Here is a 54,134-nt window from a genome sequence, read left to right on the forward strand (position 1 = left end):
GGTCTCCCAGACGATGATCCCGACGTACGCGATGTCCTGCAGCGTGGTGGACTCCACCGCGCGCCACATCAGGTCGTCGTCCTTGAAGGTGGTGTCCATCGCCAGGACATGGCGTACGAACGCTTGGTTGGTCCCGAAATCGGTGATGTTCCCGAACGCCACGAGGGCGATGTAGAGCGCCACCGTCCCGGTGAGCAGCGTCGCGGCGACGGGCAGCGCCCCGGCCGCGAGCATCCGCTCCGCGGGACGCGTCCTGCTGGCTGGTGTCGGCATGAAGTCCCCTCCCTGTCCGTCCAGTTGTATCGCGTCCCGTCCGTCAGGCGTCCAGCGCCCCGCGCCACGTACGGACCGCGTCCGCCGACACCGGTGCCGACCAGCCGTCGGGGCGTGAGGCGCCGCCGATGTGGAAGGCGTCGACGCCCGCGGCCCTGAGCCGCGGCAGATGGTCGAGGCGCAGGCCGCCGCCGATCAGGATCTGCTGCTCGTAGCCCGGTTCGCCGGACCGCGCCGCCTCGTCGAGCAGCGTGCTCATGCCCTCGTCCACGCCCGTCGCCGCGCCCGCGGTGAGGTAGGTGTCGAGGCCGGGCAGGTCCGCGAGCTGCTTGCGCAGGGAGTCGCGGTCGGGGGCCCGGTCGATGGCCCGGTGGAACGTCCAGCGGCAGCCGTCGAGCGCGCCCACCACGGCCTCCACGGCGGCCAGGTCGGGGCCGCCCGTCTCGTCGAGGAAGCCCAGGACGAACTCGTCGGCGCCCGCGCTCCTGAGCTCGCGCGCACGGCGTACGAGAGCGTCGACGTCGCCCGCGTCGAAGCCGTCCGCGAGGCGCAGCATCACGCGCAGGGAGATGTCCACGGCGGCGCGGATCTCGGCAAAGGTCTCGCGGGACGGGGTCAGGCCGTCCGCGGCCATGTCGGTGACCAGCTCGAGGCGGTCCGCGCCTCCGGCCTGGGCGGCGATGGCGTCCTCGGCGTCGAGGGCGATCACCTCCAGGACTGCACGCTTGCTCATCGATGTCTTCCTTCGGGTCCGGGGCCGCGGGGGCGGGCGACGCGGGGGCCTTGAAGCCGCCACACATAGGTCTAGTCCAATTACCCAGCCTACGCGCAGATCACCCCGGCGCGACCCAAGCGCACCGGGGTGATCGTAGAGACATGTACACGTCGACCTTGCCGCAGGTTCAGCCGAGCGGCACCCCGGCGTTCAGCTCAGCGGCCTGAACCCCCTCAGGCGCAGGCTGTTGCCGACCACGAAGACCGAGGAGAACGCCATCGCGGCGCCCGCGATCATCGGGTTCAGCAGGCCCGCCGCGGCCAGCGGCAGCGCGCCCACGTTGTAGGCGAAGGCCCAGAACAGGTTGGACTTGATCGTGCCGAGCGTGCGGCGGGAGAGGCGGATGGCGTCCGCCGCAGCGCGCAGGTCCCCCCGTACGAGGGTGAGGTCGCCCGCCTCGATCGCGGCGTCGGTGCCCGTGCCCATCGCCAGGCCCAGGTCGGCCTGGGCGAGCGCCGCCGCGTCGTTCACGCCGTCGCCGACCATCGCCACGCTCCGGCCCTCCGCCTGGAGGCGCTTGACCACGTCCACCTTGTCCTGCGGCATCACCTCGGCGATCACGTCGTCGGGCGCGATGCCCACCTCGGCGGCCACCGATACCGCGACCGCCTTGTTGTCGCCGGTCAGCAGGATGGGCGTGAGCCCGAGGGCGCGGAAGCGGCGGATCGCCTCCGGGCTGGTCTCCTTCACCGCGTCCGCGACCTCCAGGACCGCCCGTGCCTCGCCGTCCCAGGCGACGGTGATCGCCGTACGCCCGGCCGCCTCGGCCTCCGCCTTCGCCCGCTCCAGCTCCACGGGCAGCCGGATCGCCCACTCCGCGAGCAGCGCCTCACGTCCGACCAGGACCGCGTGGCCCTCCACGATGCCCTGGACGCCGAGACCCGCCGCGTTCGCGAAGTCCTCGGGGGTGGGCAGCGTGCCGACCTGCTCGGCGGCGCCGGTGGCGACCGCCTGGGCGATGGGGTGCTCGGAGGAGTGCTCCAACGCCCCTGCCAGGCGCAGGACTTCGGCCTCGGTCGTGCCGTCCGCGACGTGTGTGGCGAGCAGGGTCATCTTGCCGGTGGTGACGGTGCCGGTCTTGTCCAGGACGATCGTGTCGACCTTGCGGGTCGTCTCCAGGACCTCCGGGCCCTTGATCAGGATGCCGAGCTGGGCGCCGCGTCCGGTGCCGACCATGAGGGCGGTCGGTGTCGCGAGCCCCAGGGCGCAGGGGCAGGCGATGATCAGTACGGCGACGGCCGCGGTGAAGGCAGCCGTCAGGCCCGAGCCGTTGCCGAGCCAGAAGCCGAGGGTGGCGACGGCGAGGGCGATGACGACCGGCACGAAGGCCGCGGAGATCTTGTCGGCGAGGCGCTGGGCCGCCGCCTTGCCGTTCTGCGCGTCCTCCACCAGCTTGGCCATGCGGGCGAGTTGGGTGTCGGCGCCGACCCGGGTGGCCTCGACGACCAGGCGCCCGCCGACGTTGAGGGTGGCGCCGGTGACGGAGTCGCCCTTGGCGACCTCGACCGGCACGGACTCGCCGGTGAGCATGGAGGCGTCGACGGCGGACGCGCCCTCGATGACCTTGCCGTCGGTGGCGATCTTCTCGCCGGGACGCACGAGGAAGCGGTCGCCGGTCTTCAGGTCACCCACCGGGATGGTCTCTTCGCGCCCGCCGTCACGGATGACGGTGACGTCCTTGGCCCCCAGCTGGAGCAGCGCCTTCAGGGCCGCGCCCGCCTTGCGCTTGGAACGGGCCTCGAAGTAGCGCCCGGCCAGGATGAAGGCGGTGACGCCCGCCGCGGCCTCCAGGTAGATGTTCCCGGCGCCGTCCGTGCGGGCGATGGTCAGCTCGAAGGGGTGCGTCATGCCGGGCGTGCCGGCCGTACCGAAGAAGAGCGCCCACAGCGACCAGATGAACGCGGCCGACGTGCCGACCGAGATCAGTGTGTCCATCGTCGCCGCGCCGTGCCGCGCGTTCGTGTACGCGGCCTTGTGGAAGGGCCAGGCCGCGTACGTCACGACCGGTGCCGCGAGCGTCAGGGACAGCCACTGCCAGTACTCGAACTGCAGGGCGGGGATCATCGCCATCGCGACGACGGGCAGGGAGAGCAGGACGGCGGTGATCAACCGCTCGCGCAGCGGCCGCAGTACGTCATCGTCGGCCCGCTCGCCGCCGTCCGCGTCCGGTTCCGTTCGCGCCGGGGCGGGCTCCTGCGCGGTGTAGCCGGTGGCCTCGACGGTGGCGATCAGGTCCCGCACCGCGACGTCCTGGCCGCGGTAGCTGACCTTGGCCTTCTCGGTGGCGTAGTTGACGGTCGCCTCGACGCCGTCCATGCGGTTGAGCTTCTTCTCGATCCGGGCGGCGCACGAGGCGCAGGTCATGCCACCGATGGCTAGCTCTACTTCTGCCACCTCGGTGGTGCCGGGTGTGGTGGACATGGCTGCGGGCTCCTCGTGACGGGGTACCCGGGGTGGGTACCCCGGCCTTGGCTTCATTTATACCCCTGGGGGGTATCGAAGGCAAGAGTTGCCCCGGGCTTGACTTCATACCCCTAGGGGGTATCTTCGAGACATGAAGGGCCACACACCACCTGTCCCTTGACCCGTCTCCTGGGAGCCGTCATGAACACCGGACTGAAGATCACCGCCTTCGCCGCGGCCATCGCCGCGACCTTCGGCACCGCGTACGGAGTGGGTCAGGGCATCGACCCCGTGACCGCGGGGAAGAAGCCCGCGAGCGAGCACGGCGGGCATGCGGGCGACAGCGGGAAGGAGAAGAAGCCAGGGGAGACGGACGCCGCCGGAGGCCACGCGGAGACCGTGCCCGGCGGCCTGCAGATCTCCGAGCGCGGCTACACCCTGGACCTGGAGACCTCCCGCATCGACGCCGAGAAGCGCGAGGAGCTGCGGTTCTCGGTGGTCAAGGACGGCGCGGGCAAGGACGGCGCGGGCAAGGACGGCCGGGGCGAGAACGTCACGGCGTACGAGAAGGAGCACGGCAAGGAGCTGCACCTCATCGTCGCGTCACAGGACCTGACGACTTACCGCCACCTGCACCCGACCCGCGCGGCGGACGGCACCTGGTCGACGCCGGTCGAGCTCCCGGAGGCGGGCGGCTACCGAGTCTTCGCCGACTTCAAGCCCGCGGGCGCGAAGGAGGGGCTGACGCTGGGCGCGGACCTCGCGGTGGCGGGGACGTATGCGCCGCGGTCGCTGCCGGAGCCCTCCAGGAAGGCGAGCGTCGACGGCTACGAGGTCAGCCTCAAGGGTGAGCTGAAGCCCGGGAAGGCGGCGGACGTGACCCTGAACGTGGAGAAGAACGGCAAGCCCGTCACCGACCTTCAGCCCTACCTCGGTTCGTACGGCCACCTGGTCGCCCTGCGCTCCGGTGACCTCGCCTACCTCCACGTGCACCCCACCGGGGAGCCCGGCGACGGCAGGACGAAGCCGGGTCCGGGCGTGTCCTTCGCGGCGACGGCTCCGAGCGGGGGCGCCTATCGGCTGTTCCTCGACTTCAAGCACGAGGGGAAGGTGCGGACGGCGGCGTTCACGGTGCATGCGGGTGCGGGTGCGGGCGCCGGCGGCGAGGGCGGACACGGGGAAACCCCCGAGTCGGGCAACTCGGAACACGCACACTGACGCCGCCCGTCCGCGGGTCCGCTGTGGCGGGCCCGCAGACGCACGTGAACCGGCTCAGTCGAAGATCGGGAGCTCCGATTCCTTTGCTCCCGCCAGTTCGTAGCGCGTTCCCGCGAGGGGGCGGCCCGTGTAGAGGCGGATCAGGGTCGGGGCGTCGCCGAGGTAGCGGGCCGGGGGGCGCTTGCCGTCGGGGACGCCCAGGGAGAGCGGCTCGTCCCTGCCGTCCACGTCCGCGTGCAGGGCGAGCGCCGACGTAGCCCTGCTGTACTCCCCGAGCAGGGTCAACGCGTCGGGCAGCCCCGCGCCGCCGTACGCCCCCGGCAGCCCCCAGGCCTCCCGCACGTCCCCCGCGTGCACCCACTCCCCCAGCGCCACGCCGTCCAGGCGCCCCTTGAACTCGACCATGACCGCGCCCGCCTCCGTCATGCCGCGCTCCAGCTCGTCCACGACACGGGAGTTGGACCAGTCGGCGCGTTCGGCGATGTCGCGGTCATTGCTCTCGGCGCTGTAGACGCCCTCCTCGAAACGGCGCTCGATGACGCGCATCAGCGCGGCGCCGCAGTGCGCGAGGACGTGCCGCACGGTCCAGCCGGGACAACAGGTCCTGACCGCGTACGCGGAGTCGTCTGCTTCCCTCAACAGCGGTATCAGGGCGTCGCGTTCGGTACGAAGGAGCCGGCCGGGCAGCTCGGGGTCGTAGGTCTCGTCGCGGTGCGTCATGGAGGTCATGCGGGCAAGCCAATCGTGTGCGGCGGCATACGGCAACGCACAGGGGTGATATACGTACGGATACCCTCCCCGGGTATCTGTGGCCCTGACCGCTAGAGTCACCCCATGCCCCACGCCGACCACACCGACCAGGCCGACAAGGACCTCCGCGCCCGCTGGCACGCGACGCTGCTCCGCGCGAGCGAGGAGACCCCCGACCCCGCCCCCTACGCGGACAACCTGCTGACGCGCTGGGCCGAGCCGCAGCGGCGGTACCACACCACCGCCCACCTCGCGGCGGTCCTCGCCCACATCGACGTACTGGAGGAGCACGCCGAGGAGCCCGATCTCGTACGGCTCGCGGCGTGGTTCCACGACGCGGTGTACGCGCCGGACCGCTCCGAGAACGAGGAGCGCAGTGCCCGCCTCGCCGAACGCGCCCTGGCCGAGGCCGGGTTGACCGAAGCACGGACCGCCGAGGTGGCGCGCCTCGTCCGGCTCACCGTCACCCACGACCCCGCCGAGGGCGACCACAACGGCGAGGTGCTGTGCGACGCCGACCTGGCGATCCTGGCCGCGGCGCCGGACGCCTACGCCGCGTACGCCGCCGCCGTCCGCGAGGAGTACGCCTTCGTGCCGGACGAGGACTTCCGCACGGGCCGGGCCGCGGTGCTCCGGCAGCTCCTCGCGCTGCCGAGGCTGTTCCGCACGCCGTACGGAGCGGCCGAGTGGGAGGGTCCGGCGCGCGCGAACCTGGCGACGGAAATGGAGCTGCTGGACGTCTGAGGCTCCCGTACGCTCGCCGCATGCTTTTCATGGGCGGGGACCAGGTCGAGGAGGCCGTGGCGCACGCGGCGAAGGTGCTGCGGGCGGGGGCGGGGCTCGACTGGAGCGTCAAGGCGGGCGGTCTCGAATGGAGCTGCCTGGAGACGGCCGAGCACATCGCGGGCGATCTCGTCGCGTACGCGGGGCAGTTGACGGGGCGGGCGACCGACGCGTGGGTCCCCTTCGAGATCGCCTTCGACGAGGGCTCGGGTCCCGAGGACGCGATCAGCGTCATCGAGTCGACCGGCGGCCTGCTCTCGGCGGTGGTGCGGACCACGCCCCCGGGGGTGCGGGGCTACCACCCGTACGCGTACGGGAGCGCGGACGCGACCGGCTTCGCGGCGATGGGCACGGCGGAGGTGCTCCTGCACACGTACGACATCGGGCAGGCGCTCGGCCTGGACGCGCAACCGCCGGCCCGGCTGTGCGAAGCGGTGCTCGCCTGGCTCTTCCCGCAGGTCATGCCCGCGCGTACGCCCGATGACCACTGGGCGACGCTGCTCTGGGCGACGGGCCGCGGTGCACTGGCGGGGCGCCCCCGCCTCGACAAGTGGCGCTGGCACAACGCCCTTTCGATCCCCGCGGGGCGGATCGCTCTGCGGGAGGTCTCCCCCGCGGCGGCGGCCGATCTCGCCGCGGGCGGCACGGGGGGTCTGACGTGGATCGAGGGCGGGCCCTTCGACGGGACGCGGCGGGCGGCGGAGGGGGTCACCAAGGCGTACGCGTCCGGGGTGCACCGGCCCGAGTGGGGCATGTTCGCGCTGGTGCGGGTGGCGGACGAGGTCGCGGTCGGCGGCATGGGTTTCCACGGTCCGCCGGACGAGGAGGGCGTGGCGGAGGTCGGCTACGACCTGGCGGTCGGCGCGCGGGGCAAGGGGTACGCCACGGAGTCACTCCGGGCGCTCTCCGACTGGGCCTCGGCCCGCCCGGGAGTCTCGGCTCTCCTGGCCGTGATCGACCCCGAGAACGAGCCGTCGCAGGCGGTGGTCACCAGAGCGGGCTACACCCGCGCCGCAAACCGCGAGAACCTCCACGCCTACCTACGCCCCACACCCCACAGCACCCGTGACCCCGCAGCACGGGAACCCTGAACAGCCGCCGCTTCGCGGCGATGTTTCCCACCCACCCATCACCCCACCCCCCGGGAATGTAAGCAGCCACCCCGACGTTCACCACTGTTATGCCGACACCTGACCCAAAGGCCCCTCTCCCCAAGGCCCCCGAGCCAGGGAAAAGCCGTACCCGTATGCCCATGGCCGTCTACATCCTCGGCCTTGCCGTCTTCGCGCTCGGCACGAGTGAGTTCATGCTCTCGGGGCTCCTGCCCCCCATCGCGGACGACATGGACGTCTCCATCCCCCGCGCCGGCCTCCTCATCTCCGCCTTCGCCATCGGCATGGTCGTCGGCGCCCCCCTCCTGGCCGTGGCCACCCTCCGGCTCCCGCGCCGGACGACCCTCATCACGCTGATCACCGTCTTCGGGCTCGGCCAGGTCGCCGGCGCCCTCGCGCCCACGTACGAGATCCTCTTCGCGTCCCGCGTCATCAGCGCGTTCGCCTGCGCCGGATTCTGGGCGGTCGGCGCGGCCGTCGCCATCGCGATGGTGCCGGTCAACCAGCGTGCCCGCGCCATGGCCGTGATGATCGGCGGCCTCTCCATCGCGAACGTCCTCGGCGTCCCCGCCGGCGCCTTCCTCGGCGACAACTTCGGCTGGCGGTCCGCCTTCTGGGCGGTCGGCGTCGCCTCCGCGATCGCTCTCGTCGGCGTACTGACCCTCATCCCGCGCATCCCGCTCCCGGCCGAGAAACCGCGCCTGAAGCGGGAGTTGGCCATCTACCGCGACCGGCAGGTCTGGCTCTCCATCACGATCACCGCCCTCGCGGCGGGCGGTGTCTTCTGCGCGTTCTCGTACCTCTCCCCGCTCCTGACGGACGTCGCGGGGCTCGACGAGGGATGGGTGCCGACCGTGCTCGGCCTCTTCGGGCTCGGCGCCCTCATCGGCACGGCGATCGGCGGCCGTGTCGCCGATGCCCACCTCTTCGGGGTCATGCTGAGCGGTGCCGCGGCCTCGACGGTCTTCCTCGTCGCCCTCGCGCTCTTCTCCGGCACGACGGCCGTCGCGGTGAGCCTCTCCTTCCTCCTCGGCGTCTCCGCCTTCTACACGGCCCCGGCCCTCAACGCCCGCATGTTCAACGTCGCGGGCGCCGCCCCCACCCTCGCGGGCGCGACCACGACGGCGGCGTTCAACCTGGGCAACACCGGCGGTCCCTGGCTCGGCGGCACGGTCATCGACCTCGACCTGGGCTACGCCTCGACGGCGTGGGCGGGCGCGGCGATGACGGCGGCGGCGATCATCGCGGTGACGGTGTCACTGCGGCTGCACCGCAAGACACCGAGCCGCGTGATCACGACGTCCGCGGCCGATGCAGAGCCCCTCGAAGCAAAGACCCCCGACGCCGGAACCCCCGACGCCCACCACCCCACGCCCTCACTCCAGAGGCCGTAGGAATCGCCGCTCGTAGCGCCGGATGCACCGCGTCCGGCGCGCGAGCTCGACGGCCTCCTGGCACTCGGGGTCGCTCGCGGCCTCGGTGCGGTAGCGCTCGTAGTCGGCGAGGCTGGGGAAGGAGAAGAGTGCGTACGCGATGTCGCTGTCGCCCTCACTGGGCAGGAAGTAGCCGTGGTGGGTGCCGCCGAGGCGGTTGACCAGGACGACCCAACGGCGGCCGTACTCCTCGAAGTCGTCGATGCGGTCGGGGTCGATCTCGTACTTCAGATGAACCGTGATCATGCGCCTCACCCTAGGCTCGCCCCACGTCGCGCGGCCCGCATCCAAAAAATTGCGGCGCCCCGCCCTACGCGGGCCTCCCCTTGGGCCTCCGCAACCCGGCATCCGTAAGCCTGCGCACCAGTTCCTTGGAGCCGATCTCGACCGCGCCCGCGCGCACCGCGTCGTCGTAGCGGTGCGAGGGCAGGTCGTAGTGGTCGCGCTCGAAGGCGCGCGCGGGCGCGCCGATGCCGGCCGCGAACGCGTGCAGTTCCTCGTACGAGACGTCGCTGACGAGGTGCGACCACATGCGGCCATGCCCCGGCCAGGTGGGCGGGTCTATGTAGACCGTCACGTCAGGCCGCCCACGGGGGCCACGACCACGCCCGCCTTCCCGCACACCCAGTGCGGGTCGGGGCCCAACTCGGGCTCCACGTCCAGGGCGTGCGGGTCACCCGTGCCGCAGACGGGACAGAGCGGCCAGCGGCCGTAGCGCTCCAGGAGCGCGTCCTGGACGTCCTGGGCGACGAGACCCGCGACGTAGTCGACGCCCTCCGGCCACTGCTCGACCCACCAGCGGCGGTGCGCCACCGACTCCTCGACCAGCGAGACGACCTCGGCCTGGGCGACCTCACGGGTCACGAGGTCGGCGAGGACAAGTGCACGAGCGGCGTGCAGCGCCTGCTCCAGAGGGTCGATCGCGTCCATGCAGCCATTGTCCACCCCACGCGCAACCCGCCGAAGATCCAACCGGAACGGGGTGAGGCAGGTAACCGAGATCGGGACCAAAGGGGTCTTGACCACCCCCCGCTCCGAAAATATCTTTCAAGCGTGACCAATGACGTGAAGGAAATTTTCGCGGGCGCGGCGCCCCCCGCCCCGGCCGCCCTGGCGGCCAAGGTGCGGACCCTCGCGCCGTCCATGACCCGCTCCATGCAGCTGGTCGCCGAAGCCGTCGCGGGCGATCCCGCGGGCTGCGCGGCCCTCACGGTCACCGGCCTCGCCGAGCTCACCGGGACCAGCGAGGCCACGGTGGTCCGCACCGCCCGCCTCCTCGGCTACCCCGGCTACCGCGACCTGCGGCTCGCCCTCGCCGGACTCGCCGCCCAGCAGCAGTCGGGCCGCGCGCCCGCCGTCACCGCCGACATCGCCGTCGACGACCCGATCGCGGACGTCGTGGCGAAGCTGGCGTACGACGAGCAGCAGACCCTCGCCGACACCGCGGGCGGACTCGACACCGTCCAGCTCGGCGCCGCCGTCGCCGCGCTCGCCGTCGCACCCCGCACCGAGATCTACGGCGTCGCGGCCTCCGGTCTCGTCGCCCAGGACCTCGCGCAGAAGCTGCTGCGCATCGGCCACATCGCCCACGCGCACTCCGACCCGCACCTGGCCGTCACGAACGCCGTGACCCTGCGCTCCAAGGACGTGGCCATCGCGATCACGCACTCCGGGTCGACCGGTGACGTCATCGAGCCGCTGCGGGTCGCCTTCGAGCGCGGCGCGACGACCATCGCGATCACCGGACGCCCCGGCAGCCCCGTCTCGCAGTACGCGGATCACATACTGACCACCTCCACCGCCCGCGAGAGCGAGCTCAGGCCCGCCGCGATGTCGTCCCGCACGAGCCAACTGCTCGTCGTGGACTGCCTGTTCGTGGGCGTCGCCCAGCGGACGTACGAGACGGCCGCCCCCGCACTCGCCGCCTCCTACGAAGCGCTCGCGCACCGGCACAGCCCGCGCGGCGGCAGCCGCTGAGCCCCTCCCCCCTGCCGCCCGCACCCGCCACCCCCCGCCGCACACGAAAGAGCCGCACCTCATGACCTCCACGACCGACGCCACTCCCTCCTCCGGTGGCGACGAGACGTACGGCGAACTCCGCGCCCAGCTGGACACGCTCACCACCGAGGCTTTCCGGCCCGAGCTCTCCGAGATCGACCGGCTCCCCACGCTTGAGATCGCGAAGATCATGAACGGCGAGGACGCCTCCGTCCCCGCTGCCGTCGCCCAGCAGCTTCCGGCCATCGCCGCCGCCATCGACGGCACCGCCGAGCGCATGGCCCGCGGCGGCCGCCTCATCTACGCGGGCGCGGGCACGGCGGGGCGCCTCGGGGTGCTCGACGCCTCCGAGTGCCCGCCCACCTTCAACACCGACCCCGCCGAGGTCGTCGGCCTCATCGCGGGCGGCCCGAGCGCCATGGTCACGGCGGTCGAGGGCGCGGAGGACAGCAAGGAGTTCGCGGCCGAGGACCTGGACGGGCTCCGCCTCACCGCGGACGACGTGGTCGTCGGCATCTCCGCGTCCGGCCGCACCCCGTACGCGATCGGCGCGGTGGAGCACGCGCGGGTGAAGGGCGCACTCACCATCGGCCTGTCCTGCAACGCGGACAGCGGTCTCGCGGCAGCCGCCGACCACGGCATCGAGGTCGTCGTGGGCCCCGAACTCCTCACCGGCTCCACCCGCCTGAAGGCGGGCACCGCCCAGAAGCTCGTCCTCAACATGCTGTCGACGATCACGATGATCCGCCTCGGCAAGACCTACGGAAACCTGATGGTGGACGTACGCGCGTCGAACGAGAAGCTGCGCGCCCGTTCGCGCCGGATCGTCTCCCTCGCCACCGGCGCCTCCGACGAGGAGATCGAGGCCGCGCTCGCCGCCACCGACGGGGAGGTGAAGAACGCCATCCTCACCATTCTCGGCGGAGTCGACGGCCCCACGGCCGCGGACCTGCTCGCTTCCTCGGACGGCCACCTCAGGGCCGCCCTGGACAACTCGCGCACCACCCGCACCACCTGACCCCCAGCCGCTGGAAGAACAGCGCCACCCCGCACGCACAGCAAGGCACCCCGCACCATGGCAACTGACAAGAACCGCGCCACAGCCGCCGCGATCCTCCCCCTCGTCGGCGGCGCCCAGAACGTCACGTCCATCGCCCACTGCATGACGCGCCTGCGCCTGAGCCTGGCCGACCGTTCGCTGGTCGACGACGAGGCCCTGAAGGCACTGCCCGCCGTGATGGGCGTGGTCGAGGACGACACGTACCAGATCGTGCTCGGCCCGGGTACGGTCGCCCGCGTCACGCCGGAGTTCGAGGCACTGGTGGAAGAGGAGCGGTCGGCCGCTCCTGAGCCCACGGTGACCGCCGATGAACTAGCCGAGCAGGGGGCGGCCATCAGGGCGGCCCGCAAGGAGAAGAACGCCACCCCGTTCAAGCTCTTCCTGCGCCGCATCGCGAACATCTTCGTGCCGCTGATCCCGGCCCTGATCGGCTGCGGCATCATCGCGGGCATCAACGGCCTCCTGATCAACCTGGAGTGGCTGCCGGGCATCACCCCGGCGCTCGCGGCCATCGCCTCCGGGTTCATGGCGCTCATCGCGGTGTTCGTGGGCTTCAACACGGCGAAGGAGTTCGGCGGTACGCCGATCCTGGGCGGCGCGGTGGCGGCGATCATCGTCTACGCGGGCGTGGCGAACATCGAGGCGTTCGGCCAGAAGCTGTCGCCGGGCCAGGGCGGCGTACTGGGCGCCCTCGGGGCGGCGGTCCTCGCCACGTACATCGAGAAGTGGTGCAGGCGCTGGGTCCCCGAGGCCCTCGACGTCCTCGTGACCCCCACCATCACGGTCCTGCTCTCCGGCCTGGTCACGATCTTCGGCCTGATGTTCCTGGCGGGCGAGGTCTCGACGGGCATCGGCACGGCGGCCAACTGGCTCCTGGACAACACGGGCGCGTTCGCGGGCCTGGTCCTGGGCGGTCTGTTCCTGCCCCTGGTCATGCTGGGTCTGCACCAGGCCCTGATCCCCATCCACACCACGCTCATCGAGCAGCAGGGCTTCACCGTCCTGCTCCCCATCCTGGCGATGGCGGGCGCGGGCCAGGTGGGCTGCGCCATCGCGGTCTACAAGCGCCTCAGGCACAACACCTCCATCCGTACGACGATCAAGTCCGCGCTCCCCGCGGGCTTCCTGGGCGTGGGCGAACCCCTCATCTACGGCGTCTCGCTCCCCCTCGGCCGCCCCTTCATCACGGCGTGCGTGGGCGGTGCGGCGGGCGGCGCGTTCATCGGGTTCTTCTCGATGATCGGCGAGAAGGTCGGCTCCACGGCGATCGGCCCCTCGGGCTGGGCCCTGTTCCCCCTCCTGGACGGCAACAAGGGCCTGGGCCTGACGATCGCGATCTACGGCGGCGGCCTGCTCGTCGGCTACGCGGTGGGCTTCTTCGCGACGTACTTCTTCGGCTTCAGCAAGCAGATGCTGGTGGAACTGAACGTCGACACGACACCCCCGGACCAGGTCGTCGCGGGCTCCCCCGCCACACCCACGGACCCGGCCAAGGCGCCTGCGGTGGCGTGACCCTCCGGCTCCCGACTAACCGGGAAAATCGGCCGTATCGACGGTTGCCGCGAACGGCACCCGCTCGGCGTGCTTGTACGCCCCGTTCTGCGAGCCGGTGAACAACGTGGCTGTCGGGCCATGCTCATCGAAGCGGTCCACGAGCAGGGCTTCCGCCGCGTCCAAGGGGTCGTTGGTGTCCGGGTCGGCGGCATCGACGACCTCGGGGGCGGCGGCCTGACCCGCCGCTCGCGGAGGTTGTCCGTGAACTTCCCCGGAATTGTCCTTGATCGGTAACGGACGCATCCCTTTGCGGCCGGGTCTCGTCCTGCCGTGTGGGTCGCAGGCGGCCGGGGATCGGCGCGGGACGTACGCAAAGGGGCGGACATGGCACGGCACAGTGGTGGGCGGGGCTGGTACGGCAAGCTGATCGGTGCGGCGCTCGGCGTGACGCTGCTCGCCACCGGCGCGGGGGTGTGGAGCGCGCAGGCCGGTACCTCGGAGGACTCCCCGGCGGCCAAGAAGCCCAGCGCCGTCAAGCCGGTCTCCAAGACCATCGCGCACGCCTCCGAGAAGGGCCCGCGCGGCATCAACCTCACCATCGACGACGGCCCCGACCCCAAGTGGACGCCCGAAGTCCTCGCCGTACTGCGGGAGTACGACGTGAAGGCCACCTTCTGCATGGTCGGAACGCAGGCCGAGGCCCACCCCGACATGGTGAAGAAGGTCGTCGCCGCCGGGCACCGCCTCTGCGACCACTCGGTGTCGCACAACACCGGCATGGACAAGGACTCCAAGGCCTACCAGTCCCGGCAGATCCTCGACGCCGAACGCATGATCACCAAGGCGTCCGGCGGCGTACGGCCCCTGTACTACCGTGCACCCGGCGGCGCCTTCACCCCGCACAGCCGCAAGCTCGCAGCCGAGCGGGGCATGCGCCCGCTCGGCTGGAACGTGGACACCAAGGACTTCGAGCGCCCCGGCACGGACGCCATCGTCGCCACGGTCGAGCGGGAGCTGCCCAACGGGCCGACCCTCCTCTTCCACGACGCCGGCGGCGACCGCACCCAGACCGTCGAGGCCCTGCGCACCCTCATCCCCCGACTCAAGCAGCAGGGCTACGCCTTCGGCTTCCCGGTCCGCTGAGCCCTCCGGTCCCCCAGGGGGACCCCTCGTACTGCTCGAAGTTCCTAGCTGACATCAGGAACTCCGCACGTTGCGGGTAGCACGAGCGGATGTCACCGTGCGCCGCGGAATCCGCGGAGCGCGGTGCTCAAGGCAAGCGCCCCTCCCGATTGATCAGCCGCACGCGCTCCCGCAGCACCTCGCCCGGCGGCGCATGCCCGATCTTCTCCGGCGGACAGTCCCACTCCCGTCCACCGCCGAGCGGCCTGAGATGTACGAGCCCGCCCTCGCACCCCATGACCAGCCCCACGCTGCCGTCCCGGTGATCGACGGCGTACGTCCCCGCCTCCGGCACGTCCGGATCGTCGTCGTTCACCGTGGGCCCTCCAGTACGGCGGCGAGCCGCAAGGCGGTGTCGAGGTTGCAGCGCCCCAACTCCACCAGCGGCAGCGCTCCTTCGGCCGCCGCCGTCAGCGGGTCCATCCGCAGGGACGGCAGCGAGACCCCGGCCCCTTCGAGGCTCGCTCTCAACTGCCGCACGGCCTCCTCCGCCGCCCGCACCCGTTCCTCCGCCGTCAGCGCCATGCGCCCCGCCTCTCACACCGAGTGTTGCTCATTCCTCACTAAGCGTGTCCGGTCCTGCGTAGCCTGAGAAGCAACGGCGTCCCAACAAACCGGCTTGTTGGATGAGGAGTTGCTGATGACACGCCCCAAGGACCTCGACCCCTCGTCGAACCCTCGCGCCCTCCTCGGCTGCGAGCTCCGTCACGCACGGGAGCGGAAGGGGATGAGCCAGGAGTCCCTGGGCGCGCCACTCTTCGTCAGCGGCTCCTTCATCGGCCAACTGGAGGCGGGTACGCGGCGTATGCACTTGGAGTACGCCCAGCACTTCGACGAGGTGCTGGATACGGGGGGCTTCTTCGCCCGCAACTGCAGGGCTATGGCGAAGTCGAAGTACCCGGATCATTTTGCGGAGGCGGCGGAGGCGGAGGCGGTGGCTACCCAGATCAGGGAGTACGCGCCTCAGCTGATCCCGGGGCTGTTGCAGACCAAGGCGTACGCGCGGGCAGTGTTCTGCGACGGCCGCCCCACCGCGACGGATGACGAGATCGATGAGTTGGTGGCTGCGCGACTGGAGCGGGCCCATCTGCTCGACGACCCAACAACGCCTTTGTTGTGGAGTGTCCTTGACGAGGCCGTGTTGCGTCGGGAGGTTGGCGGCCCGGCCGTGATGGCGGAGGTTCTGCGGCACGTCGCGGCGTTCGGACGGAGGCGTCGGGCCATCGTGCAGGTGCTTACGTTCAACGCAGGAGGCCACATGGCGCTGGAAGGCCCACTCAAGCTGATGGCCTTCGAGGACGCACCCCCACTCGCGTACCTCCAGGGCTTGGGAACAGGGCGACTGCAGGATGATCCGGCCGCAGTCGCCCACTACGACCTGACCTACGACCTGATCGGGGCAAGCGCACTGTCACCGCATGAATCCCTGGCTCTGATCGAGTCCGTGGCGCAGGATTACGAGCATGGAGAACAACACCCGTGAGTACGAGTACGACCTGAACGCAGCCGTCTGGCACAAGTCCAGTTACAGCGGCGGCGAGGGCGGCAACTGCCTGGAGATGGCCCGCTGGCGCAAGTCCACGTACAGCGGCGCCAGCGGCGGCGACTGCCTCGAAGTAGCCGACGGTCACCCGAACCTCGTCCCCGTCCGTGACTCCAAGAACCCCACCGGCCCGAAGCTCGTGTTCCGGGCCAAGACCTGGTCCGCGTTCGTCACGAACCTCAAGGCCGGCTAACCCCGGAGCTCAAGCCACCAGCCCCGAGCCCTCTTTTCAAGGAACGGGAGGCGGGCCTCAACCCGCCCTCCCTCCCTTGGAGTTGGCACAGTCGATCACTTTCGGAGTTCGACTTGCCACGCAACGTGACGACGCTCTACGGTGCCCGATTAACGAACAAAAACAACCCCCGCCCGGTGCTGGAACACCTGCGGGGGTTTAACCATCAAGATCGAAACGAGCCTCGATCCATGGCTGACGCCAAGCTTAGTACCGCCTTCCGCCCTGCGCACGCAGACCCGCACCCCATGGCCAATCCGGGTTACGGCAAGCGCTCCGCCCCAGGCCAACTCCCCCGGACAAACGACGACTTCTCTCACCTGCCGCCCCGCGAGGCATCGGTCGCAGCCAGCCTCGACCGGCTCCCGGACGGCGCGGACATCTCCGTGAAGACCCTGGCCAAGCACCTCCCGTACGGGCAGTGCGCTCTCCGTACCGCCCTCAACAGGCTGCAGGACGCAGGCCACTTGCGGCGCGGCAGCGAACACGTACGCGGATCAGGCAGCGCCCGCTGGGTCACCCGAACGTGGTTCTCCCGTACCGCGCGGGACGACGCCTGGTGGGCGACGTTCACGCGAGGCGAGGTACCGGAACCACACACGAGCGGCCCGCAACGCCCCACCCGGAGCCGGGCCCTCGTCCTCCTGGCGGCGCTCGGCCGGACAGCCCCCGCGCTGCCCCTCTCGTACGCGGACTGCGTCGCCCTGGAGCCGCAGCTCACCGAGTGGTTCGCGCGCGGCGCGACGGAGCCGGACGTACTCCGGGCCCTGACAGCGGGGCTCCCCACCCCCGTGCACAGCCCGGCGGCCCTGGTCCGCAGCCGCCTCACGACGAAGCTCCCGCCGGAACCCGTGCCACGCCCCGCACTCCGCGTCCTGGAGTGCGGAAGATGCGGCACCCCCGGCCGCCCCGAGGCCCTGCCAGGCGGCACCTGCGGCCCGTGCCGGGGCGAGTCCGGCCCCGCACGGCCCGCGACGCACCTGCCACCCGCAGCGGTCCGTGCCCACGCGGCGGCGGCCCGAGCCGCCGCCAACAGCGCATCGGAAGGGGCACACGCATGACCGCTGAGCCGCCCCTCCCCCGGTCACCTTCGGGACATACTTCCCCGCCCCCAACGGGCGGAAGCTGACCGAGTCGGACACCGCCCCGGCACACCCGTAACCGCCACGCGTCCCCTTGCCCCGGCCGGCGGCCCGGCATCCCCGTGCGGCACACGCGAAAGCAGCCAACACGCACTTGTCCGAAAGGCCCCCGCTCGTCCGGTGAAACCCGGTGACCGCCTTTCCGGCGGCTACCCCTCGTGTCGAAGATGGCACCTGCCGTCATCGAAGCAGCACAACCGGAGGGGACCGTTCATGACCGAGTCCAACGAGCCCACAGAACAACAGATCTCCGAGGCCTTCGGAGCCGCCGCCCACATCACGCTGGCCCCCGGCCCCAAGGAGGCCACCGAGGCCGCACCCACCCCCGACCAGGAGTGGGCGTTACCCGGCGGCAGGGCCTGGGTGTACCTCGCCAACTCCAAGCACGGTCTGACCAGGCCCGTCATCCTCAGCGACGGCTTCAACAGCGGGCCCAGCGACCTGGACCTCTTGTGGGAGGGACTGGAGCGAGGCCGGTACCCGTTCGTCAGCGAGCTGCGGAACCGCGGATACGACCTCATCCTGCTCGGCTACGACGAGCGCAGCGCGTCGATCCTGGAGAACGCCAAGACGGCACGCTCGGCGATCCAGGAGGCCATCGCGCGGCGCACCGGCGACCACCCGCTGACCGTCGGCGGCTTCAGCATGGGCGGCCTGATCACCCGGTACGCGCTCGCCAAGATGGAGCACGAGGACATCGACCACGAGACAGCGGTCTACCTGTCCTGGGACAGCCCGCACAACGGCGCCTGGATCCCCATCGCCCTCCAGTCGTTCGCGCACTACATCCGGCGGCTCAACGCGGCGTTCTCGAACCAGATGAACAGCCCGGCCGCGCGCCAGCTCCTGTGGCAGCACATCTCCGAGTGGGACGACAGCCCCGAGACCGACAAGGAGCGCGTCGAGTTCCTCGCCGAGCTGGAGCGGGTCGGCGGCTGGCCCCGCCGCCCGCGGAAGATCGCCGTCGCCAACGGCGTGCGTACCGGCGTGGGCAACGGCATCGCCCCCGGCGAGCGGGCGTTCCACGGCAAGGGCCTCGCCATCACCGGCACCCACCTCTACACGCAGCCCGCGGGCGAGGAGAAGCTCGTCGCGCAACTGCGGGTGGTGACCCTGCGCAAGCCGCAGATCCGCACCTCGGGCCTGCCCGAGATCGACGGCGCGCCGGGCGGCACCCTGGAGGGCTTCGGCATCCTCGCCGACGAGCTGAACAAGATCCCGGCGATCATCGGCCTCGGCTCGGAGGCCGAGATCCGCGCGCACTGCTTCGTCCCGTCCGTGAGCGCGGTCGCCCTCCGCGACATCGACACCCAGGAGAAACTGCACGACCCGTTCCCGGAGAACTCCGAGGACAGCGACCTGGACGAGTACCTCTGCGCCACCCACAACGAGGCCCACACCCTGGTCACGGAGGAACTCTCCAGCTGGCTCCTGGAGCGCCTGCCGTAGTCGGCACCGCTGGCTCCGGAAAACGCCCGAGGGCGGCACCCCTTCGTGAGAAGGAGTGCCGCCCTCGGTACGTACGGGACGTCGATCAACCAGAGGTCGATCAGAAGTCCATGTCACCGCCCGGCATGCCGCCGCCGGCCGGGGCAGCGCCCGCCTTCTCCGGCTTGTCGGCGATGACGGCCTCGGTGGTGAGGAACAGCGCGGCGATGGACGCGGCGTTCTGCAGGGCAGAGCGCGTGACCTTCGCCGGGTCGAGGATGCCCTCGGCGATCATGTCGACGTACTCACCGGTCGCGGCGTTCAGGCCGTGGCCGACGGTCAGGTTGCGCACCTTCTCGACGACGACACCACCCTCGAGGCCGGCGTTGACCGCGATCTGCTTCAGCGGGGCCTCAAGGGCCAGCTTCACAGCGGCGGCACCGGTGGCCTCGTCACCTTCGAGCTCAAGCTTCTCGAAGACAGCGGCGGCCTGGATGAGGGCCACGCCACCACCGGCGACGATGCCCTCTTCGACGGCGGCCTTCGCGTTGCGAACGGCGTCCTCGATGCGGTGCTTGCGCTCCTTGAGCTCGACCTCGGTCGCGGCACCGGCCTTGATGACCGCAACACCGCCGGCGAGCTTCGCCAGGCGCTCCTGCAGCTTCTCGCGGTCGTAGTCGCTGTCCGAGTTCTCGATCTCGGCGCGGATCTGGTTGACGCGACCCTGGACCTGGTCGCTCTCACCGGAGCCGTCGACGATCGTGGTCTCGTCCTTGGTGATGACGACCTTGCGGGCGCGGCCGAGCAGGTCGAGACCGGCGTTCTCCAGCTTGAGGCCGACCTCCTCGGAGATGACGGTGCCACCGGTGAGGATGGCGATGTCGCCGAGCATGGCCTTGCGGCGGTCACCGAAGCCCGGGGCCTTGACGGCGACGGACTTGAAGGTGCCACGGATCTTGTTGACGACCAGGGTCGACAGGGCCTCGCCCTCGACGTCCTCGGCGATGATCAGCAGCGGCTTGCCGGACTGCATGACCTTCTCGAGGAGCGGAAGGAGGTCCTTCACGTTCGAGATCTTCGAGTTCACGATCAGGATGTACGGGTCGTCGAGCGACGCCTCCATACGCTCCATGTCGGTGGCGAAGTACGCCGAGATGTAGCCCTTGTCGAAGCGCATGCCCTCGGTGAGCTCAAGCTCGAGCCCGAAGGTCTGCGACTCCTCGACGGTGATGACGCCTTCCTTGCCGACCTTGTCCATCGCCTCGGCGATGAGCTCGCCGATCTGGGTGTCGGCGGCGGAGATGGAGGCGGTCGAAGCGATCTGCTCCTTGGTCTCCACGTCCTTGGCCTGCTCGAGCAGGGCGCCCGAGACGGCCTCGACGGCCTTCTCGATGCCACGCTTGAGGGCCATCGGGTTGGCACCGGCGGCTACGTTGCGAAGGCCCTCGCGGACCAGCGCCTGCGCCAGGACGGTCGCGGTCGTCGTGCCGTCACCGGCGACGTCGTCCGTCTTCTTCGCGACCTCCTTGACCAGCTCGGCGCCGATCTTCTCGTACGGGTCCTCGAGCTCGATCTCCTTGGCGATGGAAACACCATCGTTGGTGATCGTGGGGGCACCCCACTTCTTCTCGAGGACGACGTTGCGACCCTTGGGGCCCAGGGTCACCTTGACGGCGTCGGCGAGCTGGTTCATGCCGCGCTCGAGGCCGCGCCGTGCCTCCTCGTCGAACGCGATGATCTTGGCCATGTGAAGTGGTCCTCCCGGACAGGGGTGGCATGCTTCCGGATCGCGCCAGCGCCCGCGACGGACGGCCTGCAAGCCTTGTGGTTCCTTGCCCCACCCGGCCTGCGGGCCTCACCGACCCGATCCAAGTTCTGTCACTCTCACTGGGAGAGTGCTAAGCCCAATGATTAGCACTCGACCCCTGCGAGTGCAAGCGCCTCTCATGGATCGCGGACGCGGGAGGGGGCGCGCGGCCAGAAGTGCGCCGCGGACGCACGAGGGGCCCACACCCCTGTCGGGATGCGGGCCCCTCGTCACTCGCTAAGTTCGCTGGCCGATCGCGCCGAGATCAGACGGCGAGCTTGACCATGTCCGCCTGCGGACCCTTCTGGCCCTGCGAGATCTCGAACTCCACTCGCTGACCTTCTTCAAGGGTGCGGTAGCCGTCCATCTGAATCGCGCTGTAGTGGACGAAAACATCCGCACCACCGTCGACCGCGATGAAGCCGTACCCCTTCTCCGCGTTGAACCACTTGACGGTGCCCTGAGCCATGCCTAACTCCCCTATTACTGGCCCTTGCACGGACCCGCACTTCGCGGACCCGGGTCAGACCTCACCCCCCCAATGGGTTGTGGAGGCGTGCGCCGGAACGCGTCGACCGCGGCTGAATGTATCTGTCCAACTGCCCTCTGCAACAGGTCAATCGGACGAGAATTCTGGGCACGCCTGATCGGTAATATGCGGAGAATTCACCGGAGTTCAGGGCAAGTCGGGCCAGACAAATGCCACGGGAAGGGCAAATGGGCAGTGCACTTTGGCTACTTCTTGTCGCCCTCGGGGCGACTTCGTATATGCGCTCGGCACAAACGGGGAAGCTCGTTTCCCAACTGTACCGCGCTCAACCACATGGAATTGCCCCCTCCGCTTCTCTCGCGGAGGGGGCAACAAGGATTACGCAGGGTATTTCCTTAAAGAATCAACCAGGCTCAGCCACCCGCGACGGCGGGGATGATGGAGATCCCCGCGCCGTCCGGCGTCGCGGTCTCCAGGCCCTGCTCGAAGCGGACGTCGTCGTCGTTCACGTAGACGTTCACGAAGCGCCGCAGCTTGCCCTGGTCGTCCAGGACGCGGGCGGCGATACCGGCGTGGTTCTTCTCCAGGTCGGCGATGACCTCGGAGAGGTTCGCCCCCTCGGCGGCGACCTCGGACTGACCGCCGGTGTAGGTGCGAAGAATGGTGGGGATGCGGACGTTTACGCTCATGGATTCACCTCGGGGTGCGTGGGGCCCCTTCAGGGGCGCGGGGAACTGCGCGACCAGCCACAACGGTCCGCAGGCGGAAAGAAGGCTCAGGCCCTACGGCGGCTAACCGGCAAGACCAGCGGAGCGAAACGCGTCAAGGCTGGGCTTGATCGTCGCCGTCGCCTGAGACGTCTCGGCAACGGCGTCGAGGGTCTTGAGCCCATCGCCCGTGTTCAACACGACCGTGGTCAGCGAGGGATCGATGAGCCCCGCATCGAGCAGCTTCTTCGTGACGCCCACGGTCACGCCGCCCGCGGTCTCCGCGAAGATCCCTTCCGTGCGAGCGAGAAGCTTGATCGCGTCCACGACCTGCTCGTCGTTCACGTCCTCCACCGCACCGCCCGTGCGACGCGCGATGTCCAGGACGTACGGCCCGTCGGCGGGGTTGCCGATGGCGAGCGACTTGGCGATGGTGTTCGGCTTCTGGGGGCGCACGACGTCGTGCCCGGCCTTGAAGGCGGTGGACACCGGCGAGCAGCCCTCGGCCTGCGCCCCGAAGATCTTGTAGGGCTTGTCCTCGACCAGACCCAGCTGGATGAGCTCCTTCAGACCCTTGTCGATCTTCGTGAGCTGCGAGCCCGAGGCGATCGGGATGACCAGCTGGTCGGGAAGGACCCACCCCAGCTGCTCGCAGATCTCGTACGCGAGGGTCTTGGAACCCTCGCCGTAGTACGGCCGCAGGTTCACGTTCACGAAGCCCCAGCCCTCGCCCAGCGGGTCGCCGATGAGCTCGGAGCAGAAGCGGTTCACGTCGTCGTAGTTGCCCTCGATGCCGACGAGCTCGCCGCCGTACACCGCGGCCATGACGACCTTGCCCTGCTCCAGGTCGTGCGGGATGAACACGCAGGAGCGGAAGCCGGCGCGGGCCGCGGCGGCACCGACGGCGCCCGCGAGGTTGCCGGTGGAGGAACAGGAGAGCGTGGTGAAGCCGAAGGCGCGCGCGGCCTCGATGGCCTGCGCGACGACGCGGTCCTTGAAGGAGTGCGTCGGGTTGCCGGAGTCGTCCTTGACGAACAGCTTGCCCTGCTCGACGCCGAGCTCACGGGCGAGGTTGTCGGCCTTGACGAGCTTGGTCCAGCCGGGGTTGATGTTCGGCTTCTCGGCGACGTTCGCCGGGACGGGAAGGAGCGGGGCGTAGCGCCAGATGTTGTCGGGGCCGGCCTCGATCTGCTTCCTGAGCGCCTCGGGGTCACCGGTCGGCAGGTCGTACGCCACTTCGAGCGGGCCGAAACAGGCCTGACAGGCGAAGATCGGGCCGAGGGCGTAGAGCTCGCCGCACTCGCGGCAAGAGAGGCCCGATGCGGGGCCGAGGTCCACGGAACCCGTGGAAGCCTGGGTGGAAGGGGTGGTGTCGTTCGTTGCGACAGTCTGCGCAGCCATGGAGGCGAGGCCCTTTCTCCTCATCTTCCCCGCGACGAATTTCGCCGCGAGACGGAATTGGCACCTTCCCCACCGAGACCTCGCGTGCGCGGTCGGCGGGATGGTTGCCGGGGCTTCAACGGGCCGTATCCCTCTGCCCCTCTGGATGAGCGGTATGGCGCCGGGGGCTTCAGGGGCCCCAGGGCATTTGTCGCGCGATGACCCCGGCATGCGATGGTCATCGGCGTTGTTCAAGACTGTAACCGACGGCCTGGACCCTTGAGATAGTCGTCCGAACCGCGAGATGGATCACATGTAGGCCACACACAGGAGGAGCCACCCGTGCTGGAAGAGGCCGAGCGCTGGCTGACCAGGCGTTCCTGGTCCGTTGCCGACCGTCCGCTCAGCGCGCTCGTCGCCGCCAAGCGGGCGTCGGGGACCTCGGTGAGCGTCGTGCTGCCCGCGCTCGACGAGGAGGGGACGGTCGGCGAGATCGTCGCCGAGATCCGCCGTGAGCTGGTCGAGAAGGCCGCTCTCGTCGACGAGCTCGTGGTGATCGACTCCGGCTCGCGGGACCGTACGGCCGAGGTCGCCCGGAAGGCGGGCGCGCGGGTCGTGCACCGGGACGTGATCCTGCCGCGCATCCCGGCCGTGCCCGGCAAGGGCGAGGTCATGTGGCGCTCGCTCCTGGTGACCGGCGGTGACATCGTCGCGTTCGTCGACGCGGACCTGCGGGAGTTCTCGGCGGACTTCGTCACCGGCATAGTGGGCCCGCTCCTGACCGAGCCCGACGTACACCTCGTGAAGGCGATGTACGACCGTCCCCTGGGTGAGACCGCAGGTCAGGGCGGCCGGGTCACGGAGCTGATGGCGCGCCCGCTGCTGAACATGCACTGGCCCCAACTGGCCGGATTCGTCCAGCCGTTGGGCGGCGAGTACGCGGCGCGCAGGTCCCTCCTGGAGCGGCTGCCGTTCCCCGTCGGTTACGGGGTGGAGCTGGGGCTGCTCGTCGACGCGCTGCACACCGTGGGCCTCGACGCGCTCGCGCAGGTCGATGTCGGGGTGCGCAAGCACCGGCACCAGGACGGGCAGGCGCTCGGCCGGATGGCGGCGGCGATCTACCGGACGGCGCAGCTGCGGCTCGCGCGCGGCCATCTCGTACGGCCCGAGCTCACCCAGTTCGAACGGGGCGAGCAGGGGTTCGAGCCGCGGACCCATTCGGTGGACACGGAGGAGCGGCCACCGATGAGCGGCATCGCGGAGTACACGGCTCGCCGCGTGGCGTAACCGCCCCAAGCCGGGCATTTTGTCTACATTCCCCACTTATGTGGGTCAGACAAGCAGTGGGAAGCGCGCTACGCGTCGGTGCCGTGGCCTTGGCGACGGCCACCCTCGCGGCAGGAGCACTCGGCGCGTCCGCGGCGTCCGCGGCCACGGCGTCCGCCGCCGCACCGACGATCGGCCACGCCGAGGACATCTCCCGGTGGGCGCAGGCGCGGCCCGAGCCCCCGGAACAACAGGGCGCGCCCGTCCCCCGGGGAGAACTGGCCAAGTCGGGCAGCGACTCGGACACGATGCTGTACGCGGGACTGGCGATCTCCCTGTGCGCCCTGGGAGCGCTGGCGGTGGCGGCCGCGAGGAGCAGGCGCGACTAGGGCCCTTCGGACGTGTTTGAGCCCCCGCCCCAGGGGCTAGGTTCGCCTCATGGTCTCCGAGCACGCCTCCGCCCAGGTCCTCGTCGCGTCCAACCGCGGCCCCGTCACGTACACCCTGGAGGAGAACGGGGAACTGACGGCCAAGCGGGGCGGAGGCGGACTCGTCTCCGGGCTCAGCGCGATCGGCGACTCCGGCGGCGACGACGCGGCCCTGTGGGTCTGCGCGGCGCTCGGCGACGGCGACCGCGAGGCCGTACGGCGCGGAGTCGGCGAGCCCGGCGTGCGGATGCTCGACATCGACCCGCGGGTGCACGCGGACGCGTACAACGGCATCGCGAACTCGGTCCTGTGGTTCGTCCACCACATGCTCTACCAGACCCCGCTGGAGCCGGCCTTCGGCCCGGAGTTCCGGGCGCAGTGGGCGGCGTACGAGACGTACAACCAGGCCTTCGCCGAGGCACTCGCCGAGAGCGCCGGAGCGGACGCGGCGGTCCTCGTGCAGGACTACCACCTCGCCCTGGTGCCGGGAATGCTGCGTGAGCTGCGCCCCGACCTGCGCATCGGCCACTTCTCGCACACGCCGTGGGCGCCGGTGGACTACTTCCGGATGCTGCCGGACGACGTCGCGGAGCAGCTCCTTCGCGGCATCCTGGGCGCCGACCGCGCGGCGTTCCTCACCGGGCGGTGGGCGGACGCGTTCCAGGAGTGCTGCGTCGCCGTCCTCGGCGGTACGTCCGGTACGCGGATCGGGGTGCACGGGCTCGGGGCGGACGCGGACTTCCTGCGGGAGCGGTCGCGGCGGGCGGACGTGGAGGAACGCCTCGTCGCGCTGCGGGAGCAGATCGGGGGCTCCGGCGACCGGAAGGTGATCGTCCGGGTGGACCGGACGGAGCTGTCCAAGAACATCGTGCGGGGAATGCTCGCCTACGGGGAGCTGCTGGAGTCCCGCCCCGAGTGGCGGGAGCGGGTGGTGCACGTCGCCTTCGCGTACCCCTCGCGGCAGGACCTCCCGGTGTACCGCGAGTACACGGCGGAGGTGCAGCGGGTCGCCGACGAGATCAACTCGCGCTTCGGGGTGGAGGGCTGGACCCCGGTCGTCCTGCACGTGAAGGACGACTTCGCACGCTCGCTCGCGGCGTACCGCCTGGCGGACGTGGCCCTGGTGAACCCCATCCGGGACGGAATGAACCTGGTGGCCAAGGAGGTCCCGGTCGTCTCGGACGACGGGTGCGTTCTTGTCCTGTCCCGGGAGGCGGGGGCGTACGAGGAGCTGGGCGAGGACGCGGTCGTCGTGAACCCGTATGACGTCACGGGGACGGCTGTCGCGCTGCACGCGGCGCTGACCATGCCGGAGGCGGAGCGGGCGGAACGCACGAAGCGCCTCGCGGCGGCAGCCACGGCACTGCCCCCGGCCCAGTGGTTCCTGGACCAGCTGCGGGCGCTGCGGGCCTGAGCCTGATGCCTTGGGCACGGCCTCAAATGCCGGACGGGCTGATTCTTCAGCCGTCCGGCGTCTGAGGACGCTCCGTCGCAGCCGGAATTCGGGAAGAGGCGGGGCTGGGGACAAAACCCCGTTGATCAGCCGAGCCGCGAGGCAATCGCACCCAGCAGCTCCACCACGCCCCCCGGACCGTCGACCACCACGTCAGCCCGCTCGGCAAGCTCCGCCACCTCCGCGCTGCCGCTGCACACCAGCAGCCCCCGCACCTGATCCGAGCGCAGCTTCTCCACGGCCGCGAACGCGGGCAGGTCGCCCAGGTCATCGCCCGCGTAGAGCACCGTCTCCGCGCCGACCTCGCGCACGTAGTCAGCGAGGGCCACGCCCTTGTCCATGCCCGGGGGCCGCAACTCCAGGACCAGACGGCCCGGTTCGACGATGAGGCCGTGGCGGGACGCCAGCTCGGCCAGCGGCTCACGCAGCGCCTCGAACGCGGCCTGCGGATCGGCCGCACGCCGGGTGTGGACGGCGACCGCCCGGCCCTTCTCCTCTATCCACGTACCGCGCCACGCGCCCATCGTGTCCAGGAAACCGGGCAGTTCGGCGCGCACGGCCGCCACACCGGGGTGCGGCTCCGCCGCGTGCACGGTGGACGAGACGGCGTCCCAGCGCTCGGCGCCGTAGTGCCCGAGCACGACGAGGTGTTCGAGGCCGGGCACGCCCGCGAGGCCGCCGTAGCGCACCGCCACACCCGCCGGGCGCCCGGTGACGACCGCGACGGAACACACCTTCGGCGCGAGCGCGGCGAGGGCGGGGACGGCGCCGGGGTGGGCGCGGGCCTGCTCGGGGTCGGGCACGATCGCGGCGAGCGTGCCGTCGAAGTCGAGCGCGATCACGGCCTTCCCGGGGCGCGCGAGCAGCGCGGCGAGGCCCTCGCGCCCGGCGGCGGTCACGGGCTCGGGCAGCTCGGGAGAGTACGTCGAGTACACAGGGTCACCCATGGGCCCGACCCTACGCTCAACGCTCCCCGCGCCGGGACTCCCTGACCCGCCGAAGCCGGTTGACGGTGACCGGATCGTGCGCGAGGGCGCGGGGATCGTCGAGCAGGGCGTTCAGGAGCTGGTAGTAGCGGACCGGCACCAGGCCGAGCTGCTCGCGCACGGCCCGCTCCTTGGCGCCGGGACCGGTCACCCAGTCACGGCGCTCCAGGGCGAGGATCGCGCGATCACGCTCGGAGAGCCCGGTGTCGTCCGGGAGTCCAGGGAGTCCGGCGCCGTCATCGTCCGTCATACCGGCCACGCTATTCCGAGTTCTCCTCGGTGGCCGCCTTGGTCTGGATCTGGCTGAGGATCGACGCCGGATTGCCGTTCGTGTCGACTGCCTTGCCGATGTACTTCTTCACCTGGACGGACACCTGCGCCCAGGACGTCTTGCCCACGGGATACAGCTGCGAGGTGGGCAGCTCGTCGAGGAACTCGGCGAGCGCCTTGTCGTTCTTGTTGCCCGTCATCTCCTCGGCGGCGGAGTTCGTGACCGGCAGCAGGTCGTACTCGCGCGAGAAGTCCAGGACGTTCTTCGTGCTGTAGGCGAAGTCGAGGAACTTGCCGATCTCCTCGCCGTTGCCGCGCTGCTTGAAGGCCATCATCCAGTCGGCGACACCCATCGTGGCCTGCGCGTGGCCGTTCACCCCGGGCATCGGCACCATGCCGTACTTCACGCCCTTCTTCGCGGCCATCTGCATCAGCGTGGGGTGGCCGTTGAGCATGCCGACGTCGCCGCGCGTGAAGGCGGCGAAGGCCTCGGCGCGGTCGAGCTTGGCGGGGGGCGTGGCGCCCGTCAGGCCCTTGCCGACGAGCTCGTCCTTCAGCCAGGTGAAGGTCTTCACGTTCTGCGCGGAGTCGATGTCGTACGTGCCGACGTTGTCGGTGTAGCCGCCGCCACCGCTGAGCAGCCACTGCATCGTCTCGGCCTGCGCCTCTTCCTTGCCGAGCGGCAGGGCGTAGGGGATCTTCACGCCGCGCGCCTTGAGCGTCTTGGCGGCGGCCGCGAGCTCGGTCCAGCTCTGCGGCGGGGTGAGACCGGCGTCCTTGAAGATCTTCTCGTTGTAGAAGAGCAGGCGCGTGGAGGAGGCGAACGGCATGCCGTACTGGACGCGCTTGACCTCGCCCGCCTCGGAGAGGGGGGCCATGAAGTCGGCCTGGGTGGAGATCGAGACCAGGTCCTCGGTGCGGTACAGCTTGTCCGCCGCTGCGTAGTCGGCGTACGCGCCGATCTGGGCCATGTCGGGGGCGTCGCCCGCCTTGACCATTTCCTTGACCTTGCGGTCGACGTCGGTCCAGGAGTAGACGCTGACGTCGACCTTGATGCCGGGGTTGTCGGCCTCGAACTTCTCGGCGATCTTGTCCCAGTACTTCTGGGAACTGTTGGCCTTGGAGTCGCCGTAGTCGGCGGCCACCAGCTTGAGGGTGACGTCGCCGGAGTCGCCCGGACCGCCGCAGCCGGCGAGCACCGCCGCCATGCCAAGTACGGCTATCGCCGCGGTCAGTCCTGTCGCGCGCCGCTGCACAGCTGTTCCCACCCTCGATGATCTACGTGAACTGCGATTTTCCCTCGCGTATGGACACGAGGTCTACACCACCTCAGTATCGCTTGTGCAACGGCGTACCACTGACAGCCCACCGGCAAGGAGTCTCGACGCATGTCGCGTACCGCAGCAGAGATAGCAACTCAGCCCGCCTGCTGGCACCGGGCGGCCGAGGCCGCTCTCACCTTCGACGGGCTGCCCCAGCCGGGCGAGCGGGTCGCCGTCACCGGGTGCGGGACGTCGTGGTTCATGGCCATCGCGTACGCGGCGCTGCGGGAGGCCGCGGGGCAGGGCGAGACGGACGCGTTCGCGTCGTCGGAGTTCCCGGCGGGGCGGAAGTACGACCGGGTGGTCGCCATCACCCGCTCCGGCACGACGACGGAGGTCCTGGAACTCCTCGGCGAGCTGAAGGGCACGGTCCCGACCACGGCTCTCACCGCCGACCCTAAGACGCCGATCATGGACGCGGCCGACTCGGTGGCGGTCCTGGACTGGGCGGACGAGGAGTCGGTCGTCCAGACCCGCTTCGCCACGACCGCGCTCGCCTTCCTGCGGGCCGGGCTCGGTGACATCCCCGGCGTGAAGTCGGTCGCCGACGCGGCGGTGGACGCGGAGCTCGCGGTGTCGGAGCCGTTGCCTCCGGCGGTTGTGGCGGCTGAGCAGTGGACGTTCCTGGGGCGTGGCTGGACGTACGGTCTGGCCCTTGAGGCCGCGCTGAAGATGCGGGAGGCCGCAGGCGCCTGGACCGAGTCGTACCCGGCGATGGAGTACCGCCACGGGCCGATCTCCATCACCGGCCCCGGCCGGGTGGCGTGGATGTTCGGCGTGCTTCCCGAGGGGCTTGCGGGGGATGTCGCCCGGGTCGGCGGCGAGCTTGTCGCCCGCGAGGAGGCCGACCCCCTCGCGGACCTGATCCGCGCCCAGCGCCTCGCGGTGGCCCTCGCGGAGTCCCGCGGCTACGACCCGGACCACCCCCGCAACCTGACGCGAAGCGTCATCCTGAGCTAGCGGCCGACTTCGGGGTGCACAGGTGGGCGGGCGGAAACATCGCCGCGAAGCGGCGGTTTTGGGGCCCCGCCCACCGCGGGTGCCCGGCGATTGGCCGAAGTGGACTAGACCTCTCGCGGCGGAGGCGCGACACTGTCCCCCGTGAGACACGTCATCGCCCTCGATGTGGGCGGCACCGGAATGAAGGCCGCCCTGGTCGGAGCGGACGGCACGCTCCTGCACGAGGCGCGGCGAGCCACCGGCCGTGAACGCGGGCCCGATGCCGTGGTCGAGTCCATCCTCGACTTCGCCGCCGGCCTCCGCGCCCACGGGATCAAGGAGTTCGGGGAGCCCGCCGCCGCGGCCGGCGTCGCGGTCCCCGGCATCGTCGACACCGAGCGGGGCATCGCGGTCTACGCCTCGAACCTCGGCTGGCGCGACGTACCCATGCGGGAACTGCTCAGCCACAGGCTGGAAGGCGCACCCGTGGCCCTCGGCCACGACGTCCGCACCGGCGGCCTCGCCGAGGGCCGGATCGGCGCGGGCAAGGGCGCCGACCGGTTCCTCTTCGTACCCCTGGGCACCGGCATCGCCGGAGCCATCGGCATCGGCGGCGGCATCGAGCCCGGCGCCCATGGCTCGGCGGGCGAGATCGGCCACATCATCGTGCGCCCCGGCGGCCCACCCTGCGGCTGCGGCCAGCGCGGCTGCCTGGAGCGCCTCGCCTCCGCGTCGGCGGTGAGCGAGGCCTGGGCGGCGGCCAGCGGCGACCCCGAGGCGGACGCCGCGGACTGCGCGAAGGCCGTCGAGTCGGGCGACCCACGAGCACGGCAGGTCTGGCAGAACGCCGTCGACGCGCTCGCCGACGGCCTCATCACGGCCCTCACCCTCCTGGACCCGCACACTCTGATCATCGGTGGCGGTCTGGCCGAGGCCGGGGAAACCTTGTTCACACCCCTGCGGGCGGCCATGACGGACCGCATCGTCACGTTCCAGACCCAGCCCCTCATCGTCCCCGCCGCCCTGGGGGACACCGCCGGGTGCCTGGGCGCGGGCCTGCTCGCCTGGGATCTCCTCGAAGGAACCGACCCCGCACCCGACCCCGACCCCGACCCCACCCAATCCACGGAGGTAACCGCCTGATGGCCACTAGCAAGGTCCTCGCCGGTGCTCAGGTGGTCCTGCCCACCGGGACCCTTTCCAACGGCCGTGTGATCGTCGACGGCACGCGCGTGGCGGGGAGCGCTCCCGCCGACGCCGAGACCATCGACCTGCCCCCCGGCCACTGGGTCGTCCCCGGCTTCGTGGACATCCACACCCACGGCGGCGGCGGCGCCTCCTTCACCTCCGGCACGGTCGACGACGTGCTCAAGGGCGTCCACACGCACCGCCTGCACGGCACGACCACGCTCGTCGCCTCCACCGTCACCGGCGAGATGGACTTCCTCGCCCAGCGGGCGGGCATGCTCAGCGAGCTGGCCGAGCAGGGTGACATCGCGGGCATCCACTTCGAGGGCCCCTTCATCTCGCCGTGCCGCAAGGGCGCGCACAGCGAGGTGCTCCTGCGCGACCCGGACCCCGCCGAGGTCCGCAAGCTGATCGACGCGGCCCGCGGCCGGGCGAAGATGCTGACGCTGGCCACCGAGCTGCCGGGCGGCATCGACTCCGTACGCCTCCTGGCCGAGCACGGTGTGATCGCGGCCATCGGGCACACGGACGCCTCGTACGAGCAGACGGTGCAGGCCATCGACGCGGGCGCCACCGTCGCCACGCACCTCTACAACGCGATGCCGGGCCTCGGGCACCGCGAGCCGGGCCCGATCGCCGCGCTCCTGGAGGACGAGCGGATCACGGTCGAGCTGATCAACGACGGCACGCATCTGCACCCCGCCGCGTTCGAGCTGGCCTTCCACCACGCGGGCGCGGCCCGCACCGCGCTCATCACGGACGCGATGGACGCGGCGGGCTTCGGCGACGGCCGGTACATGCTCGGCCCGCTGGAGGTCGAGGTGAAGGACAGCGTCGCGCGCCTCGTCGAAGGGGGTTCGATCGCGGGCTCCACCCTCACGCTCGACCGCGCGTTCAAGCGCTCGGTGACCGTGGACGGGCTGCCGGTCGACGACGTCGTACGGGCCATCTCCGCCAACCCGGCCAAGCTCCTCGGGATGTACGACGAGATCGGCTCGCTCGAACCCGGCAAGGACGCCGACCTGGTGGTTCTGGACGCGGAGTTCGACCTGAAGGGCGTCATGCGCAAGGGCGAGTGGGTGCTTGCGCCCAATTAGGCCCAACTGGGGTGATTTCACCACCCGTTGAAGAGACAACGAAGAGAAGGCGGTTGGCCCGGACCCCTGGGCCAACCGCCTTCTCTTTGGCATGATCAGCCCCGGAAAGAGACGGGCGGCAAGCGCGTCCCGAAGCGAACTCGGGGGTGAGTGACGAGTGATCCTCACAGTGACGCTGAACGCGGCCCTGGACATCACCTACCGCGTCCCCGCCCTCGTCCCGCACGCATCGCACCGCGTCACCGAGGTCATCGAACGCCCCGGCGGCAAGGGCCTGAACGTCGCCCGCGTACTGGCCGCCCTAGGCCACGACGTGACGGTGACCGGCTTCGCGGGCGGCGACACGGGCCGCGTCCTGCACGAGCGCCTGACGCGCGAGCCCCGCGTCACGGACGCCCTCGTGCCCGTCGCGGGCGCCACCCGCCGCACGCTCGCCGTCGTGGACGCGGCGACCGGCGACACCACCCAGCTGAACGAACCGGGACCGGCGGTGTCACCCGCCGAATGGACCGCGTTCCAGGCGTCGTACGAGGAGTTGCTGCGCCGGGGCGCCGCCGCGGTCGCGCTCTGCGGAAGCCTGCCCCCGGGGGTCCCGGTCGGCGCGTACGCGACGCTCGTACGGGCCGCTCGCGCCGCCAAGGTCCCCGTGCTCCTGGACACCAGCGGCGAGGCGCTGCGCCGTGGCGTCGCCGCCCGCCCCGACATCGTCAAGCCGAACGCCGACGAACTGGCCGAGCTGACCGGTTCCCACGAGCCCGCCCAGGCGACCCGTGACGCCCGCCGCAGGGGCGCGCACGCCGTGGTGGCGTCCCTGGGCGCCGAGGGCCTGCGTGCCGTCACTCCTGAGGGCACCTGGCAGGCGGCACCGCCCGCCCGCGTGCGCGGCAACCCGACGGGCGCCGGTGACTCGGCGGTGGCGGGTCTGCTCTCCGGCCTGGTCGAGGAACTCCCGTGGCCGCGGCGCCTCGCACGGGCCGTGGCACTGTCCGCGGCGACCGTCGAGTCCCCCGTGGCGGGCGAGTTCGCACTCCCGACGTACGAAGACCTGCTCGCGCGGGTCGCGGTGACCGGGGAGGCCACCGCGGCGTGAGATCACGCGTCACCGCGTGGGCGACGCACAACGGGCCGTGCAGGCCCAGGAATTGGGGACATTCATCGTGCCACTCGTATCCACCGGCGACCTGGTTTCCGACGCGCGCGCCAACGGGCGCGGAGTCGCCGCGTTCAACGTGATCACGCTGGAGCACGCGGAGGCGATCGCCGCGGGCGCCGAGCAGGCGGGCTCCCCCGCGATCCTCCAGATCTCCGAGAACGCCGTGAAGTTCCACGGCGGCAGCCTGTCCGCCATAGCGGCGGCGGCAGCGGCGGTGGCCCGCACCTCGTCGGCCCCGCTCTCCCTGCACCTGGACCACGTCATGGCCCCGGAGCTGCTGCGGGCCGCGCACCCCGAGGGCTTCAGCTCGGTGATGTTCGACGCGTCGAAGATGCCGTACGGGGAGAACGTCAAGGCGACGGCGGACGCCGTGCGTTGGGGCCACGAGCGGGGCATCTGGATCGAGGCCGAGCTCGGCAAGGTGGGCGGCAAGGAGGGCGAGGCCCCCTTGGACGCGCACGCGCCGGGCGTGCGGACGGACCCCGCGGAAGCGGCGGCCTACGTGGCCGACACGGGTGTCGACGCCCTCGCGGTGGCGGTGGGCTCCTCCCACGCGATGACGGAGCGCACGGCGGCCCTGGACCACGAGTTGATCGGTGCCCTCGCGGCGGCCGTGCCCGTGCCTCTCGTGCTGCACGGCTCAAGTGGCGTACCGGACCACGAGATCCGGCAGGCCGTCGCGTCCGGCATGGTGAAGATCAACGTCGGCACGGCCCTCAACACGGCGTTCACGGGCGAGGTGCGCGCGTACCTCGCCGCCCACGACAAGGGCGTCGACCCCCGGAAATACCTCGCCCCGGCTCGCGAGGCGATGGCCGGGACGGTGGCGGGGTTCCTGGGGCTCCTGGGGCCCTGAAGCAGCCCCAGGAGCAACCCCGGAAGGGGCGGACGGCTCAGCCGTTGCTGCCCTCCACGAGCCACATCTTGTCGATGTTCGCCCCGGTCGTCCCGCACAGGTCGCTCTGGGCGCAAGTGAGCGTGATCGCGTTGGTGCCCTTGGTGAGCTGGACCACCGCCCAGGTGTTCGTCCAGCCCTTCGCCCAGTCCCCTTCCTCCGCGTTGGCGAAGTTCTTCATGTTCAGGGGACGGGTCTGCTTCTTGCCGTTGACCAGGATGGTGGCGTTGGAGTCCTTGCCGGGGACGCCGTAGTTCACGCGGAGGCTGTACGAGCCGGCCTTGGGGATGCCGTTGACGGTCCACGTCACCTGGGCGCCGACCTTGTCGAACCCGGACACGTAGGTGCCGCCGTCGGACTCCGCGCCCTCGATGTCCGAGGCCGTGGTCGTGCCGCCCTCCAGCTTCAGCGCTTTCGCGTCCGTCTTCGGGAGGTCGGCGGCAGGCTTCTCGGGCTTCTTCGTCGGCTTCTCGCTGGGCTCGACCGTCTCGGCCTGGGTGGAGCCGCCGCCCGCTTCCTTCTTGCCGCCCTCGTCGTCGCCGCCGCCGAACATCATCGCGGCGCCGATCCCGATGGCGACGACCGCGACGACCGCGATCGCGGCGATCAGGAGGCCCTTGGTGTTCGGGCCGCCGCCACGACCGCCGGAGCCGCGGGACGCCGGGGTGTACTGCGGCGTGGTCGGGGCCCCGCCGGGCTGTGTCTCCGGAGCGGCGTAGTGCGCGTTCGGCTGGCCGTACGCCTGCTGCTGCGGCGGCACCTGCTGGCCGTACGTGGGCGCGGCCTGTGTGCCGTAGGTGTTGGGCCGACGGTCGCCGACCGCGCGCACGTGGTTGTACGAGGACCGCGGACCGGGGTACCCGTAGCCGCCCCCGCCGCTGGGCGGGGTGGCGCCGGCCGCCTGTCCGTCTTCGTACAGATAGCCGAACGGATCGTCGTCGCCCTCCGGCGGGTTCGGCGTGTGTTCGCCGTTGTTGCCGGGCGTCATTCCCTGGTCACTCCCTCATGTCGCTGACCGGGGGAGCCTACCCGCTCCGGGTGAGACCACGGGGTGGCGTTTGCCTCATCCGGCACGCCTGTGCTGCTTGGCACGTGACCGCTTCTCCACGTACATCCGCTGGTCAGCGGAGTGCAACACCTCGTCGGCCGACATCCCGCAGTGTGCCCACCCGATGCCGAAACTGGCACCGACCCGGACCGCCCTGCCGTCCACCCGGATCGGCGGGATGATCGCGTTCCGCAGCCGCACCGCGAGGTCCTGGGCGTCGGCGCGGCCGAGCCCGTCGGCCAGGACGACGAATTCGTCACCCCCGAGCCGCGCGACCGTGTCCCCGTCGCGGACACCGCTGGTCAGCCGCCTGGCCACCTCAATGAGAACCGCGTCACCCGTGTGGTGCCCGAAGCGGTCGTTGATCGACTTGAAGCCGTCGAGGTCGCAGAAGAGCACGGCGAGGCCCTTCGTGCCGTCGTCCGTGTCCCCCTGGCCCTCGGGGGGCGCGACGGTGTGCACGTGATGGTCGAAGCCCTCGGCGCCCTGCTGGAGGGTGTGCGCGTTCTGCGAGCCGTAGTCGAAGCTGTGCCGGCCCTCCGCGTCGTACACGCCGTCGTATGCCGCGTCCAGCGAGTCCACCGCGCTCGGCTGGCCCGCGTGCGGCCGCCTGCAGAGCCGGGAGCTGAGGCGGGAACGCAGCTCGGCGGAGTTCGGCAGGCCGGTGAGGGAGTCGTGCGAGGCGCGGTGCGCGAGCTGGAGCTCGCGGCGCTTGCGCTCCTCTATGTCCTCGACGTGGGTGAGGAGGAAGCGCGGCCCGTCGGCGGCGTCGGCGACCACGCTGTTGCGCAGGGAGACCCAGACGTACGTCCCGTCGCGGCGCGCCAGGCGCAGCTCGGCCCTGCCGCCCTCGGCGGAGGTCCGCAGGAGGGTGCCGATGTCCTCGGGGTGCACCAGGTCGGAGAACGAATAGCGGCGCATCGCGGACGCGGGGCGGCCGAGCAGGCGGCACAGCGCGTCGTTCGTGCGCAGGATGCGGCCGTGCTGGTCGCCGCCCATCTCGGCGATGGCCATGCCGGAGGGCGCGTACTCGAAGGCCTGGCGGAAGGATTCCTCGCTGGCCCGCAGCGCCTGCTGCTCGCGCTCCAGGCGGACCAGGGCGCGCTGCATGTTGGCGCGAAGGCGGGCGTTGCTGATCGCGATGGCGGCCTGGAAGGCGTACATCTGGAGGGCCTCGCGGCCCCAGGCGCCGGGCCTGCGGCCGTTGCGGGGCCGGTCCACGGAGATCACGCCGAGCAGTTCGCCGCCGGCCGCGCCCGTCGCGTACATCGGGGCGAAGAGCCGGTCCGCGGGGTGCCACTCGTCCTCGAAGCGGGGCTCGGGGCCGTCGGTGTACCACTGCGGGACGTCGTCCTCGTCCAGGACCCAGCCCTCGGTGTACGAGATGAACCGCAGGGCGCCCCATGCCTCGCCCATGGAGAGCCGCTTCTCCCAGGCCTCGCGGGAGCCGACCCGGCCGGTGATGAGGGCCTCGGCGGCGGTGTTGCCCGCGAAGGCGGCGACCACGAGGTCGCCGTCAGGGCGCACGAGATTGACGCACGCCAGTTCATAGCCAAGGCCGTTGACCACGCCGTCGGCGACGGTCTGCAGCGTGTCCGCCAGGCTCCGGGCCGTATTGAGATCCGCCACCACCTGATGCAGCTGCCGCAGGGTCGCAAGACGGACGTACGGCTCCGACTCGGTCTCCATTGCTCGCTCTCCCCGAGACCTCGACAGCAACTCCAGGATTCGCAGCGCCCTTAGTGTTCTCGTCGTACCTGAGTTCTCTCAGTGTCTGATTGCCACCGTCACTGAATCACAGCGAGCAGCTCACTCGGTACACAGGGTCAACAAAATATGGGTCCTGTGACTCAAGTCACAGGTGGGAAGCCTTCGTTGGTCCAGTCCACTTGCCCGACGCACGGCTCTTCACGCCCCGCCGGCGTCTCGGTCGCCGGTCCTAGGCCCGGTCTCGGACCACGGCCCGATGTGGCGGCAGGGGCGGCCGGGCTAGCGTCGATCCCGTGGTTCCCGTACTGAAGACATCCCTGGCGAGCGCCTCCGCGACTCCCCCTGCCCAGCCCTCCCCCCGCGTCCCGTCCCCCGACGGGCATCCTGTGGGGGTGAGCAACGAAGAGTTCCGCGCCGCCATGTCCCGGCTGGCCGCGGGTGTGGTCCTGGTGACCGCCCAAGAGCCGTCCCTGGACGCGGACGACCCGCAGGCACCGGACGGCGAGGACGTCGGCATGACGGCGACGGCCTTCCTCTCCGTGTCCCTCGACCCGCCGCTCGTGCTGGTCAGCCTGCGTGAGGGCTCGCGGATGGACGACCTGCTCGCCGAGCAGCCGCTGTGGGGCGTCTCGGTGCTCTCCGAGAGCCAGCGCCACATCGCGGGCCGGTTCGCGATGAAGGGCCGGATCAGCGACCGGCTGCTCTTCGAGGACCTTCCGTACGCGCGAGGGGAGATCTCGGGGGCGCCGCTGATCGGCGGCGCGCTCTCGACGCTGGAGTGCCGGACCGAGCAGACAGTGACAGCGGGTGACCACACCCTCGTCATCGGGCGGGTACTTTCGGCTGCCCTGCCGAGCGCCGACGGGGGCCCGCTGATGTATTTCAAGGGCAAGTACCGACAACTGGGCTGAAAGGTTCCCGGGTGAACGATTCCGGGCCGGACGGTTCCGGGCTCAATGGTTCCGGGTTGAACTGTCTTTGCTGCCGGGACCGTTTGCTGCGGTGGCCATGGGCCGGGGCTCAGCCCCAGCCCTCGCCCGAGCGGCCGCGCTTGGTCTGACTGCGCTGCTTCTTCTCGCGGAGCCGCCGTTCGTTGATTCCCCGGGGGATCTTCGTGGCGCGGCGGGGCCGCGGCGGCGGTGCGGTGGCCTCGGCGAGCAGCGAGGCGAGGCGGGTGGCCGCCATCTCTCGGTTGCGCCACTGGGAACGGTGCTCGGAGGCCCGCACGCTGACGACTCCGCCGACGAGCCGGCCGGCGAGCCGCTCCAGGGCGCGCTCCTTCCACACCGGAGGCAGCGCTTCCGTGTTGGCCAGGTCGAACCTCAGCTCCACCTGCGAATCACTGGTGTTGACGTGCTGACCGCCCGGCCCCGACGACCTGGAGAAACGCCACATGAGCTCGGCCTCGGGCAGGGAGACGGAGCCGCGGATGACATAGGGACCGGACATGGGTCCTATGGTCCCGCGTCTGTCCGGTCCACGTCACCCGTATTTACGGCGCGCCCCGCTTGCGTCGGGAGTGACGCGTGAGATGAGTAAAGAAAGTAAAAGGACCTGGAACCTCTGGGACCCTGGTCGACGTTCATAGAGGTGACGGTAGCTTCGTCCCCAGTACGAAGCCCGTTCGTACGCAACGAGGGAAGGGACTCCCAACAATGGCAGTAAGCCTGTCCAAGGGTGGCAACGTCTCGCTCACCAAGGAGGCTCCGGGCCTGACCGCCGTCACCGTGGGCCTCGGCTGGGACGTCCGTACCACCACTGGCACCGACTTCGACCTGGACGCCTCGGCCATCGCGGTGAACCCGCAGGGCAAGGTCTTCTCGGACCAGCACTTCGTCTTCTTCAACAACAAGGTGACGCCGGACCAGACCATCGAGCACACCGGTGACAACGTCACGGGTGAGGGCGAGGGCGACGACGAGCAGATCAAGGTCAACCTCGCGGGCCTCCCGGCCGACATCGACAAGATCGTCTTCCCGGTCTCGATCTACGACGCCGAGAACCGCTCGCAGAACTTCGGCCAGGTGCGGAACGCCTTCATCCGCATCATCAACCAGACCGGTGGCACGGAGATCGCCCGCTATGACCTGAGCGAGGACGCCGCCACCGAGACCGCCATGGTCTTCGGCGAGCTGTACCGCAGCGGCGCGGAGTGGAAGTTCCGCGCCGTGGGCCAGGGCTACGCGTCCGGCCTCGTCGGCATCGCGCAGGACTTCGGCGTCAACGTCTGAGGTTCCTAGGCGAGTTCACGAGGGCCCCCGGCGGAGATCTCCGCCGGGGGCCCTCGCGGTGCGCCACCGCCCGCCGCCGTCCGGCGGCTAACCTGCGCCGCATGATCCTCGAACCGCTGACGCCCGCGGGGGACGGCGCGCTCCCCGGCGAGCTGCTCACCGAGCTCACCGCCCTGTACGCGTCGAACCACGTCTTCCACGCCCTCTCCGGGGACTTCCCCGACCCCCACGACATCCGCCCCGAGCAGGTCGCCGCGGCGCTCGCGGACGAGCTGGCCGTGCCGGGTGCCGAGGTGCTCGTCGCGCGGTCCAAGGGGCGGGTCGTCGGGATCGGCATCACACTGGACCGCCATCCCGACCCCGCCGACACCGACCCCTGGATCGGCCTGCTCATGGTGGACGCCGGGCAGCAACGCAAGGGACACGGGCGGGAGTTCGTGGGCAGGATCGAGGAGCGGTTCCGGGCGAACGGCCGCGAAGGGGTGCGGATCGCCGTCCTGGAGGGGAACGAAGCGGGGCTCGCCTTCTGGGGGACGCTCGGTTACGAGGTCATCGACCACCGCCACGACCTCGACGCGGGCCGCCCCTGCGCGGTACTGCGCAAGCCGCTGCCGTGACTTACGGCCGCTCCGGCTTGCCGTCCCCGTACAGCCACGGCCCCCAGATCGCCCGGACCTTCTCGCGCGCCTTCTCGCTGCCCGCGTGCTTCTCCACGTACCGCGTGAAGTCCTCGGTGTCCGCGTTGCCGTGGCGGTGGGTCTTCGTCCAGCCCTGCACGATGTCGTAGAAGGTGTCGTCCCCCACCGCCCGGCGGATCTTGTGGATGACCATGCCGCCCCGCTCGTAGACCGGGCTGTCCGAGATGGTCGCGGCGGACGGCGGCTTCGCGGGCGGGAAGGCCCAGATGGCGTCGTTGTCCTCCTTGGTGGCGTAATAGTCGCCCGCGTAGATCTGGTCGAAGATCTCCTGCGCGCTGTCGCCGTCGTTGTCCTCCTCCCAGAGCCACTCGGCGTACGTCGCGAAGCCTTCGTTGAGCCACATGTCCCGCCAGGACTTGGGCGTCACCGAGTTGCCGAACCACTGGTGGGCCAGCTCGTGGACGATGAGCCCGGTGTCGGGGGCGCCCGGGTAGGTGGGGCGGGTCTGGGTCTCCAGGGCGTAGCCCGCGTCCCCCTCGCGGGCGACGATCGCGCCGGCCGACGAGAAGGGGTAGGGGCCGAAGTTCAGCTCCTGCCACTCCAGGATCTCGGGAATCCGGGCGAGCGCCTTGGCACTGGCCTTGGCCTCGGAGGGTTCCACCGCCGTGAGTACCGGTATGCCGGACTTCGTCGTCGACTTCTTCACCTCGTAGGGCCCGATCGCCACCGTCGCGAGATAGGTCGCCATCGGCTCGGCACTGTGCCAGGCGAAGGTGGTGCGGCCGTTCTTGGTCGACTCGCGGGTCAACTCGCCGTTGGAGATGGCCTTCAGACCCTTGGGGACCGTGACGCGTATGTCGTACGAGGCTTTGTCCGAGGGGTGGTTGTTCGACGGGAACCACGCCATGGAACCGGTCGGCTCACCCAGCGCGATGGCGCCCTCCTCCGTCCGCAGCCAGCCCTCCTCGGAGTCGTCCGGGTCGGTGACGGTCTCCGGGTTGCCGGAGTAGCGGACGACCGTGCGGAACGTCTCGCCCTCGTCGAGGTCGTCCGGGGGACGGATCGTCAGCTCCTGCCCGTCGCGGTGGAAGGAGGCGTCCTTCCCCTCGACACTCACGCCCTTCACCTCAAGGCCCTTCAGGTCCAGGTTGAAGGCACTGAGGTCCTGCGTCGCACGCGCCGTGACCTCGGCGGTGCCGGTGAGGTGCCGCGCGTCGGGGTCGTAGCCGAGGGTCAGGTCGTAGTGCGCGACGTCGTAGCCGCCGTTCCCCAGCCTGGGGAAGTACGGGTCGCGCACGCCATCGGCCCCGGGCGTGCCGTGCACTCCGGAGCCGCTGCACGCGGTGAGGACGAGAGCGGTGAGGGCAGCGGCCGACGTGCCGCGCAGCGCCGTGGATCGTGGGTGCACGCCTGTGATCTTATGCGGCATATGTTCGGTGCGGCCGCACGGGCGTCACCCGGGGTCTCGCTCCGGCAGCGCGGGCCAGTAGTGCTCGGTGAAAAGCCGGGCCACCAACTCGCCCCGGCTGGAGACGCGCGCCTTGGCGAAGGCGGCCTTGAGATGGTCGCGGACCGTGTGCGGGGAGATGAACAGCGCCCCGGCGATCTCCGCGGTGGTCATCCCGCGTACGACGAGCTGGGTGATCTGCAGCTCCCGTGACGTCAGGCCGTACGCCTCGGCGACCAGGACCGCCAGATCGGCGGGCGCCGCCGGCTCGATGACCAGGGCCACCGGTCCCGGCCTGCCGCCGGGGCCCGTGAGGCAGGAGGCGTGGCAGGCGAGCCAGCGGCCTTCGGTGGTCCGGATGCGTACGCGGGTGGTGCCGTGGTGGGCGCGCCCTTCGGCCACGGCCCGCGCCTGGAAGGCCGTGCCGACCACCCAGATGGGCAGCCGCAGGCCGAGCGGCGAGGGGAACGACGGCCCTTTCGGCAGCAGGGCCAAGTGCTGCCGCGCCTCGTCGTTGACGGACAGCGCCTCGCCGGAGGCGTCGAAGAGGATCAGACCGGGAGCGGGCACGTCCGTGCCCGGTGCGGGTGCGGGCGGCCTGGCGAACCCGCGCAGGCGCTCGGCGAGCGGGCGGGACAGACCCGCGAGCTGTGCGACCTCGTCCGCGCGGAACGCGTCGGTGGTGCGGAACAGGCTCACCAGGCCCCACGGCCTGCCGCCGGTCCGCAGTACGGCACGCAGCTCGTCGTGCACACCCTGGCCGAGCAGGAGGCGCCGGTAGCGGGCGCTGCGGGCGGGCAGCCCGCCGGTGGCGGCGCGCAGTCCGGCCGCCGGCAGGTCCGCGCGGGCCAGCTCGCGGAACGGCACGATGTTCTCCTCCAGGAGCTCGCTCTCCCAGTAGGCGTAACAGCCCTCGCCCGAGCCGACGTTCTCCACCAGCATGGGCGCCGTGATCAGGCCGGTCTCCGGGTCGGCGGCCGTCCACACGGCGGAGTGGAACGGCACGAGCCGCCGCAGCCCCGCCGAGGCACGGGCGAACAGCTCGCTCGCGTCGGCGGCCTGCCCGACGGCCCGCACCACGGCCTGCTCGACCGCTGCGGGCGCTGGCCGGCCTGCGTCGTTCATCGGCATCCCCTCCGCCGGTCAGCCTGCCTTGTCTCTCGTACGGCACCAACCCCTCGTTTGAGGGGGGTGGCGCCAACGGGCCGCCCCTGTATGGGGGATGGGGTTCGCGGGCGGCTCTCGCGAAGGTCGTCGATGACGCACGACGGCCGGCATCAGGGAGAGGCACCACATGGCAGACACGCACATCGCGATCGTCGGAGGGGGCGCGGCGGCGGTCGCCCTGCTGGACGCGCTGGCGACACCGGCACCCGCACAGGAAGAGGCGTCGGGCACCATCACGGTCTTCGAGCCGTCGCCGCGCCTGTGGCGGGGGCGGCCGTACGGGCCGGACCTGGACGCGGTGCTCGTGAACGCGCCGCCCGCCATCATGTCCGTCCGGAACGGCGACTTCGGCCACTACGCGGCCTGGCTCGGGGAGCGCGGCGCCGAGCACGTCGACGCGTTCCTGCGCGTGCCGTTGGTCCCGCGTGCCCTGTACGGCGAGTATCTCGAGCACACCGCCGAGAAAGCCATGGCGGCGCTGAGCGAGCGGGGGTGGCTCGTCCGCGTCGTGGCCGCCCCCGTGACCGGCGCCGCCCGCTCCGGGGAACGCCTCCTGCTGCGCACGCCCGACGCACAGGAGCACACGGCCACCCACATGGTGCTGTGCGTGGGCGGCGGAACTCCCCCCGACCTGTACGGCCTCACCGGACGGGACGGCTACACGGCCGACCCCTACCCCCTGGCCGACACGCTCGACCGGGTGGCGGCCGGGAGCGATGTCGCGGTCATCGGCAGCGGACTGACCGCCGTGGACGTCGTGGTGTCGCTCGCCGCGCGCGGTCACACGGGCCGGATCACGCTGCACTCACGCAGCGGAGTGCTGCCGCACGTCTGGCAGCGCCCGGACGACCGGCGCCCGCGGCACGTGACCATGGAGCGCGTCGCGGAGCTGCACAGGACACGGGGTTCGGTCACCCTCGATGCCCTCGTCGGACTGCTGCGCGCGGAACTCGCGGACGCGGGCGAGGACTTCGACGACCTCACGGCCGACCTCGTCGGCTCCGGGGCCGGGTCCGGGCCCGATGCCCCCCTCCGGCGTCTGCGGCGGCAGCTCGCCGCCGTCGACGACCCCCGGATCGGCCGCCGGGTGCTGCAGCAGGCGGCGCACACGGTCGGCCCGTACGCATGGCGGCTGCTTCCCGAAGCCGATCGCGCGTGGCTGCGGCGCCACCGGCGCACGGCCACCGGCGTGGCCTCGCCCATGATCCCGGGGAACGCCTCCGTCCTGGCCCGGCTCATGGAATCGGGGCAACTGGCCGTCGTACGGGGGCTCCAGGCGATGGCGCCCGCGGGTCATGGGCCGGGCGGGGGCTTCCGGGTCCGGCACGACGGCGTCGAGGACACCGCCGAGACCGTCGTCAACGCCGTGAATCCGCCGCAGCAAGCGGTACCGGCCGCCGCCGAGCACCTGGTCCGGAGCCTGGTGGACGGTGGCCTCGGCACGCTCCACCCGTCCGGTGGGCTGATCCCCGCCGACCCGCGTGTGCAGGTGGTCGGGGATCTGACCGGGGGTGGTTCGTTCGTCACGTCGAGCATTCCCGGCGTCGCCGCCCAGGCGTCCCGCGCCGCCCAGGGCCTCCGGGCGGTCTGACGGGAGCGCCGGGCCTACAGGATCGCGATGCCCAGCGGGCGCTCGCCTGCCGGGAGCCGGTGGGTGTCGCCGCTCTTCAGGTCGATGACGGTGATGCCGTTCCAGAAGCCGTCGCGGGTGAAGCCGCCGGTGACGTAGGCGGTGCCGCCGTCCTCGGAAACCGCGACGTCCTCGTGCGGGCCGTCCAGCGGGAAGACCTTCTCCTCGCCGTCCGTCGTACGCATGGTCAGCGAGGGCCCCTCGTCCGAGGAGGGATCGATGGGGCCCGTGCCGACCGCGAACAGCGTGCCGTCCGGCGTGATCCGCGCACCGTGCTGATGGGTGTTGGCCGTCATCCCCTCGATGGCGGACTCACCGGTGCGCGGGTCGAGCACGACGAGCTTCTCGCCCTCGAAGGGCAGCAGGAGCTTGCCGTCCGACGGGCGTACGGCGGCGTAGTGCGGCTTCAGCCAGGAGCCGAGGCCGCCTTGCGTGCCGTAGGGGGCGACTTCGATGCGGCGCGGTTCGAGGGAGTTGGCGCGCACGACCGTCACGTCGAAGGAGTCGTGGTTGGTCGCGTAAACCTCCTTGCCGTCCTTGGACACATCGACGTCGAAGGGCCGGCGGCCCACCGGAACGGTGTCCGTGACCTCGCGCTTCTCGGTGTCGATGACCTCCAGGGTTCCCTTCCCGCCCGGGACGTTGACGCCCACGTAGGCGTGCTCGCCGTCCGGGGAGAGCGCGATGCCCATGCCGCCGCCGCGGTACTCGCCGGTCGTCGTGGGACCGCTGTCGGTCTCGTACGGGATGCGGTCGACGCGTTCTCGGGTGCCGGTGTCCACGACGGCCACGGCGTCCGCGGTGGCGACCCAGGCGCGGCCGTCCTGCCCCACGGCGATCCCGTAGGGCGCGGTGCCGACCTCCACGGACTCGACGGGCCCGCGCTCGGGGTCCACGAACGTGACGGTGTCCGAGCCGAAGTCGGCCACCAGGAGGGTGCCTTCGGGGGTGCGCAGGTCCGCGGGGACGGTGGCCGTGGCCTGCGCGCGGGTGGGCTCGGCGCCGGACGCCTCGGCGTCGTCCCCGCCGGTGCCGCAGCCCGCGAGGAGGGCGGCACCCAGGAGAGTGATGACCGCCGTCCCGGGAACCTTCACGAGGCAGCACCCCTCAACAGCGCGGCGATCTCGGCGAAACCGCGGCGCTCCGCGTGCCCGAGAGGGGTGACGCCGTCCCGGTCGGCGAGGCCCGGCGTCGCGCCCGCGGCGAGCAGCAGCTCCACGATCTCCTGGTGCGCGCGGCCGCCCTCACCGAGGATCACGGCCTCCAGCAGGGCGGTCCAGCCGAGGTCGTTGACGTGGTCGACGTCGATGTCGGTGACGCGCAGGACTTCCCGTACGTACGCGACGTGGCCGCGTTCCGCCGCCGGGATCACTGAGATCCCGCCGAACCGGTTGCGGAGCCTCAGGTCGGGCCCCGCGGGAAGCAGGGCGTGCAGCATGGCGACGCTGCCGGTCACGCCGGTGGCCAGCCAGGGGCTGTCGGCGCGGTGGTCCTGGGCGTCGACGTCGGCGCCGGCGGCCACCAGGACCCGTGCGGCCTCGACACGGTCGCCGATGACGGCGAGCAGCAGGGGGGTGCGCAGCTCGGTGTCACGGGCCTCGATGCGGGCTCCCGCGTCGAGGGCGGCTCTCACTTCGTCGGCGTTCCCGGCCCGTGCGGCATCGAGCAGCCGCTGGTCCTGCGCGGTCCTCGTCATGTTCGTCCTCCTCGGCGTCGTACGGACCGGGAACAGCCTCGGCATCAGCGGCCGAGCGCCGCGACGCCGGCCTTGGCGAACTTCTCGTCCAGGTCGCCGCTCGGGGCGCCCGCGACACCGATGCCCGCGATGGGCGCGTCCTTGGCGGTCACCGGGGCGCCGCCCGCGAGGAACAGGGTGCCGGGGATGTCCTTCAGGTTCGGGGCCTGCTCCAGGCGCTTGGTCAGCTCGGAGGTGGGCGCGTTCCAGGAGACGGCGGTGTACGCCTTCTTCACGGCCGAATCGGGGGACTGCGGGCCCGCGCCGTCGCCGCGCAGCTCGACGATGGTGTTGCCGTTGCGGTCGACGACGGCGACGGAGACGCGCTGGTTCTCCTTCTTCGCGGCGTCCAGGGTGGCCTGGGCGGCCTTGGTCGCGGCCGCGACGTTCAGGTGCGTCGACTGCGTGAGGTTCTTGTTGGCCGCGTCGGCGGCGACGGCGGCCTTGGGGGCGGCGGCCGGGGACTCGGCGCTGGCGGAGACGGCACCGAAGGTACCGGCGCCGAGGACGGCGGCGGTCGCGGCGACGGTCAGGACACGGGTGCGGCGGGAGAGCTTCTGCATGGGTGCTCCTCAGGTGAAGGCGGGGCTCGGGGGAGGTTCTCGGGGAGGTCGTTCTCCCTGACACCAATCCTGTGGCCGGTACCGCCCCTGACCCGTCGACGTACCGGCTGGGAGCCGCGCGCGACTCGGCCGACACCAGGGTCAACCGATCGGTTGACCCCTCGATGGTCCCGCCGGGCCACAATGAGGTTGTTTGCGCAGTTCAGCGAGGGCTGACGGCGTGACGGCGTGACGGCGACACGAAAGACGGCCGTACGCGGCTGTACGCAGCCGTACGCGGCCGTAGCGCGGCATACGAGACGGCAGCACGAGAGGGAGGCACCCCAGTGGGACAGCGCAGGCCGGGCGGCCTCGACCCCCGCACGCGGGACCCCGACGCCCGCTGGCTCGCGGCCGTCATGCACGCGGCGTTCTATCTGCTCCTCGCCACCTCGCTGGCCCGCTTCCTGCTGCGCCACCCCGGCGGTGCGCGCGTCCCGTGGATCATCGTGCTCTCGGGGGTCCTCGCCGTCCTCTACGCCCTTGCGCCGCTCACCGCGGCACTGCGACTGCGGGGGAAGCGTTCCGCGCCGTACGCGTCCGCCACCGGCCCGGCACCCGGCACCCGCCCCACCCCCCGCCGCCTGACCTGGCTCGCCCTGGTCGTCGGGATCTGGCTGGTCCTCGTCGTCCTCGCGCCGAGCTTCGGGTGGTGCGCGGTGCCGCTCTTCTTCACCGGGCTTCGGACGCTGCCGCCGCGCGCGGCCCTGGCCCTGGTGGCCGTCCTGACCGGCTGCGTCATCGCGTCGCAGCTGCGGCTCGCGGGCCGCTACGACCCCGACCTGATCCTCGGGCCGCCCGCCGTGTCGGCGATCGCGACCGCGGTCTTCCTCTACATGCAGCGCCAGGCGGCCCGCCAGCGCACCCTCATCGACGACCTCATCCGCACCCGCCGCGAACTGGCCGCCACCGAGCGCCGCGAGGGCACCCTCGCCGAGCGCCAGCGCCTCTCCATGGAGATCCACGACACCCTCGCCCAGGGCCTGTCCAGCCAGCAGATGCTGCTCCAGGCCGCCGACCGCGTCTGGGACACGGACCCGGCCAAGGCCCGCACCCATGTCCGTACCGCCGAGTCGATCACCGAACTCGGCCTCACCGAGGCCCGCCGCTTCGTGCACGACCTGGCGCCCGCCGACCTCGCCGACGGCGGCGGCATCGACGCGGCGCTGCGGACGCTGGCCGAGCGCACCGCGCAGGACGCGGGCCTCACGGTCCGCTTCCACGCCGAGGGAACCCCCGCCCCGCTCCCCGACCGCACCCAGTCCGCGCTCCTGCGCATCGCGCAGGGCGCGCTCGCCAACGTGATGGAGCACGCCGACGCGTCCACCACGGCGCTGACGCTCACGCACCTGGACGATCAGGTGGTGCTCGACATCGCGGACGACGGCCGCGGCTTCACGCCCACCGAGCAGCCGCCCGCCTCCGACCGGCGGGGGCACGGGCTGCCCGCGATCCGCGCCCGCGCACAGCAGCTCGGCGGCACACTGACGATCGAGTCCGCACCGGGCGAGGGCACGGTCCTCTCGGTCGCGATCCCCCTCTCCCCCCAAAGGAGCACCTGATGGCACACCCCTCGGTCCGCCTCCTGGTCTGCGACGACCACATCGTCGTACGCGCCGGACTGCTGGCCCTGCTGGGCAGCGCGCCGGACATCGAGGTGGTCGGCGAGGCGGGCACCGGCGAGGAGGCGATCGCGCTCGCCGCGAAGCTGACGCCGGACGTGGTCCTGATGGACCTGCAGCTCGGCGAGGGGATGGACGGCGTGGAGGCCACACGCCGCATCACGGCGTCCACGGACCCCGCGCCCCATGTCCTGGTCCTGACGACGTACGACACGGACGCCGACATCACCCGTGCCATCGAGGCGGGGGCCACGGGCTACCTCCTGAAGGCCGAGCGCCCCGAGGAGCTCTTCGCCGCGATCCACGCCGCGGCGCAGGGCCGCACCACGCTCTCCCCGCCGGTCGCGTCCCGCGTGATGGCCCGCATGCGCAAGCCGCTGCCCACCCTCACCGACCGCGAGCTCGACATCCTCGCGCAGCTCTCCCAGGGCCTCGGCAACCGCGACATCGCCCGCGCGCTGTTCATCAGCGAGGCCACCGTGAAGACGCACCTGGGCCGGATCTACGACAAGCTGGGCGTGGACACGAGGGCAGGAGCGGTGTCGGTGGCGAAGGAACAGCGACTGCTCCCCTGAACAGCGGCGATCCACGCCCCCGGCCCATGACACCATCGACCACGTGCTCGACATCGGCTACGCCCTCTCCCACCGCTTTCCCGACCCCCCGCAGTTCGACTACCGCCGTGCGGACGTCCACGCGCTGCGGCACGACCTGTTCTGCGGAGACGTGTATCTCGCGGACACGAAGGCGGACCGGGAGCTGTCCACAGCCTGGGGATGGGTTCCGGTGCTCGACTTCGCGTGGGCGCTGTGCGACATCGTCGAGCTCCTGGACCAGGACCCTCTGGGCAGCCGGGCGTCGCGCCCCCAGTACGCCGAGCTCGACTTCACGGAGTCGACGGACCGCATGCTGTTCACCCGCCGCTTCGGCTGGGTGGACATCGAGGCGGACTGGATGCGGGAAGAGGAACCCCCGCTCACGTTCTCCCATGCCGAGCTGCGCCGCGAGGCCCGCGACTTCCTCCAGGACCTCCTGGCCGACCTGACGGACCTGCACGAGTCCCTCTCGGACAACCCGGCGATCTGGACACTGCAGTCCCGCTTCCCCCGCGCGTAGGCACCCGGCAGGGCCCTCTCCCCGCACCCCCATCACCAGAGCGGGACGCCGGCCACCCGTACGCCGACCGCCGAGCTGCGCCGCGAGGCCCGGGACTTCCTCCAGGACCTGGACGCTCCAGTCCCGCTTCCCCCGCGCGTAACCGCCCGACGCCCCCCCGCACCCCCACCACCCAAGCCGGACGCTAGTCCACCCGTACGCCGACCTGCGCGGCGAACGCCGGGGCCAGGTCCATCAGTTGGGCCGTGCTGATCACCGCACCCGCCAAGCAGTCGATCCCCCGCAGGATGTCCACCTCGGCCGCCTCCCGCAGGTCGACGTCCTTCATGCGCACGCCGCTGAAATCCGCCCCCTTCAGCACGCAGCCCACGAACTCCACCCGCTCCAGCGCCGCCTGCCCGAAGTCCGGCTCCACCAGCACGCAGCCCTCGAAGACGACGTCCTTCAACCGGGCCTTCCGCAGGTTCAGATAGTCGATCTTCCCGCCCCGCACGACCACCCGCTCCAGCACACCCCCGTGCAGCTGAACACCCCCCAGCCGCGCGTCCACCACCTCCACGTCCCGCAGCGAGGCCTCCACCAGCTCCGTGCCGACCCCGCGCAGTTCCGTCAGCACGGAGTCCACGAACCGCGCCCGGCTGAGCCGTGTCTCCGTCACCCCGCAGCCCGTCACCGCACAGTCCAGGAAGAGCGCTCCCCCGCCGTCCTGCCCCGACAGATCCAGGCCCCGGAACTCGACCCCGTCGTAATCCCCGTCGGGCTCCAGCTCGCCCCCGCCGAGCCCCAGCTCCCCGAAGTCCCGCAGCGCGGGCAACCGCACCTCGGGCCGCCGCGCCTTCTTCACCCCTGCCGCGTCCCGCTGCCGACCTTGCCGCCCATCCCTCAGTCCCATGCGCCCATCGTGCACCCACCCACTGACAGCACCGCCCCGCTGACGCCTGCACCCGCCCCGATGTCACATCCCGGGCCCCCCGTCCGTCGTACCGGGAGAGGAGCGCACGCGCGCCACCACGACGAGACAGGAGCCACCCCCCATGCCCACCGACCGCAAGACCCTCAGCATCATCGGCGGCGGCTTCGCCGGCCTCACCGCGGCCATCACCGCCGCGGAATCCGGCGCCCGCGTGACCATCCACGAGTCCCACCACACCCTCGGCGGCCGGGCCCGCACCGCCGAAGGCCCGTACCGCACGAACGAAGGCCCGCACGCCCTCTACAACGGCGGCCCCCACTGGACCTGGCTCAAGCAGCGCGACCTCATCGGCCCCCTCGCCCCCATCCCGCCCATCGAGGGCACCCGCCTGCGTCTGCACCACCAGGGCAGGCTCCGCCGCACCCCACCCCTCGCCATGCTGAAGCTCCTGCGCCGCAAGGCCGAACAGGCGCCCGTGGACCAGGACTTCATGACATGGGCCACCGGCGAGGTGGGCGAGGAAGGCGCACGCGCCGCCGCTCACTACATCGCCGTGGCGACGTTCCACCACGACCCCGGCTCCCTCTCCGCCAGGTTCGTGCACGAGCGCCTGCGCCGCGCCACGAAGCTGCCCCCGGAGGCGCACTACCCGAGCGGCGGCTGGGGCTCGGTCATCGACCGCATGGCGACCCTCGCCTGGAACCTGGGCGTACGGGTGGAGACCCTGTCCCGCGTCGACTCCCTCGCCCCGCTCCGCGCCAAGGGACCGGTCGTCGTCGCCACCTCACTGCCCGCGGCCCGCCGCCTGCTCCAGGACGACAGCCTGCGCTGGGACAGCGCCCGCACGACCCTCGTCGACCTGGCCCTCACCTCCCGCAGGGGCGACCCCTTCGCGATCTCCGACCTGGACGGGACCGGCTGGATCGAACGGTTCACCACCCAGGACCGCAGCCTCGCCCCCGCAGGGCAGGAGCTCGTCCAGGGCCAGCTCCCGCTCGCCCCCGAGGAGTCCAAGGCGGACGGCGCGGCCCGCGCCGACCACCTGCTCGACCTCGGCTTCCCCGGCTGGCGCGACCGCCTGGTCTGGCGCCGCGACGCCGTGTCCAACGGCCGCACCGGCGCGGTGGACCTGCCCGGCACCACCTGGCGGGACCGCCCGGCGATCGACCGCGGCGACGGCGTCTACCTGGCCGGGGACCAGGTGGCGGCGCCCGGCCTGCTCTCCGAGGTCTCCTTCAACAGCGCGCTTCAGGCGGTGACGCTCGCACTCACCCCGACAGGGCTTGACCTCAAGTCCGCGTGAGCACGAGGAGACCCCGGCCCCAGAACCGACAGAACCGACAAAACCGACAAACGTTCAGGCAGCCCCGAGCCCCGCCAGCGCCTCGTCGGTCAGCCGGTACACGGTCCACTCGTCCTGCGGCAGCGCGCCCAGCGACCTGTAGAAGTTGATCGACGGCTCGTTCCAGTCGAGCACGGACCATTCGAGCCGCTCATAGCCCCGCTCCACACAGATCCGCGCGAGCTCGGTCAGCAGCGCCTTGCCGTGCCCGCCGCCGCGCGCCTCAGGCCGTACGTACAGGTCCTCCAGGTAGATCCCGTGCACCCCACGCCACGTGGAGAAGTTCAGGAACCACAGCGAGAACCCGACGGCCTCCCCCGTGGCGTCGTCCTCGGCGATGTGCGCGAACGCGGCGGGCCGCTCACCGAACAGCGCCTCACGCAACTGCTCCTCGGTGGCCCTGGCCTCGTCGAGCGCCTTCTCGTATTCCGCGAGGTCGCGGACCATGGCGTGGATGACGGGGACGTCGGCAGGCGTGGCGGTACGAATCATGGCGGCAGAGTACGACGATCCGGCGCCGAACAGCAGGTCGTCACCGGCCGAGGAGCCGCCGCGCGACCTCCAGATCCTCCTCGTCCGGCGGCCGCCCGTCCTCGATCTCCCACAGGGCGTTCTGCAGCACCCGCCCCAGCGTCCACGCCCGGGCCCGCCCCCGGTCGAGCCCGAGCACCTCGCTCATCGCGTCGAAACGCCACAGCACGTCGTCCGCGTCGAAACGGTTGTTCAGCGCGGGCCACAGGTCGAAGCCCGGGTCCCCGGCCAGCGGCTTCGGGTCGATGGCGAGCCACGGCTCGCGCTCGGCCGCCAGGACGTTCTCGAAGTGCAGGTCCCAGTGCAGCAACTGCTCCCCCGGCTCCCCCACCACCTCACGCATCGCGCCCCCGCACCGCTCCACGAGCGCCCGCTCGGCCGGGTCGGGGATCGCCTCCAGGGCACCGGGCAGATCGTCGAGCATCTCGGCGGCGATGTCCGCGAGCCGCCGCATGCCCGCGGGCGCGGGCACCGACGTGAGCCGCGCGAGCAGCTCGGCGACGACGAGGACCGCCTTGTGCGTGTCCTCCACCGTCGACAACATCCGCCCGGAGTCGAGGCGTTCGAGCAGCATCGTGCCCGTGCCCTCGTCGTGGTCGAGCAACCGCACCGCCCCGTCGCCGTCCCACACCCGCAGCCCGACCGGCTCCCCCTCGGTCTCCTCGTCCAGGAGCTGGAACTTGGCCGCGGCAGGAGTGCCGTCGCGCCGCACGACGGGCAGCACGAGCGCCGCCATGCCGTGCATCGAGGGCCCGTCGACCCGCAGGTCCCACCGCTCGACGAACTCCGCCACGCGCGCGGGCAGCGCCGCGATGAAGGCACGGCCCGGCTCCCCCGCGTACAGGTGCTGCGACTCGATCAGCTCGTCCGGAACGCGAATGTCGATCACGTCGGCGACGCTACCGGCATGCGTGAATCGCCGCATGGGGATTACGCATGGGCATTGACCGGGCCACCCGACCGGCGCGGGCCTACGTCCGCAGCGCCCCCGGCACGTACATCTGGCTCGCGGTCCTCTTCGTCACGACGGTCGCGATGCACCACATGTCACCGGAGTTCGAGAAGGACTTCCTGCTCCAGCGCTCCACCAACATCCACGAACTGTCGCAGAACCCCGTCCGGGTCCTGGTCGCCAGCGCGTTCTGGACCGACGGCGGCACCTGGCTGTCCTACGCCGTGCTCTACACCCTCTTCCACGCCACCGCCGAACGCTGGCTCGGCACGGCCCGCTGGCTCGCGGTCGCCGCGGGCGCGCACGTCATGGCCACGCTCATCAGCGAGGGCGTGCTCGCCCTCGCGATCCGCCACGGCGCGGCCCCGACGTCGGCCGTCAACACCCTCGACATCGGGGTGAGTTACGCCCTCGCGGGCGTGATCGCGGTCCTCACCTACTGGGTGCCGAACCCCTGGAGGTACGCGTACCTCCTGATCGTCCTCGCCGTGTACGGCACTCCGCTGGTCACCGGCAGGACCTTCACCGACCTGGGCCACTTCACGGCGGTCCTGATCGGCCTCGCCTGCCACCCGCTGACCCGGAGCGCCGCACGCCCGGCACCGAGGAGATGGACGGTCAGGAGATCCCGGACGCCTTGAGCTCCTCGGCGAACGTCTCCTGGTCGAACAGCGATCGGCTGTCCGCCTTCTTGCCGTCGATGACGACGGTCGGCGTGCCCTGCATGCCGTCGTCGGTGAAAGCCTGCATGGCCTCACCGACCCAGCTCTTGTACGAGCCCTTCTGCACCGCCTTGTCGAACTCGGCGCCCCGCAGCCCGTCCACGTTGTCGGCGATCCGCAGCAGGAAAGCGGGCGTGAAGGCGTCCTCGGTCTCGCTCTCCGGCTGGTTGGCGAAGACCGCGGCGTGGAACTGCGGGAACTTGCCCGCGTCCACCGAAGCCCGCAGCGCGTTCGCCGCGTTCACCGAGCCGCTGCCGCCGAGGTTCTTGTCGAGGAACGAGGCGAGCGTGTACTCGACCTTCACCTTGCCCTCGGCCACCGGCTTCACCAGGGCCTGCGCGCCCGTCTCCTCGAACTTCTTGCAGATCGGACAGCGCGCGTCCTCGTACAGCTTGACCGTGTGCCCGGCCTTCGGGTCGCCGACCGTGATCACGCCGCCCTTCACCGTGGCGGGCGTCTTGGCGAGCGCCTCCGTGCCGGCCGGCGGCTGCTTCGCCTCAGGACCGCCGCTGGACGCGGAC

At 71.3% G+C, this 54,134-nt stretch carries 58 protein-coding genes and 1 riboswitch (2 of these 59 running past the window's edge); of the genes, 29 read left to right on the top strand and 29 right to left on the bottom strand.

Annotation, left to right across the window (positions count from 1 at the left end; genetic code table 11):
* From ACWD02_RS26045 to ACWD02_RS26055, 3 genes are all read right to left on the bottom strand, one after another.
* Window positions 1-273, bottom strand: partial view of a DUF2165 domain-containing protein gene (locus ACWD02_RS26045; RefSeq protein WP_451214841.1) — the 5' end (the start) only. 294 nt of this gene lie to the left of the window's left edge; 273 of the gene's 567 nt are visible here — the first part of the coding sequence; its start codon is at window positions 271-273; the stop codon falls past the left edge of the window.
* Between the two features lie 43 nt (window positions 274-316).
* The gene (locus ACWD02_RS26050) at window positions 317-1,006 is read right to left on the bottom strand and encodes a copper homeostasis protein CutC (RefSeq protein ID WP_451214842.1); all 690 of its coding nucleotides are present in this window, start codon (window positions 1,004-1,006) and stop codon (window positions 317-319) included.
* Between the two features lie 192 nt (window positions 1,007-1,198).
* Window positions 1,199-3,469, bottom strand: a complete 2,271-nt coding sequence (locus tag ACWD02_RS26055) for a heavy metal translocating P-type ATPase (RefSeq protein WP_451214843.1) — start codon at window positions 3,467-3,469, stop codon at window positions 1,199-1,201.
* Between the two features lie 183 nt (window positions 3,470-3,652).
* Here ACWD02_RS26055 and ACWD02_RS26060 point away from each other — a divergent pair, with 183 nt between their 5' ends.
* Window positions 3,653-4,669 carry a hypothetical protein gene (locus ACWD02_RS26060; protein WP_451214844.1) on the top strand — a complete coding sequence of 339 codons (1,017 nt, stop codon included), beginning with the start codon at window positions 3,653-3,655 and terminating at the stop codon, window positions 4,667-4,669.
* 54 nt (window positions 4,670-4,723) lie between these two features.
* Here the strand turns inward: ACWD02_RS26060 and ACWD02_RS26065 are convergent, their stop codons facing one another.
* Window positions 4,724-5,398: a maleylpyruvate isomerase family mycothiol-dependent enzyme gene (locus ACWD02_RS26065; RefSeq protein WP_451214845.1), complete on the bottom strand. Its 675-nt coding sequence runs from the start codon at window positions 5,396-5,398 to the stop codon at window positions 4,724-4,726.
* 105 nt (window positions 5,399-5,503) lie between these two features.
* Between ACWD02_RS26065 and ACWD02_RS26070 the strand changes: the two genes are divergently transcribed.
* The 3 genes from ACWD02_RS26070 to ACWD02_RS26080 all read left to right on the top strand — a co-directional run bounded on the left by ACWD02_RS26070 (window position 5,504) and on the right by ACWD02_RS26080 (window position 8,708).
* Window positions 5,504-6,163 (top strand): HD domain-containing protein, encoded by a 660-nt coding sequence (locus ACWD02_RS26070; protein ID WP_451214846.1) that lies wholly within the window; start codon window positions 5,504-5,506, stop codon window positions 6,161-6,163.
* 20 nt (window positions 6,164-6,183) lie between these two features.
* Complete coding sequence (locus ACWD02_RS26075; RefSeq protein WP_451214847.1) at window positions 6,184-7,293, top strand: GNAT family N-acetyltransferase; 1,110 nt, start codon at window positions 6,184-6,186, stop codon at window positions 7,291-7,293.
* Between the two features lie 155 nt (window positions 7,294-7,448).
* On the top strand, window positions 7,449-8,708 hold the full coding sequence (locus ACWD02_RS26080; protein WP_451214848.1) for a Cmx/CmrA family chloramphenicol efflux MFS transporter: 1,260 nt from the start codon (window positions 7,449-7,451) through the stop codon (window positions 8,706-8,708).
* Here the strand turns inward: ACWD02_RS26080 and ACWD02_RS26085 are convergent.
* The 3 genes from ACWD02_RS26085 to ACWD02_RS26095 all read right to left on the bottom strand — a co-directional run bounded on the left by ACWD02_RS26085 (window position 8,691) and on the right by ACWD02_RS26095 (window position 9,677).
* Entirely contained in the window at window positions 8,691-8,993 is a 303-nt protein-coding gene (locus ACWD02_RS26085) for an NIPSNAP family protein (RefSeq protein WP_451214849.1), read from the bottom strand. The genes ACWD02_RS26080 and ACWD02_RS26085 overlap by 18 nt on opposite strands.
* Window positions 8,994-9,057: 64 nt before the next feature.
* Entirely contained in the window at window positions 9,058-9,324 is a 267-nt protein-coding gene (locus ACWD02_RS26090) for a DUF4031 domain-containing protein (RefSeq protein ID WP_361059154.1), read from the bottom strand.
* Window positions 9,321-9,677, bottom strand: a complete 357-nt coding sequence (locus ACWD02_RS26095) for a hypothetical protein (protein ID WP_451214850.1) — start codon at window positions 9,675-9,677, stop codon at window positions 9,321-9,323. Before ACWD02_RS26095 ends, ACWD02_RS26090 begins: the two co-directional genes overlap by 4 nt.
* A 123-nt stretch (window positions 9,678-9,800) precedes the next feature.
* On the opposite strand from ACWD02_RS26095, the gene ACWD02_RS26100 reads away from it, so the two are divergent.
* The 3 genes from ACWD02_RS26100 (at window position 9,801) to ACWD02_RS26110 (ending at window position 13,317) form a co-directional block, all read left to right on the top strand.
* A complete protein-coding gene (locus tag ACWD02_RS26100) occupies window positions 9,801-10,724 on the top strand; it encodes a MurR/RpiR family transcriptional regulator (RefSeq protein WP_451214851.1) in 924 nt (307 codons plus the stop codon).
* Window positions 10,725-10,785: 61 nt separating this feature from the next.
* Window positions 10,786-11,763 (top strand): N-acetylmuramic acid 6-phosphate etherase, encoded by a 978-nt coding sequence (murQ, locus tag ACWD02_RS26105; protein WP_451214852.1) that lies wholly within the window; start codon window positions 10,786-10,788, stop codon window positions 11,761-11,763.
* Window positions 11,764-11,820: 57 nt separating this feature from the next.
* The gene (locus ACWD02_RS26110) at window positions 11,821-13,317 is read left to right on the top strand and encodes a PTS transporter subunit EIIC (protein WP_451214853.1); all 1,497 of its coding nucleotides are present in this window, start codon (window positions 11,821-11,823) and stop codon (window positions 13,315-13,317) included.
* Between the two features lie 15 nt (window positions 13,318-13,332).
* Here ACWD02_RS26110 and ACWD02_RS26115 read toward each other — a convergent pair whose 3' ends face one another.
* Entirely contained in the window at window positions 13,333-13,602 is a 270-nt protein-coding gene (locus tag ACWD02_RS26115) for a hypothetical protein (RefSeq protein WP_451214854.1), read from the bottom strand.
* An 81-nt stretch (window positions 13,603-13,683) separates the two neighbouring features.
* Between ACWD02_RS26115 and ACWD02_RS26120 the strand changes: the two genes are divergently transcribed.
* On the top strand, window positions 13,684-14,442 hold the full coding sequence (locus tag ACWD02_RS26120; protein WP_451214855.1) for a polysaccharide deacetylase family protein: 759 nt from the start codon (window positions 13,684-13,686) through the stop codon (window positions 14,440-14,442).
* A 127-nt stretch (window positions 14,443-14,569) separates the two neighbouring features.
* Here ACWD02_RS26120 and ACWD02_RS26125 read toward each other — a convergent pair whose 3' ends face one another.
* Both ACWD02_RS26125 and ACWD02_RS26130 read right to left on the bottom strand, forming a co-directional pair.
* The gene (locus tag ACWD02_RS26125; protein ID WP_451214856.1) at window positions 14,570-14,797 is read right to left on the bottom strand and encodes a hypothetical protein; all 228 of its coding nucleotides are present in this window, start codon (window positions 14,795-14,797) and stop codon (window positions 14,570-14,572) included.
* Window positions 14,794-15,006 carry a hypothetical protein gene (locus ACWD02_RS26130; protein WP_451214857.1) on the bottom strand — a complete coding sequence of 71 codons (213 nt, stop codon included), beginning with the start codon at window positions 15,004-15,006 and terminating at the stop codon, window positions 14,794-14,796. Before ACWD02_RS26130 ends, ACWD02_RS26125 begins: the two co-directional genes overlap by 4 nt.
* A 115-nt stretch (window positions 15,007-15,121) precedes the next feature.
* Here ACWD02_RS26130 and ACWD02_RS26135 point away from each other — a divergent pair, with 115 nt between their 5' ends.
* The 4 genes from ACWD02_RS26135 (at window position 15,122) to ACWD02_RS26150 (ending at window position 18,847) form a co-directional block, all read left to right on the top strand.
* A complete protein-coding gene (locus ACWD02_RS26135) occupies window positions 15,122-15,964 on the top strand; it encodes a helix-turn-helix domain-containing protein (protein ID WP_451214858.1) in 843 nt (280 codons plus the stop codon).
* Window positions 15,945-16,217, top strand: coding sequence for a DUF397 domain-containing protein (locus tag ACWD02_RS26140; protein ID WP_451214859.1), 273 nt, complete (start codon window positions 15,945-15,947; stop codon window positions 16,215-16,217). Before ACWD02_RS26135 ends, ACWD02_RS26140 begins: the two co-directional genes overlap by 20 nt.
* 230 nt (window positions 16,218-16,447) lie before the next feature.
* Window positions 16,448-17,317, top strand: a complete 870-nt coding sequence (locus ACWD02_RS26145) for a hypothetical protein (RefSeq protein ID WP_451214860.1) — start codon at window positions 16,448-16,450, stop codon at window positions 17,315-17,317.
* Window positions 17,318-17,611: 294 nt separating this feature from the next.
* Complete coding sequence (locus ACWD02_RS26150) at window positions 17,612-18,847, top strand: esterase/lipase family protein (RefSeq protein ID WP_451214861.1); 1,236 nt, start codon at window positions 17,612-17,614, stop codon at window positions 18,845-18,847.
* Window positions 18,848-18,947: 100 nt separating this feature from the next.
* On the opposite strand, the gene groL is transcribed toward ACWD02_RS26150, so the two are convergent.
* The 4 genes from groL to thrC form a co-directional block, all read right to left on the bottom strand.
* Window positions 18,948-20,573: a chaperonin GroEL gene (groL, locus tag ACWD02_RS26155; protein ID WP_055551550.1), complete on the bottom strand. Its 1,626-nt coding sequence runs from the start codon at window positions 20,571-20,573 to the stop codon at window positions 18,948-18,950.
* Between the two features lie 325 nt (window positions 20,574-20,898).
* On the bottom strand, window positions 20,899-21,102 hold the full coding sequence (locus ACWD02_RS26160) for a cold-shock protein (protein ID WP_005315736.1): 204 nt from the start codon (window positions 21,100-21,102) through the stop codon (window positions 20,899-20,901).
* 434 nt (window positions 21,103-21,536) lie between these two features.
* The gene (locus ACWD02_RS26165; protein WP_361194437.1) at window positions 21,537-21,812 is read right to left on the bottom strand and encodes a MoaD/ThiS family protein; all 276 of its coding nucleotides are present in this window, start codon (window positions 21,810-21,812) and stop codon (window positions 21,537-21,539) included.
* Window positions 21,813-21,914: 102 nt separating this feature from the next.
* Window positions 21,915-23,231 carry a threonine synthase gene (gene thrC / locus ACWD02_RS26170; RefSeq protein WP_451214862.1) on the bottom strand — a complete coding sequence of 439 codons (1,317 nt, stop codon included), beginning with the start codon at window positions 23,229-23,231 and terminating at the stop codon, window positions 21,915-21,917.
* A gap of 17 nt (window positions 23,232-23,248) precedes the next feature.
* Window positions 23,249-23,383: riboswitch (SAM riboswitch) on the bottom strand.
* A gap of 169 nt (window positions 23,384-23,552) precedes the next feature.
* Between thrC and ACWD02_RS26175 the strand changes: the two genes are divergently transcribed.
* From ACWD02_RS26175 to ACWD02_RS26185, 3 genes are all read left to right on the top strand, one after another.
* On the top strand, window positions 23,553-24,497 hold the full coding sequence (locus ACWD02_RS26175) for a glucosyl-3-phosphoglycerate synthase (protein ID WP_451214863.1): 945 nt from the start codon (window positions 23,553-23,555) through the stop codon (window positions 24,495-24,497).
* Window positions 24,498-24,586: 89 nt separating this feature from the next.
* Window positions 24,587-24,865, top strand: coding sequence for a hypothetical protein (locus ACWD02_RS26180; protein WP_451214864.1), 279 nt, complete (start codon window positions 24,587-24,589; stop codon window positions 24,863-24,865).
* 49 nt (window positions 24,866-24,914) lie between these two features.
* Entirely contained in the window at window positions 24,915-26,318 is a 1,404-nt protein-coding gene (locus tag ACWD02_RS26185) for an alpha,alpha-trehalose-phosphate synthase (UDP-forming) (RefSeq protein WP_451214865.1), read from the top strand.
* Between the two features lie 125 nt (window positions 26,319-26,443).
* On the opposite strand, the gene otsB is transcribed toward ACWD02_RS26185, so the two are convergent.
* The 3 genes from otsB to ACWD02_RS26200 are packed head-to-tail and all read right to left on the bottom strand — an operon-like array spanning window position 26,444 to window position 28,869.
* Entirely contained in the window at window positions 26,444-27,304 is an 861-nt protein-coding gene (gene otsB / locus ACWD02_RS26190) for a trehalose-phosphatase (protein WP_451214866.1), read from the bottom strand.
* A gap of 16 nt (window positions 27,305-27,320) precedes the next feature.
* Window positions 27,321-27,593 carry a DUF3263 domain-containing protein gene (locus ACWD02_RS26195; RefSeq protein ID WP_451214867.1) on the bottom strand — a complete coding sequence of 91 codons (273 nt, stop codon included), beginning with the start codon at window positions 27,591-27,593 and terminating at the stop codon, window positions 27,321-27,323.
* A gap of 10 nt (window positions 27,594-27,603) precedes the next feature.
* Window positions 27,604-28,869, bottom strand: coding sequence for an ABC transporter substrate-binding protein (locus tag ACWD02_RS26200; RefSeq protein ID WP_451215001.1), 1,266 nt, complete (start codon window positions 28,867-28,869; stop codon window positions 27,604-27,606).
* A gap of 132 nt (window positions 28,870-29,001) precedes the next feature.
* Between ACWD02_RS26200 and ACWD02_RS26205 the strand changes: the two genes are divergently transcribed.
* The 5 genes from ACWD02_RS26205 to ACWD02_RS26225 all read left to right on the top strand — a co-directional run bounded on the left by ACWD02_RS26205 (window position 29,002) and on the right by ACWD02_RS26225 (window position 34,168).
* Window positions 29,002-29,895, top strand: coding sequence for an SIS domain-containing protein (locus ACWD02_RS26205; RefSeq protein WP_451214868.1), 894 nt, complete (start codon window positions 29,002-29,004; stop codon window positions 29,893-29,895).
* 141 nt (window positions 29,896-30,036) lie between these two features.
* On the top strand, window positions 30,037-31,017 hold the full coding sequence (locus ACWD02_RS26210) for an ROK family protein (protein ID WP_451214869.1): 981 nt from the start codon (window positions 30,037-30,039) through the stop codon (window positions 31,015-31,017).
* Window positions 31,017-32,159 (top strand): N-acetylglucosamine-6-phosphate deacetylase, encoded by a 1,143-nt coding sequence (nagA, locus tag ACWD02_RS26215; RefSeq protein ID WP_451214870.1) that lies wholly within the window; start codon window positions 31,017-31,019, stop codon window positions 32,157-32,159. Before ACWD02_RS26210 ends, nagA begins: the two co-directional genes overlap by 1 nt.
* 157 nt (window positions 32,160-32,316) lie before the next feature.
* The gene (locus ACWD02_RS26220; RefSeq protein WP_451214871.1) at window positions 32,317-33,249 is read left to right on the top strand and encodes a 1-phosphofructokinase family hexose kinase; all 933 of its coding nucleotides are present in this window, start codon (window positions 32,317-32,319) and stop codon (window positions 33,247-33,249) included.
* 67 nt (window positions 33,250-33,316) lie between these two features.
* Window positions 33,317-34,168 carry a class II fructose-bisphosphate aldolase gene (locus ACWD02_RS26225; protein WP_451214872.1) on the top strand — a complete coding sequence of 284 codons (852 nt, stop codon included), beginning with the start codon at window positions 33,317-33,319 and terminating at the stop codon, window positions 34,166-34,168.
* 37 nt (window positions 34,169-34,205) lie between these two features.
* Here the strand turns inward: ACWD02_RS26225 and ACWD02_RS26230 are convergent, their stop codons facing one another.
* Both ACWD02_RS26230 and cdgB read right to left on the bottom strand, forming a co-directional pair.
* A complete protein-coding gene (locus ACWD02_RS26230) occupies window positions 34,206-35,195 on the bottom strand; it encodes a carbohydrate-binding protein (RefSeq protein ID WP_451214873.1) in 990 nt (329 codons plus the stop codon).
* 75 nt (window positions 35,196-35,270) lie between these two features.
* Window positions 35,271-36,944, bottom strand: coding sequence for a diguanylate cyclase CdgB (gene cdgB, locus ACWD02_RS26235; RefSeq protein ID WP_451214874.1), 1,674 nt, complete (start codon window positions 36,942-36,944; stop codon window positions 35,271-35,273).
* Window positions 36,945-37,357: 413 nt separating this feature from the next.
* Between cdgB and ACWD02_RS26240 the strand changes: the two genes are divergently transcribed.
* A complete protein-coding gene (locus tag ACWD02_RS26240) occupies window positions 37,358-37,876 on the top strand; it encodes a flavin reductase family protein (protein WP_451214875.1) in 519 nt (172 codons plus the stop codon).
* A gap of 109 nt (window positions 37,877-37,985) precedes the next feature.
* On the opposite strand, the gene arfB is transcribed toward ACWD02_RS26240, so the two are convergent.
* The gene (gene arfB / locus ACWD02_RS26245; RefSeq protein ID WP_451215002.1) at window positions 37,986-38,423 is read right to left on the bottom strand and encodes an alternative ribosome rescue aminoacyl-tRNA hydrolase ArfB; all 438 of its coding nucleotides are present in this window, start codon (window positions 38,421-38,423) and stop codon (window positions 37,986-37,988) included.
* Window positions 38,424-38,620: 197 nt separating this feature from the next.
* On the opposite strand from arfB, the gene ACWD02_RS26250 reads away from it, so the two are divergent.
* Together ACWD02_RS26250 and ACWD02_RS26255 are read left to right on the top strand one after the other, a co-directional pair.
* Window positions 38,621-39,196, top strand: coding sequence for a TerD family protein (locus tag ACWD02_RS26250; RefSeq protein ID WP_365821507.1), 576 nt, complete (start codon window positions 38,621-38,623; stop codon window positions 39,194-39,196).
* Between the two features lie 101 nt (window positions 39,197-39,297).
* On the top strand, window positions 39,298-39,813 hold the full coding sequence (locus tag ACWD02_RS26255) for an N-acetyltransferase family protein (RefSeq protein ID WP_451214876.1): 516 nt from the start codon (window positions 39,298-39,300) through the stop codon (window positions 39,811-39,813).
* 1 nt (window position 39,814) lies between these two features.
* Here the strand turns inward: ACWD02_RS26255 and ACWD02_RS26260 are convergent, their stop codons facing one another.
* Both ACWD02_RS26260 and ACWD02_RS26265 read right to left on the bottom strand, forming a co-directional pair.
* Window positions 39,815-41,263 (bottom strand): M1 family metallopeptidase, encoded by a 1,449-nt coding sequence (locus ACWD02_RS26260; RefSeq protein WP_451214877.1) that lies wholly within the window; start codon window positions 41,261-41,263, stop codon window positions 39,815-39,817.
* A gap of 24 nt (window positions 41,264-41,287) precedes the next feature.
* Window positions 41,288-42,406, bottom strand: a complete 1,119-nt coding sequence (locus tag ACWD02_RS26265) for a LuxR C-terminal-related transcriptional regulator (protein WP_451214878.1) — start codon at window positions 42,404-42,406, stop codon at window positions 41,288-41,290.
* 169 nt (window positions 42,407-42,575) lie between these two features.
* Here ACWD02_RS26265 and ACWD02_RS26270 point away from each other — a divergent pair, with 169 nt between their 5' ends.
* Window positions 42,576-44,039 (top strand): FAD/NAD(P)-binding protein, encoded by a 1,464-nt coding sequence (locus ACWD02_RS26270; RefSeq protein WP_451214879.1) that lies wholly within the window; start codon window positions 42,576-42,578, stop codon window positions 44,037-44,039.
* A 14-nt stretch (window positions 44,040-44,053) separates the two neighbouring features.
* Here the strand turns inward: ACWD02_RS26270 and ACWD02_RS26275 are convergent, their stop codons facing one another.
* Genes ACWD02_RS26275 through ACWD02_RS26285 form a run of 3 tightly spaced genes read right to left on the bottom strand, consistent with a single transcriptional unit; the run spans window position 44,054 to window position 46,376 of the window.
* A complete protein-coding gene (locus tag ACWD02_RS26275) occupies window positions 44,054-45,172 on the bottom strand; it encodes a YncE family protein (RefSeq protein ID WP_451214880.1) in 1,119 nt (372 codons plus the stop codon).
* A complete protein-coding gene (locus ACWD02_RS26280) occupies window positions 45,169-45,774 on the bottom strand; it encodes an ankyrin repeat domain-containing protein (RefSeq protein WP_451214881.1) in 606 nt (201 codons plus the stop codon). Before ACWD02_RS26280 ends, ACWD02_RS26275 begins: the two co-directional genes overlap by 4 nt.
* A 44-nt stretch (window positions 45,775-45,818) precedes the next feature.
* Window positions 45,819-46,376, bottom strand: coding sequence for a GlcG/HbpS family heme-binding protein (locus ACWD02_RS26285; RefSeq protein WP_451214882.1), 558 nt, complete (start codon window positions 46,374-46,376; stop codon window positions 45,819-45,821).
* 326 nt (window positions 46,377-46,702) lie between these two features.
* On the opposite strand from ACWD02_RS26285, the gene ACWD02_RS26290 reads away from it, so the two are divergent.
* From ACWD02_RS26290 to ACWD02_RS26300, 3 genes are read left to right on the top strand one after another with little or no spacing between them, the layout of a single operon-like run.
* Window positions 46,703-47,977 carry a sensor histidine kinase gene (locus tag ACWD02_RS26290; RefSeq protein ID WP_451214883.1) on the top strand — a complete coding sequence of 425 codons (1,275 nt, stop codon included), beginning with the start codon at window positions 46,703-46,705 and terminating at the stop codon, window positions 47,975-47,977.
* Window positions 47,977-48,612 (top strand): response regulator, encoded by a 636-nt coding sequence (locus tag ACWD02_RS26295; protein ID WP_451214884.1) that lies wholly within the window; start codon window positions 47,977-47,979, stop codon window positions 48,610-48,612. Before ACWD02_RS26290 ends, ACWD02_RS26295 begins: the two co-directional genes overlap by 1 nt.
* 43 nt (window positions 48,613-48,655) lie before the next feature.
* Window positions 48,656-49,153: a hypothetical protein gene (locus ACWD02_RS26300; protein ID WP_451214885.1), complete on the top strand. Its 498-nt coding sequence runs from the start codon at window positions 48,656-48,658 to the stop codon at window positions 49,151-49,153.
* A 184-nt stretch (window positions 49,154-49,337) separates the two neighbouring features.
* Here the strand turns inward: ACWD02_RS26300 and ACWD02_RS26305 are convergent, their stop codons facing one another.
* On the bottom strand, window positions 49,338-50,045 hold the full coding sequence (locus tag ACWD02_RS26305) for a pentapeptide repeat-containing protein (protein ID WP_451214886.1): 708 nt from the start codon (window positions 50,043-50,045) through the stop codon (window positions 49,338-49,340).
* Window positions 50,046-50,187: 142 nt separating this feature from the next.
* Here ACWD02_RS26305 and ACWD02_RS26310 point away from each other — a divergent pair, with 142 nt between their 5' ends.
* Complete coding sequence (locus ACWD02_RS26310) at window positions 50,188-51,369, top strand: FAD-dependent oxidoreductase (RefSeq protein ID WP_451214887.1); 1,182 nt, start codon at window positions 50,188-50,190, stop codon at window positions 51,367-51,369.
* Window positions 51,370-51,423: 54 nt separating this feature from the next.
* Here the strand turns inward: ACWD02_RS26310 and ACWD02_RS26315 are convergent, their stop codons facing one another.
* Together ACWD02_RS26315 and ACWD02_RS26320 are read right to left on the bottom strand one after the other, a co-directional pair.
* Window positions 51,424-51,900 carry an N-acetyltransferase family protein gene (locus ACWD02_RS26315; RefSeq protein WP_451214888.1) on the bottom strand — a complete coding sequence of 159 codons (477 nt, stop codon included), beginning with the start codon at window positions 51,898-51,900 and terminating at the stop codon, window positions 51,424-51,426.
* Between the two features lie 40 nt (window positions 51,901-51,940).
* Complete coding sequence (locus ACWD02_RS26320) at window positions 51,941-52,864, bottom strand: aminoglycoside phosphotransferase family protein (protein WP_451214889.1); 924 nt, start codon at window positions 52,862-52,864, stop codon at window positions 51,941-51,943.
* 11 nt (window positions 52,865-52,875) lie between these two features.
* On the opposite strand from ACWD02_RS26320, the gene ACWD02_RS26325 reads away from it, so the two are divergent.
* Window positions 52,876-53,532, top strand: coding sequence for a rhomboid-like protein (locus ACWD02_RS26325; RefSeq protein ID WP_451214890.1), 657 nt, complete (start codon window positions 52,876-52,878; stop codon window positions 53,530-53,532).
* Here the strand turns inward: ACWD02_RS26325 and ACWD02_RS26330 are convergent.
* Window positions 53,510-54,134 carry the 3' portion of a DsbA family protein gene (locus ACWD02_RS26330; protein ID WP_451214891.1) on the bottom strand. 137 nt of this gene lie beyond the right edge of the window, so 625 of the gene's 762 nt are visible here — the last part of the coding sequence; its start codon lies off the right edge, out of view — the gene reads right to left on this strand; its stop codon occupies window positions 53,510-53,512. The genes ACWD02_RS26325 and ACWD02_RS26330 overlap by 23 nt on opposite strands.

The sequence above is a fragment of the Streptomyces sp. NPDC002853 genome (assembly GCF_053591915.1).

Bases quoted from the DNA above. Each gene is read 5' to 3' on its own strand.
- ACWD02_RS26050 (WP_451214842.1), bottom strand. From the start codon at position 1,006: ATGAGCAAGCGTGCAGTCCTGGAGGTGATCGCCCTCGACGCCGAGGAC.
- ACWD02_RS26055 (WP_451214843.1), bottom strand. From the start codon at position 3,469: ATGTCCACCACACCCGGCACCACCGAGGTGGCAGAAGTAGAGCTAGCC.
- ACWD02_RS26060 (WP_451214844.1), top strand. From the start codon at position 3,653: ATGAACACCGGACTGAAGATCACCGCCTTCGCCGCGGCCATCGCCGCG.
- ACWD02_RS26065 (WP_451214845.1), bottom strand. From the start codon at position 5,398: ATGACCTCCATGACGCACCGCGACGAGACCTACGACCCCGAGCTGCCC.
- ACWD02_RS26070 (WP_451214846.1), top strand. From the start codon at position 5,504: ATGCCCCACGCCGACCACACCGACCAGGCCGACAAGGACCTCCGCGCC.
- ACWD02_RS26075 (WP_451214847.1), top strand. From the start codon at position 6,184: ATGCTTTTCATGGGCGGGGACCAGGTCGAGGAGGCCGTGGCGCACGCG.
- ACWD02_RS26080 (WP_451214848.1), top strand. From the start codon at position 7,449: ATGCCCATGGCCGTCTACATCCTCGGCCTTGCCGTCTTCGCGCTCGGC.
- ACWD02_RS26085 (WP_451214849.1), bottom strand. From the start codon at position 8,993: ATGATCACGGTTCATCTGAAGTACGAGATCGACCCCGACCGCATCGAC.
- ACWD02_RS26095 (WP_451214850.1), bottom strand. From the start codon at position 9,677: ATGGACGCGATCGACCCTCTGGAGCAGGCGCTGCACGCCGCTCGTGCA.
- murQ (WP_451214852.1), top strand. From the start codon at position 10,786: ATGACCTCCACGACCGACGCCACTCCCTCCTCCGGTGGCGACGAGACG.
- ACWD02_RS26110 (WP_451214853.1), top strand. From the start codon at position 11,821: ATGGCAACTGACAAGAACCGCGCCACAGCCGCCGCGATCCTCCCCCTC.
- ACWD02_RS26115 (WP_451214854.1), bottom strand. From the start codon at position 13,602: ATGCGTCCGTTACCGATCAAGGACAATTCCGGGGAAGTTCACGGACAA.
- ACWD02_RS26120 (WP_451214855.1), top strand. From the start codon at position 13,684: ATGGCACGGCACAGTGGTGGGCGGGGCTGGTACGGCAAGCTGATCGGT.
- ACWD02_RS26130 (WP_451214857.1), bottom strand. From the start codon at position 15,006: ATGGCGCTGACGGCGGAGGAACGGGTGCGGGCGGCGGAGGAGGCCGTG.
- ACWD02_RS26135 (WP_451214858.1), top strand. From the start codon at position 15,122: ATGACACGCCCCAAGGACCTCGACCCCTCGTCGAACCCTCGCGCCCTC.
- ACWD02_RS26140 (WP_451214859.1), top strand. From the start codon at position 15,945: ATGGAGAACAACACCCGTGAGTACGAGTACGACCTGAACGCAGCCGTC.
- ACWD02_RS26145 (WP_451214860.1), top strand. From the start codon at position 16,448: ATGGCTGACGCCAAGCTTAGTACCGCCTTCCGCCCTGCGCACGCAGAC.
- ACWD02_RS26150 (WP_451214861.1), top strand. From the start codon at position 17,612: ATGACCGAGTCCAACGAGCCCACAGAACAACAGATCTCCGAGGCCTTC.
- groL (WP_055551550.1), bottom strand. From the start codon at position 20,573: ATGGCCAAGATCATCGCGTTCGACGAGGAGGCACGGCGCGGCCTCGAG.
- ACWD02_RS26160 (WP_005315736.1), bottom strand. From the start codon at position 21,102: ATGGCTCAGGGCACCGTCAAGTGGTTCAACGCGGAGAAGGGGTACGGC.
- ACWD02_RS26165 (WP_361194437.1), bottom strand. From the start codon at position 21,812: ATGAGCGTAAACGTCCGCATCCCCACCATTCTTCGCACCTACACCGGC.
- thrC (WP_451214862.1), bottom strand. From the start codon at position 23,231: ATGGCTGCGCAGACTGTCGCAACGAACGACACCACCCCTTCCACCCAG.
- ACWD02_RS26185 (WP_451214865.1), top strand. From the start codon at position 24,915: ATGGTCTCCGAGCACGCCTCCGCCCAGGTCCTCGTCGCGTCCAACCGC.
- otsB (WP_451214866.1), bottom strand. From the start codon at position 27,304: ATGGGTGACCCTGTGTACTCGACGTACTCTCCCGAGCTGCCCGAGCCC.
- ACWD02_RS26195 (WP_451214867.1), bottom strand. From the start codon at position 27,593: ATGACGGACGATGACGGCGCCGGACTCCCTGGACTCCCGGACGACACC.
- ACWD02_RS26205 (WP_451214868.1), top strand. From the start codon at position 29,002: ATGTCGCGTACCGCAGCAGAGATAGCAACTCAGCCCGCCTGCTGGCAC.
- nagA (WP_451214870.1), top strand. From the start codon at position 31,017: ATGGCCACTAGCAAGGTCCTCGCCGGTGCTCAGGTGGTCCTGCCCACC.
- ACWD02_RS26230 (WP_451214873.1), bottom strand. From the start codon at position 35,195: ATGACGCCCGGCAACAACGGCGAACACACGCCGAACCCGCCGGAGGGC.
- cdgB (WP_451214874.1), bottom strand. From the start codon at position 36,944: ATGGAGACCGAGTCGGAGCCGTACGTCCGTCTTGCGACCCTGCGGCAG.
- ACWD02_RS26250 (WP_365821507.1), top strand. From the start codon at position 38,621: ATGGCAGTAAGCCTGTCCAAGGGTGGCAACGTCTCGCTCACCAAGGAG.
- ACWD02_RS26255 (WP_451214876.1), top strand. From the start codon at position 39,298: ATGATCCTCGAACCGCTGACGCCCGCGGGGGACGGCGCGCTCCCCGGC.
- ACWD02_RS26260 (WP_451214877.1), bottom strand. From the start codon at position 41,263: ATGCCGCATAAGATCACAGGCGTGCACCCACGATCCACGGCGCTGCGC.
- ACWD02_RS26265 (WP_451214878.1), bottom strand. From the start codon at position 42,406: ATGAACGACGCAGGCCGGCCAGCGCCCGCAGCGGTCGAGCAGGCCGTG.
- ACWD02_RS26270 (WP_451214879.1), top strand. From the start codon at position 42,576: ATGGCAGACACGCACATCGCGATCGTCGGAGGGGGCGCGGCGGCGGTC.
- ACWD02_RS26280 (WP_451214881.1), bottom strand. From the start codon at position 45,774: ATGACGAGGACCGCGCAGGACCAGCGGCTGCTCGATGCCGCACGGGCC.
- ACWD02_RS26285 (WP_451214882.1), bottom strand. From the start codon at position 46,376: ATGCAGAAGCTCTCCCGCCGCACCCGTGTCCTGACCGTCGCCGCGACC.
- ACWD02_RS26295 (WP_451214884.1), top strand. From the start codon at position 47,977: ATGGCACACCCCTCGGTCCGCCTCCTGGTCTGCGACGACCACATCGTC.
- ACWD02_RS26305 (WP_451214886.1), bottom strand. From the start codon at position 50,045: ATGGGACTGAGGGATGGGCGGCAAGGTCGGCAGCGGGACGCGGCAGGG.
- ACWD02_RS26310 (WP_451214887.1), top strand. From the start codon at position 50,188: ATGCCCACCGACCGCAAGACCCTCAGCATCATCGGCGGCGGCTTCGCC.
- ACWD02_RS26315 (WP_451214888.1), bottom strand. From the start codon at position 51,900: ATGATTCGTACCGCCACGCCTGCCGACGTCCCCGTCATCCACGCCATG.
- ACWD02_RS26320 (WP_451214889.1), bottom strand. From the start codon at position 52,864: ATGCGGCGATTCACGCATGCCGGTAGCGTCGCCGACGTGATCGACATT.
- ACWD02_RS26325 (WP_451214890.1), top strand. From the start codon at position 52,876: ATGGGCATTGACCGGGCCACCCGACCGGCGCGGGCCTACGTCCGCAGC.